The organism is Nocardiopsis deserti (assembly GCF_008638355.1).
In the GTDB taxonomy this organism is placed as follows: domain Bacteria; phylum Actinomycetota; class Actinomycetes; order Streptosporangiales; family Streptosporangiaceae; genus Nocardiopsis; species Nocardiopsis alborubida.
Genome location: NZ_VWVS01000021.1, coordinates 55,753 through 113,423, shown reverse-complemented (window position 1 = coordinate 113,423; position 57,671 = coordinate 55,753). Strand labels below are relative to the sequence as shown.

Sequence of the window (57,671 nt, the reverse complement as noted above, 5' to 3'; positions counted from 1 at the left end):
GCCCGAGCAGATCGGTGAGCCCCGCCCCGACCTGGTCGTGGGCGACCTGTCGTTCATCTCGCTGCGCCTGGTCCTGGCGGCGCTCCGGGACTGCGTGGCTCCCGACGCCGACTTCGTGCTCATGGTCAAACCCCAGTTCGAGGTCGGCAAGAACAAGGTCGGCGCCGGGGGAGTGGTCCGTGAGCCCGAACTGCGTGCCGAGGCCGTCTCCGACGTCGCCGCGCACGCCCTCACCCTGGGGCTGGGCACCGTCGGCGTCACGGCCAGCCCCCTGCCGGGTCCCTCCGGCAACGTCGAGTACTTCCTGTGGATGCGCGCGGGGGCCGCGCCCCTGGACCCGGACGCGTTGGCCCGGGCCGTGGAGGAGGGGCCGCGTTAGCGGCCGTGGCGAGCGTGTCTCAGGAGTCCGGTAACGTGACCCGGCCGGGTCGGAGAACGCCCCGGCCAGCACTTCAGACTCCCCGCCGGGGAGTGAACGTAAGGGGACGGCGATGACCAGCGGACGCAGTGTTCTCCTGCTGGCCCATACCGGTCGGCCCGCCGCGGTACGCAGCGCCCAACTGGTCCACGAGAGCCTGAGCCGGGCCGGGCTGACCGTGCGCATGCTCAAGAACGAGCTCGAGGAACTGGCCGTGGAGGACTGCGTGCTCTCCCCGGTCGAGGTCGTCGAGCCGGGTGAGGCGGCCCAGGGCGTCGAGCTGGTCATGGTGCTCGGCGGCGACGGCACCCTGCTGCGCGCCGCGGAGATCGCGCGCCCGGCCGGGGCGCCCCTGCTGGGGGTCAACCTGGGCCACGTCGGGTTCCTGGCCGAGGCCGAGCGCGAGGACCTGGGCGCGACCGTGCGCAGTGTCGTCAACCGCGACTACGACGTCGAGGAGCGCATGACCCTGGACGTGGCGGTCTTCAACGGGGGCAGGGGGGACGGGAGCCCGCCCGTGCGCAACTGGGCGCTCAACGACGCGACCCTGGAGAAGGGCGAGGCGCGCCGCATCCTGGAGACCGTCCTGGAGATCGACGACCGTCCGCTCTCGCGCTGGGCCTGCGACGGTGTGGTGTGCGCCACCCCCACGGGGTCCACCGCGCACGCCTTCTCCGCGGGCGGCCCGGTGGTGTGGCCGGACGTGGACGCCCTGCTGGTCGTGCCGCTCAGCGCGCACGCCCTGTTCGCGCGGCCCCTGGTGGTGGGGCCGAACGCGACCGTGGCCCTGGAGGTGGTTCCGGCCACGGCGCCGGGCGTGCTCTGGTGTGACGGACGGCGTATGGTCGAATTGCCCGCAGGGGCACGAATCGAGATCACCCGTGCCGACACGCCGGTTCGGCTGGCCCGGCTGCATCGGGCGCCGTTCACCGACCGGCTGGTGGCCAAGTTCGGATTGTCGGTCGCCGGATGGCGGGGCCGGGGCGAGCACGGCCGCTGACCGGGCCGCGCGGCCCGGCTGCGTCGTGCACGCGTGTGGGCAGTGGCGTCAACTACAGGAGAGGGATCGGTGCTCGAAGAAGTCCGTATCCAGGGACTCGGAGTCATTGACGACGCCGTTTTGGAGTTGTCACCGGGGCTGACCGTCGTCACCGGCGAGACCGGCGCGGGAAAGACCATGGTCGTCACCGGGCTCGGACTGCTCTTCGGCGGGCGGGCCGACCCCCAGCGCGTGCGCCCGGGCGCCGACCGGGCCGTGGTGGAGGGGCGCCTGACCGTTCCCTCGGGGGGCCGGGTGGCCTCCCGGGTGCTGGAGGCGGGGGGCGACATCGACGACGACGTCCTCATCCTCACCCGCGCGGTGTCGGCCGAGGGCCGCTCGCGCGCCACCATGGGCGGCCGGTCCGCCCCGGTGAGCCTGCTCGCCTACCTCGCCGACGACCTGGTCGCCGTGCACGGCCAGTCCGACCAGCAGCGTCTGCTGCGCTCGGACCGTCAGCGCTCCTCCCTGGACCGCTTCGCGGGTGAGCCGCTGGTCAAGGCGCTCAAGCAGTACACCGTGGCCTACCGGCGTCACCGGGAGGTGTCGGCGGAGCTGGAGGAGTTGGTGGAGCGGGCGCGCGAGCGCGCCCAGGAGGCCGACATGCTCCGCTTCGGCGCGGAGGAGATCGCCGCCGCCGAGCCCCAGCCCGGTGAGGACGCCGAGCTGCTCGCGGAGGAGACGCGGCTGGCGCACGCCGACAGCCTGCGCGTGGCGGCCACCACCGCCCACGAGGCGCTGGCCGGGGACCCGGCCTCCGACGTGGAGGTGGACGTGGCCGCGCTGCTCTCGGCGGCCCGGCAGGCCGTGACGGCGGTGCGTGAGCACGACGCCGAACTGGCCGCGATCGGCGAGCGCCTGGACGAGGCCTCCTACATCCTCACCGACGCCGCCACCGAGTTGGCCTCCTACGCCGAGTCGGTGGACGCCGACCCCGCCCGTCTGGCCCTGGTGCAGGAGCGCCGGGCGCTGCTCACCTCGCTCTCGCGCAAGTACGGCGCGACCACGGACGAGGTGCTGGCCTGGGCCGAGAACGCGGCCAAGCGGCTGGCCGACCTGGAGGGCGACGACGAGCGCATCGACGCGCTGCGCGCCGAGGCCGACGAGCTGTACGAGCGCATGGACCTCTTCGCCGCGGAGCTGACCCGCGTGCGCACCGAGGCCGCCGACCGGTTCGGTGCGGCCGTGACCGAGGAGCTGACCGCGCTGGCCATGCCGCACGCCCGCGTGAGCGTGCGCATCACCACGGGCGAGGAGTTCGGCCAGCACGGCCGCGACGAGGTCGAGGTCCTGCTGGCCCCGCATCCGAGCTCTCCGCCCCTGGCCCTGCACAAGGGCGCCTCGGGCGGTGAGCTCTCGCGCGTGATGCTGGCCATCGAGGTGGTCTTCGCCGGTGCCGACCCGGTGCCCACGTTCGTCTTCGACGAGGTGGACGCGGGCGTGGGTGGCAAGGCCGCGGTGGAGATCGGCCGTCGCCTGGCCCGGCTGGCCCGGCGCGCCCAGGTCATCGTCGTCACGCACCTGCCGCAGGTCGCGGCGTTCGCCGACGCCCATCTGGTGGTGGAGAAGTCCACCGAGGGCCTGGTCACCGAGAGCGGTGTGGTGCGGTTGGACCGCGGGGGCCGGGTCCGGGAGCTGTCGCGGATGCTCGCGGGTCTGGAGGACTCCGAGCTGGGACGTGCCCACGCCGAGGAGCTGCTCACCAACGCCGACCCGGAGCGCGCCTATCCGGCCGCCTGACTTGGGCGTTGTGTACACGTTCGGAACGGATGTGTGACCTTCTGGCGTTTCGGGGTAGTGGGCGGGCAGGTCGCCGTTGTCGTCCCGGAACCGGATGAGGTCGGCGGTCTCGACCAGAACACGCCGATCTCACAGCTGTGATTACTCTCCGTAGGTGAGTTCTGACAGTATGCCAGCGATGAAGGTATCGGATGCGCTCAGCGCCACAGTCATGCGGTTCCGCCGCACCCGGGCGGACGCTCCCACAGGGCTGATCGCGCCCGTCCGCTCGGACCGGCGCACCAAGAACCTGACCAAACGTCTGCGACCGGGCGACATCGCGGTCGTCGACCACGTCGACCTGGACCGCGTCAGCGCCGAGGCCCTGGTGGGCTGCGGTGTGTCGGCGGTCCTCAACGTCGCCACGAGCATCAGCGGCCGCTACCCCAACCAGGGGCCGGAGATGATCGTGGAGGCGGGAATCCCCCTGGTCGACGACGTCGATCCCGAGGTGTTCACCCGCGTCCGCGACGGTGAGCGGCTCCGCCTGGAGGGCGCCACCCTGTACCGCGGCGACGAGGTCGTCGCGCGCGGCACCCTCCAGGACTCGGGGACCGTCAGCGCGGCGATGGAGGAGGCCCGGGCGGGGCTGGCCACGCAGTTGGAGGCCTTCGCGGCCAACACCATGGCCTACCTCCAGCACGAGCGCGACCTGCTCCTGGACGGCATCGGCATCCCCGCCATCGAGACCGACATCGAGGGCCGCCACGTCCTCATCGTGGTCCGCGGCTACCACTACCGGGAGGACATCGCGGCGCTGCGGCCCTACATCCGCGAGTTCCGCCCGGTCATCATCGCCGTGGACGGCGGGGCGGACGCGGTCATGGAGGCCGGGTACCGGCCCGACATCATCGTCGGCGACTTCGACTCGGTCTCGGACCGGGCGCTGGCCAGCGGGGCCGAGCTGGTCGTGCACGCCTACCGGGACGGCAGGGCCCCGGGCCTGCCCCGGCTCACCGACCTGGGGCACGGCGCGGTGGTCTTCCCCGCCACGGGCACCAGCGAGGACGTGGCGATGATGCTCGCCGACGGCGCGGGCGCCGCGCTCATCGTGGCGGTGGGCACCCACGCCACCCTGGAGGAGTTCCTCGACAAGGGCCGGGCGGGGATGGCCAGCACCTTCCTGACCCGGTTGCGGGTGGGCGGCAAGCTCGTCGACGCCAAGGGCGTCAGCCGCCTGTACCGCTCGCGCATCTCCCCCTGGGCCCTGCTCGGGCTGGTCGCGGCCTGTCTGCTCACCATCGTGGTCGCCGCCTACAGCTCACCGGCGGGCCAGGTCTACCTCACCTTCCTCGCGGCGCGCTGGGACGCGTTCTCCTACTGGTTGACAGGGCTGTTGACGTGATCGATTTCCGCTACCACCTGGTGTCCATCGTCGCGGTGTTCCTCGCGCTCACGGTGGGGCTCGTCCTGGGGACCACCATGCTCCAGGACCCGCTGCTCAACACGCTCCAGTCCGAGACCGCCGACCTGCGCAGCCAGAGCGAGGACCTGCGCGCCGAGCGCGACGCCGCCGACCAGGTCAACGCCGGGGCCGACCGGATGGCCGAGGCCGTGTCCGACGACACGCTCGCCGGTCTGCTCACCGACCTGGGCGTGGTGGTCGTGACCGCCCCCGGAGCCGACACCGAGACGGCCGACGCCCTGGCCGGGCGCGTGGAGCAGGCGGGTGGTGAGGTCGTCGGCCGGGTGCAGGTCACCGACGCGTTCCTGGACGCCGGCAACGCCACGTTCGTCGACGAGCTGGCCCTGCAGATCACCCGGGACCCCCAGGACCTGTCCGGCAGCCCCCACGAGAAGGCGGGCGCCGAGATCGGCCGTGCCCTGGCCGCAGCGGAGGAGGAGCCCTCCGAAGATGGGGGCTCCGGTGACGGGGAGGAGGCGTCCCCGTCCGACGACCCGTCCGCGCAGGAGGAGGGCGGCGACGGAGGCTACGACCCGTCGGCCGTCCTGGAGGCCTTCACCGAGGGTGGGCTGATCACGGTCGAGGGGGACCCCGCCGAGTCCTCCGACGCCGTGGTCGTCCTCGCGCCCGCGGGCGGCTCCTCGCCCGAGGGCCAGGATCCGCAGACGGCCAACGCGGTGCTGAACACGATCACCACGGCCCTGCACCAGGAGGTCGGCGCCACCGTGGTGGCCGGTGACGGGCCCTCCGCCCGGGGCGAGGGGATGCTCGCGCAGGCGCGTGCCGCGGAGGCGGCCTTCGCCACCGTGGACGTGGCCAGCCGCCCGATGGGCGAGGTCATCACGGTCCTGGCCCTGGCGGAGAACCTGGAGGAGGCCGGGGGAGCGTACGGCATCGGCGAGGGGGCGGGAGGCTTCCTCCCCGACCCGCTGCCCGAGCCGCGCGAGACCTCCGAGGAGTCCGCGGACTCCTCGCCGGAGCCCACCGGGAGCGGTGGGGAGGGCGGCGGTACCGGCGAGGCCCGCCGCGCGGCGCGGGACGGGGAGTGACACCGGTGACCACCCCCGTCCCCCTCCCGGGTCCCGGATCCGCCGCCGCGCAGTTTTTGGCCCAGGGCCTGACCGGTGCCCTGCTCGGAGCCGCCGCGGCCTCCACCGCCTACTCCCTGCTCACCCGCGGCCGTTTCGCCCGGCCCGGAGCCGTCCGTGCCGCCGGCCCCGGCACGCCCGACGCACGCGGCACGCCGAGTTCGTCTGACATCTCCGCGGCACCAGTCACTGCAGGGGCGTCGCGCACCGTGGTCACCGCCGGTGCACCTGCTGCGTCGGTCGTGTCCGATGCACCGCGTACATCGGGCGCACCGGGCTCGCCCGGCACACCCGAAGCGCCGGACGTCTGGCTGCGCACCAACTTCCGCGGCCGCCGCGTCACCCTGCGCCAGGGTCCCGCCCTGGCCTGCGGCGTGTGCGCGGCCATCCTGCTCGTGCCCGGACCCGGACCGCGTGTGCGCGCCGCCTCCGCGCTGGCCGCGGCGGGCGCCGCCGCCTTCGGCGTCTACGACGACCTGGCGGGCTCGTCCCGGGCCCGCGGCCTGCGCGGGCACCTGGGCGCCCTGGCGCGCGGCCGGGTCACCACCGGCATGGTCAAGATGGCGGGCATCGGGGCCACCGGGGTCGCCGCCGCCCGCCTGCTGCGCCGCTCCCCGCTGGACACCGTGCTGGACGGGGCGCTCATCGCCGCCAGCGCCAACCTGCTCAACCTGTTCGACCTGCGCCCCGGACGCGCGGCCAAGGTCGCGCTGATCGCCGCCGCCCCCGCCCTGGCCTCCCCGGCCGCGCCGCTGCTGGGCCCCGTCGTGGGGGCCTCGGCCGTGTTGCTGCCCGACGAGCTCGCCGAGCGCTCCATGCTCGGTGACGCCGGGGCCAACGCCCTGGGCGCCGCGCTGGGCGCGGCCGCCGCGGCCCGGGCGACCCGCCCGGTGCGCGCCGCGCTGCTCGCGGGGGTCGCCGCCCTGACCCTGGCCAGCGAGCGCGTCAGCTTCTCCCGCGTCATCGACCGCGTTCCGGCCCTGCGCCGCCTCGACCGCTGGGGCAGGCACGAGTGAGACGGCCACGGTGTCCCGTACCATCCAGGGGGTGACGCGCGGAGTAGGTACGGCGGCGGCGCTCATCGCGGTGGTCACCGTGGGGGCCAGGCTGGCGGGGTTCGGGCGCACCGTGGTCTTCTCCCAGACCGTCGGCGACACCTGTCTGGGCACCGCCTACGTCACCGCCAACCAGTTGCCCGCCGTCCTGTTCGAGGTGGTCATCGGCGGGGCGCTCACCGCGGTGGTCGTCCCCGTCCTGGCCGCCGCCGCCCGGCGCGGCGACCACGAACAGGTGCGCCACACCGCCTCGGCGCTCATCACGTGGGTCCTGCTGCTGGCCGTGCCCCTGTCGGCGCTGCTCGCCCTGGTCTCGCCGCCGGTGATGTCGCTCATGCTGGGCGCGGGCGCCGGCTGCGACCGGGACGCCCTGCTCGGGCTCGCCGTCCGCATGCTCGTGGTCTTCGCCCCGCAGATCGTCCTCTACGGCCTGGCCTCGGTGCTCTACGGCGTCCTGCAGTCCCACAGCCGCTTCCTGGCCCCGGCCCTGGCCCCGCTGGTGTCCAGCCTGGTGGTCATCGCCGCCTACGTGGCCTTCGTCCCGCTGGGAGCCGACCACCGCCAGGACGTGGCGGGCCTGCCGCCGGCGGCCGAGCTCGCCCTGTCCCTGGGCACCACCGCCGGGGCGGCCGCGCTCTTCCTCACGGTCGTGGGACCCGCCCGGCGGCTGCGGGTGCGGCCCCGGCCGCGCCTGACCTTCCCTCCCGGGGTGGGCGGTCGCGTGCGCTCCCTGGCGCTGGCCTCCCTGCTGCCGCTGGCGGCCATGCAGCTGTGCCTGCTGCTGTTCGTGGCCCTGGCCAACCGGGGCGGCGGCGCGGGAGCGGCCGTGCTGCACACCTACGCCTGGGCCCTGTTCACCCTGCCCTACGGGGTGATCGCGGTGCCCATCGCCACCAGCGCGTTCACCGCCCTGGCGGTCGCGCACGCCGAACACGACCGACGGGGGTTCGCCTCCCTGGTGTCGGGCGGCGCCCGCGCCTGCGTGGTGGCCACCGCGGGGGTGGGTACCGCCCTGGCCGCCGCCGCGGCCCCGGTGGCCCTGGTCTTCGCCCAGCACGACCCGCTGACCCTGGAGCGCGCCCTGCTCGCCTACGCTCCCGGGGTGGTGGGCTTCGGGCTGGTCGCCCTGCTCAGCCGGGCCCTGTACGCCTCGCACCACGGCCGTCTGGCCGCCACGGCCCAGGTGGTGGGGTGGCTGGTGGTGATGTTGTGTGCTGTGGTGTTGGTGTGGGTGTTGCCGCAGGGCTGGTCCATCGCCGGGCTGGGCGCGGCCAGCACGGTCGGCCTGTCCCTGGCCGCGGCCCTGCTGTGCGCGGGGGTGGCGCGCACGCACGGGCGCGGGGCCCTGGGGGGTGTGGCGCGCTCGGTACTGGCCGCGGCGCTGGGCGGTGTGGTCGGGTGGAGCGCGGGGCGCGCGGTGGCCGCTTCCCTGCCCGCGGACGGCGTGTGGCAGACGGTGGCGGTGGCCGCGGTGTCGGCGACGGCGGCGTCGGCCGCCTACGCGGCCGTCGCGGCGGTGGTGGACCGTCCGGCGGTGCGTGCCGTCGCCGGCCGGGTCAGGACCGTACTCGAACGCAGGAGGGGGAGGCGTTGAACGCCAGGATCGCGCTGGTCATCGGTACCAGCAGTGGAGGGGTGGGCCGCCACGTGCGCTCGCTGGGAGCGGGTCTGGTCGCGCGCGGCCACCGGGTGGCGGTGCTGGGACCGGCCTCCGCCGAGCGCGAGTTCGGCTTCACCTCGGAGGGCATGCGCTTCTCCCCGGTCGGCATCGGTGCGGCGCCCTCCGCGGGCGATCCCGGCGCCGTGCTGCGCCTGCGCGCCCTGACCCGGGGCGCGGACGTGGTCCACGCGCACGGGCTGCGGGCCGGGGCCCTGTGCGCGCTGGCCGGCGCCTCGCCGCTGGTGGTGACCGCGCACAACGCGCCGCCGCTGGTGCGGGGGGCGCTGTCGGCGGCCTACCCGGTGCTGGAGCGGATCGTGGCGCACCGCGCGGACGTGGTGCTGGGGGTGTCGGGCGACCTGGTGCGCAGGCTGCGCTCGGTCGGTGCGCGCGACGCGCGGCTGGCGGTGGTGGCCGCTCCCGAGACCGGTGCGCCGGTGAACGGGCGCGAGGCCACCCGCGCGGACCTGGCGGTGCGGCCCGAGCGGCCGCTGCTGCTGACCGTCGCCCGCCTGGCCGAGCAGAAGGGGCTGGACATGCTCCTGGCGGCGGCGCCGGCCATCGCCGACCGCCGGCCCGAACCGGTGGTGGCGATCGCCGGGGACGGGCCCCTGTGGGGGGAGCTGCACGACACGGCCGCGGAGATGCGCGCGGACGTGCGCATGCTGGGGCACCGCGCGGACGTGGCCGACCTGCTGGCGGCGGCGGACGTGTTCTGCCTGACCAGCCAGTGGGAGGGGCCCTCGCTGGTGATCATGGAGGCGCTGCGCGCCGGGCTGCCGGTGGTCTCCACCCGGGTCGGCGGCATCCCGGACCTGTACTCGGGGACGGTGCTGATGGTGCCGCCGGGGGATCCGGCGGCGTTCGCCGCAGCCGTGGGCCGGGTGCTCGACGACCCGGCGCTGGCCGAGGACCTGCGGGCGCGCTCGCGCGAGGCGGCCAAGGCGCTGCCGAGCGAGGAGGACGCGGTGGAGGCCGCCGCGGGCGTGTACAAGGTGGTGCTGCGGCGGTGACGTGGGGCGCGGGGAAGGGATGGCCCCGGGGTTCGGTGGACCTGTCCCCGGAGTGCGCTTGATACCACCCCCGCCGGGACTTCACCTCGCGGGGGTGAAGATGTCATCCTGGACTACGGTCCGGTGTGTGCCGCCCACAGTGCGGTACCGGTATCCTGGCCTGACACGTGAGGGGAGTATCCCTGTCGCGGCGGTGTCGTCATCACGGCGGACAAAGTCGTCCTCCCGGTGCCGCCGGTTCGCAGCGCAGTGCTGCGAGCGGGAGAGACCTCCGGTGGTTCGACGTGCGTGCACACCGCTCGCGCGCACTGACCGGAGGAGAGACCGTCTGTGAACGTTCCCTTGTGGGTGTGGGCTGCCACGATCGGCGCCATGATCGCCATCCTGGTGATCGACCTCATCATCGTCGACCATCCCTGGAGCAAGACGAAGGGGCCCCAGGAGTTCGGCATGAAGCAGGCCGCCTGGTGGGCGGCCTTCTACATCGGCATCGCGATCCTGTTCGGCTTCGGTGTCTGGTACTTCGGCGGAAGCGGCGCGGGCGCTGAGTACTTCGCCGGGTTCGTCACCGAGAAGAGCCTGAGCATCGACAACCTCTTCGTGTTCTACCTTCTGATGGGCTCCTTCGCGGTGCCCAAGAAGTACCAGCACGAGGTCCTGCTCGTCGGCATCGTCATCGCGCTGGTCATGCGCGGCATCTTCATCGTCCTGGGCGCGCAGGTCATCAACGCCTGGAGCGAGGTCTTCTACCTCTTCGGCGCCTTCCTCATCTACACCGGTTACAAGATCGTCCGCGACCACATGAAGGGCGACGAGGAGGAGAAGGACTTCACCCAGACCCCGGTGGTCCGCCTCCTCAAGCGCTTCTGGCCGGTGACCGACGACTACCACGGCGCCCACCTCACCGTGAAGCTCGACGGCAGGCGCCACATCACGCCGATGCTGCTGGTCATCGTCGCGATCGGCATGATCGACCTGGTCTTCGCCGTCGACTCCATCCCGGCGATCTTCGGTCTGACCCAGGACGCCTACATCGTCTTCACCGCCAACGCCTTCGCTCTGCTGGGCCTGCGTCAGCTGTACTTCCTGCTGGCCGGTCTGATGGACCGCCTGGCCTACATCAGCTGGGGCCTGTCGGCGATCATGGTCTTCATCGGCGTGAAGATGATCCTGCACGCCCTGCACGAGAACGGCGTGCACGTGCCCGAGGTCGGCATCGGCCTGTCCCTGACCGTCATCCTCGGCATCATGACCGTCACCATCGTCGGCAGCCTGGTCAAGTCCCGCGTCGACGAGCGCAAGAACCCCGAGCTCAAGACCGAGCGCGACCCCTCGGTCGACTCCCCGGCGGACCGCTCCTGAGCGGACGGCGGGCCCGCACACCCGTCGAGGACATCCCGGAAAACGGCCGGATTCGAACAGCTGTTCGTCTATAGTGGTGGCACCCTGAGCGCTCCGGCGCCGGGGTGCCATCTCGTTTTCCGAGGTGGAAGAAACCGTCGTCGGTGGTCGTTAGGCTGGACGGGCGGGAGGCGAGCGCGTCCTCCCCCCTCTCCTCAGCGGCCCGCCTCCGGGGCCCGGGCGGTCTCCGGGAGGCTCCCGACCGCCGCACGCGAAGTTCCACACGGGTCAGCCGACGTCACGCGACGGGGTCCGCGTCCTGTGCGCCAGAGCCGAAGGATGTCTCACTCGATGGTCGAACAACTGGTAGTCCGGGGAGCCCGGGAGCACAACCTCAAGGACGTCTCGCTGGACCTGCCGCGCGACTCCATGATCGTGTTCACCGGCCTGTCCGGTTCGGGCAAGTCATCGCTGGCCTTCGACACGATCTTCGCCGAGGGCCAGCGGCGCTACGTGGAGTCCCTGTCGGCCTACGCCCGCCAGTTCCTGGGGCAGATGGACAAGCCGGACGTGGACTTCATCGAGGGCCTGTCCCCGGCGGTGTCCATCGACCAGAAGTCCACCAGCCGCAACCCCCGCTCGACCGTCGGCACCATCACCGAGGTCTACGACTACCTGCGGCTGCTGTGGGCGCGCATCGGCGTCCCGCACTGTCCCGAGTGCCGCCGCGAGATCGCGCGCCAGACCCCGCAGCAGATCGTGGACCGCGTCCTGGAGATGGAGGAGGGCACCCGCTTCCAGGTGCTCGCCCCCGTCGTGCGCGGGCGCAAGGGCGAGTACGTCGAGCTGTTCAAGGACCTCCAGTCCAAGGGCTACACCCGCGCGGTCGTGGACGGGCAGGCCGTGCGCCTGGACGAGGCGCCCAAGCTGGGCCGCTACGACAAGCACGACATCGCCGTGGTCGTGGACCGCCTCAGCGTCAAGCCCTCCTCCCGCGGGCGCCTGACCGACTCGGTGGAGACGGCGCTCAAACTCGCCGGGGGCACCATCGTCCTGGACTTCGTGGACGTGGAGGCCGGGGACCCCGACCGCGAGAAGGTCTTCTCCGAGCACCTGTACTGCCCCTACGACGACCTGTCCTTCGAGCAGCTCGAACCGCGCTCGTTCTCCTTCAACGCCCCCTACGGTGCCTGCGCCGAGTGCTCCGGCCTGGGCACGCGTATGGAGGTCGACCCCGAGCTGCTGGTCCCCGACCCCGAGAGGACGCTGGCCGAGGGCGCCATCGGCCCCTGGTCCGGCGGGCCCAACAGCGGCTACTGGGAGCGCATCCTCAAGGCGGTGGGCGAGGCGATCGGCTTCGACCTGGACACCCCCTGGGAGCGGCTGCCGCGCCGCGCGCGCAAGGCCCTGCTGGAGGGGCACGACACCCAGGTCCACGTCAGCTACCGCAACCGGTACGGACGCAACCGCTCCTACTACACCGAGTTCGAGGGCGTCATCCCCTGGGTCAAGCGCCGCCACTCCGAGACCGAGAGCGACTACGGCCGCGAACGGCTGGAGGGGTACATGCGCACGGTGCCCTGCCCGACCTGCGAGGGCACGCGCCTCAAGCCGGTCGTGCTCGCGGTGACCGTGGGCGGCAGGTCCATCGCCGAGGTCGCCCAGATGCCGCTCAGCGACAGCGCGGCCTTCCTGGCCGCGCTCACGCTCTCCGACCGCGACGCGGTCATCGCCGCCCAGGTGCTCAAGGAGATCAACGCCCGGCTCGGCTTCCTGCTCGACGTCGGCCTGGACTACCTGAGCCTGGCGCGCTCCTCGGGCTCGCTCTCGGGCGGGGAGGCCCAGCGCATCCGCCTGGCCACCCAGATCGGCTCCGGCCTGGTGGGCGTGCTGTACGTGCTGGACGAGCCCTCCATCGGCCTGCACCAGCGCGACAACGCGCGCCTGTTGGAGACCCTCCAGCGGCTGCGCGACATCGGTAACACGCTCATCGTCGTCGAACACGACGAGGACACCATCCGCGCCGCCGACTGGGTCGTGGACATCGGCCCCGGCGCGGGCGAGCACGGCGGACACGTCGTGGTCTCGGGGATCGTGGACGAGCTGCTCACCTCCGAGGACTCGCTCACCGGCGAGTACCTGTCCGGCAAGCGCGGCATCGAGGTGCCCGTCGAGCGCCGGCCCCTCACCCGGGGACACGAGCTGGTGGTCCGGGGAGCGCGCGAGAACAACCTCCACGGGATCGACGTCGCCTTCCCGCTGGGCGTGTTCACCGCCGTCACCGGCGTGTCCGGCTCGGGCAAGTCCACCCTGGTCAACGAGATCCTCTACAAGGCGCTGGCCAAGGAGCTCAACGGGGCGCGCGACGTGCCCGGCCGCCACCTGCGGGTCAACGGCACGAACAAGGTCGACAAGGTCGTGCACGTGGACCAGAGCCCCATCGGGCGGACCCCGCGCTCCAACCCGGCCACCTACTCGGGGGTCTTCGACCACATCCGCAAGCTGTTCGCGCAGACCACCGACGCCAAGACGCGCGGCTACCAGCCGGGCCGGTTCTCCTTCAACGTCAAGGGCGGCCGCTGCGAGGCATGCTCCGGCGACGGCACGCTCAAGATCGAGATGCAGTTCCTGCCCGACGTCTACGTGCCCTGCGAGGTGTGCCACGGCGCCCGGTACAACCGGGAGACCCTCCAGGTCCGCTACAAGGGCAAGAACATCTCCGAGGTCCTCAACATGCCGATCTCGGAGGCCCTGGAGTTCTTCGAGCCGATCAACGCCATCCGCCGCCACCTCCAGACCCTGGCCGACGTGGGCCTGGGCTACGTGCGGCTGGGCCAGCCCGCCACCACGCTGTCGGGCGGTGAGGCGCAGCGGGTCAAGCTCGCCGCCGAGCTCCAGCGCCGCTCCACCGGGCGGACGGTGTACGTGCTCGACGAGCCCACGACCGGCCTGCACTTCGAGGACATCCGCAAGCTGCTGGGCGTGCTCAACCGGCTGACCGACACCGGCAACACGGTGATCGTCATCGAGCACAACCTCGACGTCATCAAGACGGCCGACCACGTCGTCGACATGGGTCCCGAGGGCGGCTCCGGCGGCGGCAGCGTGGTCGCGCAGGGGACCCCGGAGGAGGTCGCCGCGGTGGCCGAGTCCTACACCGGGCGGTTCCTGGCCAAGATGCTCTGAGCCGCGCCAGGCGGTTCCGCCGCGCCCCGTCCCGGCCTCCGGGGCGGGGCGCGGGGCCGTCTGAGACCACATCGGGTTGGCGGGTTCGCGACACGTGTCCTGCCTGAGTAGAGTCGGACGTGTCCGCGTCCCGCCCGGCGGCTTCCCGCCTCCGGCGCCGCGTCCGCGCCCGACCCCCGCGCGACTCCGATGACCCGCCCTGGAGGTTGGCCAGCTCTTGACGTCTCTCCCGGCTGAAACAGGGAGTTTCTTCCCTCGCGGGTTGAGCTTTCTGCTTCATTGCCGGTTGCCGACCCGAACTGACGGCGGGGGACGGGGTGCCGCCCATCGGTCTTACATCAGCTCCACAGACATCTTCCGCCAGCCCGGCGGTAGGACGGCCCGGACGTGGTTCTCGTCCGAGTCGACGCGAGTCAGGCGAGCAGCGGTTCGAGCGTTGGTTCGCGGGTTCGGTGATTCTGGTGGGCGGTGATCCGCCCGGGGCGGACCAGCGTTTCCCGTCCTGCTCCGCGGGAGTCCGATTCCTCCCTGGCCTGAAGGCCAGAGTTTCTTCGGAAGGATTCAGATGAACGTCCCTCCCCAACCGGACCACAGCGGGCCAACGCCTCCGGGGACCCCACAGCCCCCGCCCCACCCGGAAGACCAGGAGCCCCCCAGTGCTCACACCGGCTTCCACGCGGGCGTCCCTTCCGGCGCGCGGGGCTCCGAACCCGTGGAGCGGCTCTACCCCCTGGCCGCCTGGCGGTCGCGGGTGTACGCGCGCGGTGTCGACCTGCTCCTGGTCGCCCTGCCCGCGCTGCTGCTGGCGCTCGTGCTCTCCCTGGCCTGGGTGGGCGTCCAGGCGGTCGGCTCCGGCAGCACCGCCGGTATCAACGACCGCTACCCGCTCTTCCTGTCGGTGACCTTCTTCCTGCTCTACACCGGCTACGAGACCCTCGCCCTCTCCCGCTGGCAGCAGACGCTGGGCAAGCGCCGCGTCGGGTTGAGGGTCGCTCCCCAGGCCGGGAGCGGCAGCCTGGGCGCACCGCCCCTCGCGGCCCTGACGGTGCGTGCCGCGCTGCTGGCCCTGCCCTTCCTGCTGTTCTTCCTGCTCTTCACCATCGGTTGGTTCTGGTGGGTGCTGGTGGCCGTGACGGCGCTGCTCACCGGGGGGATGGCGGCCTGGAACCGGCCCAACCGGCAGGGACTGCACGACCGGATCGCCGGGACCGTGGTGCTCGACGTGGGCCCGGCGGGCCCGCACTCCCCGACGCCGCCCCCGTATCCGCCGCAGGGCTGAGGGTTCTCGCGCACACCCCGGAACCCGGGCACCCCGCCGTACCTACTACATTGTGTAGTGATATTTCGGCGCAGGTGAGGAGCGTTTCGTCGTGGCCGGTAAGAGGACGTGCGGGTGCGGGATGAGCAGGCGCCGACTGCTCGGGACGGCGGGGACGGCCGCGGCCGTCACCGCCGTGAGCGCCTGCGGCGGACAGGAGCCCAAGCCCCAGGAGGTCCGTTACGGCCAGGTGGTCGGCCAGACCACCGACGTCCCCGAGGGGGCGGGGGCGGTCTTCAGCAACAGCAAACTGGTCGTGACCCAGCCCGAAGCGGGCCAGTACCGGGCCTTCGGCGCCTCGTGCACGCACGCGGGCTGCACCGTCCAGGAGGTGGACGAGGTCATCCGGTGCCTGTGCCACGGCAGCGAGTTCGACATCTCCACCGGGGAGGCGCTGGTGGGTCCGGCGCAGGAGCCGCTGGAGCCGTTCGAGGTCACCGTCGAGGGCACCGACATCGTCCTCCAGGGTCCCTCCTCCTGAGGACTGAGGCCCGCGACACCACGGCGCCCGGAGCGATCCGCTCCGGGCGCCGTCGCGTGTGCGGCTCAGTCGGGGTCAGGCCTCGCCGGGGTCGCCCCCGGGCGGGCCGCTGACGCCGTTGGGCTCGTGGCGCCGGAACGCCGAGGTGGGGAACTGGGCGGCGTAGGCGGCCTCGTCCTCGTCGTCGGCGGCCAGGAACTGGGTGCGGTGGCGCGGCAGGGACTCGGGGTAGTTCTTGACCAGCCAGCCGATCAGGTGCTCGCGGATCTCGCAGGCGATGTCCCACTGGTGGCCGGTGTCGGCGGCGGTGGCCACCACACGCACCAGCACCTCGCCGGTCGGGGAGATGTCCACGACCTGGCAGGACCAGCTGCGTCCGTCCCAGTGGTCGCTGCGGGTGATCAGGCGGCCGGTCTCCTCGCGCAGCTCCTCGATCGGGACCTCCCAGTCCAGCGGGAACACCACCTTGGCGGTGATCGCCGTGCCCTGCTTGGTCCAGTTCTCGAAGCTGGTCGTGGTGAAGTTGGCCACCGGCACCACCAGGCGGCGCTCGTCCCAGATCTTGATGGTGACGTTGACCAGGCTCAGCTCCTCGACCCGGCCCCACTCGCCCTCGACCACGACCACGTCGCCGATGCGCAGGGCGTCGCTGAAGGCCAGCTGGAGTCCGGCGAACAGGTTGGACAGCGTGGACTGGGCGGCCACACCGGCGACGATGCCGATGATGCCCGCGGAGGCCAGCAGCCCGGCGCCGAGCGCGCGGACCTCGTCGAAGGTGAACAGGATGGCGGCGACCGCCAGCACCACGATGATCGAGGTGATCACCCGGCGCAGCAGCCGCACCTGGGTCTGGATGCGCCGTGCCTTGCGGTCGGCGTCGCCGTTGGCGACCGACAGCCGGGCCAGCACCATGTCCGTGACGGCGTAGGCCAGGCTGACGCCCAGGCCCGTCAGCGTCGCGATCATGAGGATGCTCATCGCGTGGTCGATGGCCTGGTACGTGCCCCAGTCCACGTTGGCGGGGCTGGGCAGTGACAGGTTCGCGCCGACCACCGCGGCCGCGCCGTAACTCGTGTAGGTCGTGCGGTGGACCACGTACTGGGACACCCGCCAGGCTTTGCCCAGCTTGTGCTTGAGTACCCAGCGCAGGGCGAAGACCAGCAGCACCGCGACCGTGACGGTGACGCCGACCGTGATCCATTGGGGCAGGCTCACGACGAAGGGCCCCCTCTTGTCGTCGATGTCGGGAAGTTCCTGTGTACCCGCCCAACCTAGAGCATGCGGATACCCAATCGTGACGTTTGGCTTACCCGCACCGGAGGCGCGCGGGCACGGGCGGTGTTTCCGGAGGACGGGCCCGGCGCGCGGGGGCCCGCGGGGTGAGACGCACCACGCACGGGGCGCGCGGGGCTCGGTTGGCCGTATGTCCCCCCGACCTACCACAATGGGGCCATGGCTGCGACTCCTCACCTGCGCCCCGCGCCCGGATCGATCCCCACCGACCCGGGCGTGTACCGGTTCCGGGACTCCTCGGGACGCGTGATCTACGTGGGCAAGGCCAAGAACCTGCGGTCCCGGCTCTCCTCCTACTTCCGCGACTTCGCCGGGCTGCACCCGCGCACGCAGCAGATGGTCTCCACCGCGGCCGACGTCGACTGGACGATCGTCGGGACCGAGGTGGAGGCCCTCCAGCTGGAGTACTCCTGGATCAAGCAGTACGACCCCCGGTTCAACGTCAAGTACCGCGACGACAAGAGCTACCCCTACCTGGCGGTCACCCTCAACGAGGAGTTCCCCCGGGTGCAGGTCATGCGCGGCGCCAAACGCAGGGGGGTGCGCTACTTCGGCCCCTACTCCCACGCCTGGGCCATCCGTGAGACCGTGGACCTGCTGCTGCGGGTCTTCCCCGTGCGCACCTGCTCGCCGGGGGTGTTCCGCGGCGCCCGCAACAGCGGCCGCCCCTGCCTGCTCGGCTACATCGGCAAGTGCGTGGCCCCCTGCGTCGGCAAGGCCTCGCCCGAGGACCACCGGGCCCTGGCCGAGGACTTCTGCTCCTTCCTGGCGGGCGACACCGGCCGGTTCCTGCGCGAGCTGGAGGGGCGGATGCGCGAGGCCGCCGGGGAGATGGAGTACGAGCGGGCCGCCCGCATCCGCGACGACATCGAGGCCCTGCGCGCCGCCCTGGAGAAGCAGGCCGTCGTCCTGCCCGACTCCACCGACTGCGACGTCATCGCCATGGCCGACGACCCGCTGGAGGCGGCCGTGCAGATCTTCCACGTGCGCGGCGGGCGCATCCGCGGCCAGCGCGGCTACGTGGTGGACAAGATGACCGACGACGGCCCCGGCGAACTGATCGCGACCTTCCTCGGCCAGATCTACGGCCCCGCCCGGGGCGAGGACGAGAGCGGGGGGACCGGCACCGCCGTCCCCCGCGAGGTCCTGGTCTCCCACGAGCCCGCCGACCCCGCCGCCATGGCCGCCTGGCTGTCGGAGCACCGCGGTTCCTCGGTGGACCTGCGGGTGCCCCAGCGGGGCGACAAGAAGTCCCTGATGGAGACCGTGGCCAAGAACGCGGCCGAGTCGCTGGCCCGGCACAAGACCCACCGGGCCGGGGACCTGAGCACCCGCGGCCGCGCCCTCCAGGAGATCCAGGAGGCCCTGGAACTGCCGGAGGCGCCGCTGCGCATCGAGTGCTTCGACATCTCCAACCTCCAGGGCGAGCACGTGGTGGCCTCCATGGTCGTCTTCGAGGACGGCCTGGCCCGCAAGTCCGAGTACCGCCGCTTCTCCGTCCGCGGCAGCGGCGAGGGCGGCCGCGAGCAGCACGACGTCGCGGCCATGTACGAGGTCGTCCACCGGCGCTTCCGGCGCTACCTGGAGGAGAGCGCCAGGAGCGGCGAGGTCGCCCGCATGGGCGAGACCGGCGACCACGGTGGTCACCAAAGCGACGACGAGCCGTCACCCGGGAAGTTCGCCTATCCGCCTAACCTTGTGGTGGTGGACGGCGCCCGGCCCCAGGCCGAGGCGGCGCGCCGCGCCCTGGACGAACTCGGGATCGAGGACGTCGCCGTGTGCGGTCTGGCCAAGCGCCTGGAGGAGGTGTGGTTGCCCGGCGACGAGGACCCGGTGATCCTGCCCCGCGCGGGCGAGGGGCTCTACCTGCTCCAACGGGTGCGCGACGAGGCCCACCGCTTCGCCATCCAGTACCACCGGCACAAGCGCGCCAAGGCGCTGACCGGCAGCAGCCTGGACGAGCTGCCCGGTCTGGGCCCGTCCCGCAGGGCGGCCCTGATCAAGGCGTTCGGCTCGGTGCGCAGGCTCGCCTCGGCCACGGCCGAGGAGATCGCGGCGGTGCCCGGAATCGGTCCCAAGCTGGCCGAGGCCGTGCACGCGCACCTGTCCGGCGGCCCCGCCGGAGCGGGGGGCCAGGGCGACGGGGCACCAGCACAGCACATCACTGACGGGGGAGGAGACGCATGACGGTCGAACTGGGCGGGGAACTGCCACCCGAGGTGGTCATCGTCACCGGCATGTCCGGTGCGGGCCGCAGCACGGCGGCCAGGGCCCTGGAGGACCTGGACTGGTTCGTGGTGGACAACCTGCCGCCCGGCCTGCTGCCGACGATGATCGAGCTGGCCGGACGCACGCACGGGGCGGTGCCGCGGGTCGCCGTCGTCGTCGACGTGCGCTCGCTGGCCTTCACCGAGGACCTGCTGTCCACGGTGGAGGAACTGCGCAAGCGCGACATCACCGCGCGCGTGCTCTACCTGGAGGCCGGAGACGACGCCCTGGTCCGCCGGTTCGAGGGCGTGCGCAGGCCACACCCCCTCCAGGGCGACGGGCGCCTGACCGACGGCATCGACCGCGAGCGCGAGACCCTGCGGGCGGTGCGCGGCGAGGCCGACCTGGTCATCGACACCTCCCAGCTCAACGTGCACCAGCTCAAGGCCCGGGTGATCGGCTTCTTCGGGGAGAGTGACGAGGCGCGCCCCCGCGCCAACGTGGTCTCCTTCGGGTTCAAGCACGGTCTGCCCGTGGACGCGGACCTGGTGCTGGACTGCCGCTTCCTACCCAACCCCCACTGGGTGCCCGAGCTGCGGCCGATGAACGGCCGCGACGACGCGGTGCGCGACTACGTCCTGGCCCAGGACGGGGCCAAGGAGATGCTGGAGGCCTACTCCGACGTCCTCAAGCTGACCATCGCCGGGTACCAGCGCGAGGGCAAGCACTACATGACGCTGGCGGTGGGCTGTACCGGGGGCAAGCACCGCAGCGTGGCCATGGCCGAGCAGTTCGCCGACCGGCTGCGCGGCCAGGGTGTGGACGTGCACGTGGTCCACCGGGACGTCGGACGGGAGTGACCCGCGGGCGCCCGACACGCGCCCTGCCCGCAGTGCACCGTTCTCGGTGGTACGGTCCGATTCGTCCGGTGGACATGGGACGAGGGGCAGACCACAGCCATGGCGAAGAGCACAGCACCCGACGGTGACGGGCGGCGCCCGCCCCGGGTGGTCGCGCTGGGGGGCGGGCACGGCCTGCACGCCTCCCTGTCGGCCCTGCGCAGGGTGACCACCGACGTGACGGCGGTCGTCACCGTCGCCGACGACGGCGGCTCCAGCGGCCGCCTGCGCCGGGAACTGGGCGTCCTGCCCCCCGGCGACCTGCGCATGGCGCTGGCCGCGCTGTGCGGCGACGACGAGTGGGGGCACACCTGGAGCGAGGTGATCCAGCACCGCTTCCGCTCCGAGGGCGAACTGCACGGCCACGCGGTCGGCAACCTGCTGATCGTGGCCCTGTGGGAGCTGCTCGGCGACTCCGTGGCGGGCCTGGACTGGGTGGGCCAGCTGCTGGGCGCGCACGGCAGGGTGCTGCCGATGTCGTCGGTGCCGCTGGACATCGCCGCCGAGGTGTCGGGGATCGACCCGGAGCGGCCCGAGGAGCTGACCACGGTGCGCGGCCAGGTGGCGTGCGCCAGCACCAGCGGCAAGGTGCGCTCCATCTCGCTGATCCCCGAGGACCCGCCCGCCAGCCCCCAGGCGGTCAAGGCGGTGCGCGAGGCCGACTGGGTGGTGTTCGGCCCCGGGTCGTGGTTCACCAGCGTGCTGCCCCACCTGCTGGTCCCCGACCTGGCGCACGCCCTGGTCACCACCCGCGCCAAGCGCATGGTGGCCCTGAACCTGTCCCCGCAGCAGGGCGAGACCGACGGCTTCCGCCCCGAGACCTACCTGGAGGTGCTGCGCGAACACGCGCCCAAGCTGGGGGTGGACGTGGTGCTCGCCGACCGGGGGACCGTGGACGAGCCCGAGCCCCTGGTGCGGGTGGTCGGCGAGCTGGGCGGGCGCCTGGAGCTGGCGGAGCTGTCCCGTGACGACGGCACGCCGCGCCACGACCCCGACCGGCTCGCGGCGGCCTTCGAGAGGATCCTGGAGGGCTGAGGGTCCGGCGGGCTGGTACCCGGACCGGGAACCCCGCCCGCGGAGCGCGGGTGAGGCGACCGTCACCCCGCCGTACGGGGCCCGGGACACCGGATACGACCACGCCCCCGCCTCGCGCGGGCATCCGTTCCGGACGCCGTCCTCACAGGTGGGGAGCAATTGGCCGCACACCGGCACGAAGGCTCCCAGGGCGCGCGGCGCGGCTGGTCGGCGGATGGGCAACACGCCGTGCGGGGGTCGGCAGCCAGCGCCTGGTCACGTAGTCTGCCACGGAGTAAGCCGCTCGTGGCGGGGCCGCGGCGGCTCATCCCCGGTGCCGAGTGCGTGGTGCCGGGCCAGGTTGTGTGACGGGGAGGACCTCAGCGATGGCGATGACCGGCGTGGTGAAGGATGAGTTGAGCCGGCTGACCATTCTCAAGCCATGCTGCCGCAAGGCGGAGGTGTCCACCATCCTGCGGTTCACCGGAGGCCTGCACCTGGTGGGCGGACGCATCGTGATCGAGGCCGAGCTCGACACGGGTGCGGCCGCGCGCCGCCTGCGCAAGGACATCTCCGAGGTCTTCGGCCACGAGTCCGAGGTGGTCGTGCTGTCCCCGAGCGGCCTGCGCAAGGGCAACCGGTACGTGGTCCGGGTGATCAAGGACGGCGAGTCCCTGGCCCGGCAGACGGGGCTGGTGGACAACAACGGCCGCCCGGTGCGCGGCCTGCCCCGGCACGTGGTGGCCGGTGGCGCCTGCGACGCCGAGTCGGCCTGGCGGGGCGCGTTCATCGCGCACGGCTCCCTGACCGAGCCGGGCCGGTCGATGTCGCTGGAGGTGACCTGCCCCGGCCCGGAGGCCGCGCTGGCACTGGTGGGCTCCGCGCGCCGGCTGAAGGTGCACGCCAAGGCGCGAGAGGTGCGCGGCGTGGACCGGGTGGTGGTCCGCGACGGCGACTCCATCGGCGCGCTGCTGACCCTGCTGGGCGCGCACCAGAGCGTGCTGGCCTGGGAGGAGCGGCGGATGCGCCGGGAGGTGCGCGCGACCGCCAACCGGCTGGCCAACTTCGACGACGCGAACCTGCGGCGCAGCGCGCGGGCGGCGGTGGCCGCGGGCGCGCGCGTGGAGCGGGCCCTGGAGATCCTGGGCGAGGACGCCCCCAAGCACCTGGTGGCCGCGGGTCAGCTGCGCCTGGCGCACAAGCAGGCCTCCCTGGAGGAGTTGGGCCAGCTGTCCGTCCCGCCCTTGACCAAGGACGCCATCGCCGGACGTATCCGCAGGCTGCTGGCCATGGCCGACAAGCGCGCGAGCGACCTGGGCATCGAGGGCACCGAGGCCAACCTGACCCCGGACATGCTGGTCCCCTGACCCGGAGCCTCCCCGCGGCCGCCGGACGATGCCGCCGTAACACCGATGTTCGGCTTTGTTAACTGCGAAAACTCGGGGATAACTTCGGAAAATGGTATAGACCTCTCCGGCTCGCAGTGCCAGGATGGTCGCGAATCCACCGGGCCCGCGGGCCCGGCCGTGGCCCAGCACCGGCTCCCCGCCGGTGCTCCGCTAGGCTCGTGGTGAACACCCTGTGTGCGTTGGACCTGCTCATGGCAGTCGACCGGTTGACCCCGGAGTACGGCGTTCGGGGCGGGGGTAATGCCCGGGTGGAAATGATGTGCGATATATGAGGAGATTGGTTCCGTGACCATCCGTGTAGGCGTCAACGGCTTCGGCAGGATCGGCCGCAATTTCTGGCGCGCGGTCGCCGCTGGTGGTAGCGACATCGAAATCGTCGCGGTCAACGACCTCACCGACACCAAGACGCTCGCGCACCTGCTCAAGTACGACACCGTGCTCGGCACCCTGGAGGGCGGCGTCGAGGTCGGCGACGACTTCATCCGCGTGGGCGACAAGACCATCAAGGTGCTGGCCCAGCGCGACCCGGCCCAGCTGCCCTGGTCGGACCTGAACGTGGACGTGGTCATCGAGTCCACCGGCCACTTCACCAAGGCCGAGGACGCCAAGAAGCACATCGAGGCGGGCGCCAAGAAGGTCATCATCTCGGCCCCGGCCAAGGGCGAGGACCTCACCGTCGTCATGGGCGTCAACGACGACAAGTACGACGCGGCCAACCACCACGTCATCTCCAACGCCTCCTGCACCACCAACTGCGTCGCGCCGATGGCCAAGGTCCTCCTGGACAGCTTCGGCGTCAAGCAGGGCCTGATGACCACGGTCCACGCCTACACCAACGACCAGGTCATCCTGGACTTCCCGCACAAGGACCTGCGTCGCGCCCGCGCGGCCGCGCAGAACATCATCCCGACCACCACCGGTGCCGCCAAGGCCACCGCGCTGGTCATCCCGGAGCTCCAGGGCAAGCTGGACGGCATGGCCATGCGCGTCCCCGTGCCCGACGGCTCCGTGACCGACCTGGTCGTCACCCTGGAGCGCGAGGTCACCAAGGACGAGGTCAACGCCGCGTTCAAGGCCGCCGCCGAGGGTCCGCTCAAGGACGTGCTCGTCTACACCGAGGACGAGATCGTCTCCTCCGACATCGTCGGCACCTCGCCCTCGTGCACCTTCGACTCCAAGCTGACCATGGCCTTCGGCAACCAGGTCAAGATCGTCGGCTGGTACGACAACGAGTGGGGCTACTCCAACCGCCTGGTCGACCTGGCCAAGCTGGTCGGCTCCGGCCTGTAGCGTCCACGGCCCTCATGGCCACCGGCGCGTGAGACGGCACCCCTTCGCCCGCAGTGCGCGCGGAGGGGTGCCGTCGTACGCGCTCCTCCCGGCCCCACCGCCCGGGACCGCCACATCCCACATTCCAAGAGGAGACCCAGCATGCGGACGATCGACGACCTCGACGTCTCCGGCAGGCGCGTGTTCGTCCGGGCCGACCTGAACGTGCCCCTGGACGGCGACCGGATCACCGACGACGGGCGCATCCGCGCGGCCGTGCCCACCATCTCCGCGCTGCGCGAGCGCGGTGCCCGCGTGATCGTCGCCGCCCACCTGGGCCGCCCCAAGGGCGCCCCGGACCCCCGCTACTCGCTGCGCCCGGTGGCCGCCCGCCTGGGCGAACTGCTCGGCACCGAGGTGGCCTTCGCCTCCGACACCGCGGGGGAGTCCGCCCGCGCCACCTCCGCCGCCCTGGCGGACGGCCAGGTCGCCCTGCTGGAGAACGTGCGCTTCGAGCCGGGGGAGACCAGCAAGGACGACGCCGAGCGCGGGGAGCTCGCCGACCGCTTCGCCCAGCTCGCCGACCTGTACGTGGGCGACGCCTTCGGCGCCGTGCACCGCAGGCACGCCAGCGTCTACGACCTGCCCGGCAGGCTGCCGCACGCCGTCGGCGGCCTGGTGCTGAACGAGGTCGAGGTGCTCCGCAGGCTCACCGGCGACCCCCAGCGCCCCTACGCCGTGGTCCTGGGCGGGTCCAAGGTCTCCGACAAGCTCGGCGTCATCGACAACCTGCTGGGCACCGCCGACCGCCTGCTCATCGGCGGCGGCATGGTCTTCACCTTCCTCAAGGCCCAGGGCTACGAGGTCGGCTCCAGCCTGCTGGAGGCCGACCAGATCGACACCGTCAAGGGCTACCTGGAGCGCGCCGAGCGCGAGGGCGTGGAGATCGTCCTGCCGGTGGACGTCGTGGCCGCCGAGAAGTTCGCCCCCGACGCCGCGCACGACGTGGCCGACATCGAGGCCATCCCGGCCGACCGGATGGGCCTGGACATCGGCCCCCGCAGCCAGGAGCTCTTCGCCGAGAAGCTGGCCGACACCCGGACCGTGTTCTGGAACGGCCCGATGGGCGTGTTCGAGATGGCGCCCTACGCCGGGGGGACCCGCGCGCTGGCCCAGGCCCTGGTCGACTCCGACGCCTTCACCGTGGTCGGCGGCGGCGACTCCGCCGCGGCCGTGCGCGCGCTGGGCTTCGACGAGGCGGCCTTCGGCCACATCTCCACCGGCGGCGGCGCCAGCCTGGAGTACCTGGAGGGCAAGGACCTGCCCGGTATCGACGCCCTGAAGTAAGAGCGTCCGCCAGCAGGTGTTCGAGCCGGGTGTGTTCCCACGCGGTGGCCGCGGCCCTGTCCGCCGTGATCTTGTACCCATAGCCAGGTTCGAGCGTCGACATCGGCTGCAAGTACAAGATCGTCGCAGGTCAAGGACCACGCGTCACACCGGAAACGTTTCCGGCCAGCCCGCGTCCGGTGCCTACTGGCGGGCACTCTGAGCCCGAAGTACCCCTTCACACACGAGGAAGTGCCGACATGTCCCAGCGCCTGCCGCTCATCGCGGGTAACTGGAAGATGAACAACAACCACCTGGAGGCGATCGCGCTCGTCCAGAAGCTGGCGTTCGCGCTCAACGACAAGGACTACGACAAGGCCGAGGTCGTCGTCCTGCCGCCGTTCACGGACCTGCGCAGCGTCCAGACGCTGGTCGACGGCGACAAGCTCAAGATCGTCTACGGCGCCCAGGACGTCTCCGCGCACGAGAAGGGCGCCTACACCGGCGAGATCTCCGGCTCCATGCTGGCTAAGCTGGACTGCTCCTACGTGCTGGTGGGCCACTCCGAGCGCCGCGAGTACCACCGCGAGGACGACGCCCTGGTCAACGCCAAGGTCAAGGCGGCGTTCGCCAACGGCATCGTCCCGATCCTGTGCGTGGGGGAGGGCCTGGAGGTCCGCAAGGCGGGCCAGCAGGTCGAGCACGTCCTGGCCCAGCTGGACGGCGCCCTCAAGGAGGTCCCGGCCGAGCAGGCCGAGAGGATCGTCGTCGCCTACGAGCCCGTGTGGGCCATCGGCACCGGCGAGGTCGCCACCCCCGAGGACGCCCAGGAGGTGTGCTCGGCGGTCCGCGCGCGCCTGGCCGAGCTGTACTCGCCGGAGGTCGCGGGCGCGGTGCGCGTCCTCTACGGCGGCTCGGTCAAGGGCGACAACGCCCCCGGCATCATGGCCAAGGAGGACGTCGACGGCGCCCTGGTCGGCGGCGCCTGCCTCAAGGCCGACGAGTTCGTGAAGATCATCCGCTTCGGCGAGCGCTAACCGCCGCGCGGACCCCGCCCGTCACGCTTCGATGCCCGATGGTGACGGGCGGGGTGCCCGACAGGTCGCCGGGTCGGGCTAGACTTCGCTGTGGGGTTCTCCGTGCCTCGCGGTTTCCCCGCCCGTGCTGCCAAGGGCACGGTAAAATCCGAAATTGTCCCCGGTCCCCTGCTTTCCAGGTGTCCGCACCGGCCCGGTGTCACCGCTGGTGCGCACGGGAAACGGGGGTCGGTCCATACCCCCCGCTTCGGGGTCGAGCTACGGGTGAGCGTGTGATCCTCGGTCTGTCCATCCTCGTGATGCTTCTCAGCGTGCTGCTGGTCCTCCTGGTGCTCATGCACAAGGGCAAGGGCGGCGGTCTGTCCGACATGTTCGGCGGTGGCGTCACGTCCTCGCTCGGCGGATCGTCGGTGGTCGAGCGCAACCTCGACCGGATGACCGTCGTGATCGGGGTCGTGTGGATCCTCGCCATCGTCATCCTCGGCCTGCTGATCAACCGGGGCATGTAGCCCGCGACCCGCGGGCACACCCCGTCCACCGTCAAGCTCGCCCGAGAACCGGTGAGCGAGTTCGCCGAAGGAGTTTTTCGTGGGTAGTGGCAGTGCCATTCGTGGCAGCCGTGTCGGAGCCGGTCCCATGGGCGAGGCCGAGCGGGGCGAGGCCGCTCCGCGCGTCCGGGTTCCGTTCTACTGCGCGAACCTGCACGAGGTCGTGCCCAGCTTCGCGAGCGAGGCGCTGGTCCCCGACGAGTGGGACTGCCCGCGCTGCGGCTTCCCCGCGGGCAAGGACAAGGCGAACCCCCCGTCGCCGCCGCGCACCGAGCCGTACAAGACCCACCTGGCGTACGTGAAGGAGCGCCGCAGCGAGGAGGAGGGCAAGCTCATCCTCGATGAGGCCCTGGCCAAGCTGCGCGCCGACCGCGCCGCCGTCGAGGCTCACATGAGGGCCAGGCAGAACTAGCCGGCCTTCCCCCACAGGCTTCCGTGGGGCCCGTCGCGACCGCGACGGGCCCCACGCGTGTGTCCGGGGCCGCCGCCCCAGCTGTACGTGAATACGAGAGCGAACTTCTCATTCTCGGGACTGGTGTGGTTCTTGGGAAATAGAGTGATCGGCACGCACCCGAACAGCCCCTGTGAGGAGATGGTGTCGATGTCTACGTGCCCCACCGGCGGCGACCACGACTGGATACTCGGCGACGACCGTAAGTTCCAGTGCGCCAAGTGCGGAGCTCAGAGCGCCCGGCGGTTCTGAGCCCCGGGACCGGGCTGCACCGTCCCGCGTCCGGCCAGCCGCCCGTTCTCCGCGGCGCGCCAGGTCACAGGTTCCCCCAGGGTCTCGGCCACCCCCTTGGCCCAGCGCTCCAGGCAGGCGAACCTGTCCGGCCCCTCCGGAAGCACGGTGCGCCCCTGGTAGGGCATCCCGTCCAGGACGATCACCTCGCCGTTCAACCTCAGCTCGGTGTCGTACTCGCTCGTGTTCGGCCTCATGGACCGGACTCTAGCGCTCCCCGGCCGCTCCCACCCGTGCTTTGGCCGACCTCTCCGCGGCCGCGGAGGATCCGGCGCACGGAGCACCCGCCGGAGTGGGGAGAATGGTGGGTATGGCCTCCCCCGAACCCGCGGACGCCCCCGCCGCCCCCCGAGGCGTTCCCTCGGACCTGACCCGAACCCCCGAAAGCGTCTCCCACCTGCGCAGGTACGTCAGCCTGCGCGGCCCCAACACGCGGATGTGGATGACCGCGGTCTACTTCTCCGCCGCCCTGACGGTGGGGTTCCTGGTGGTCCTGGGGTCGATGCTCTGGCACGTGCTGCGTGAGGAGACCACGGTCGGCTCGGTGACGCTGTGGGCCTTCGCCGGCCTGGTCATGCTCTTCGTCGGCCCGGGGAGCAACGTGTTCGTGCTGCGCGGGCTGCCCCAGCGCATCACCCGGCAGGGCATCAGCGCCGACAGCGACGGCGTCACGGTCCTCCAGGAGCGCAAGTGGTGGTTCCCCGGCGAGGGGACGTTCATCGCCTGGACGGAGATCCGGCGCATCCGCGAGGTGCACACCGGCGGGCGCAGGCTCACCTACTTCATCGAGTTCGTGCTGGACACCCACCGCACCGACGCCGAGCTGCCCAGCTGGGCCGAGACGGCCGAGAGTCTGGACCTGGAGGCGGTGGACGCGCCCACGCAGTTCTACGTGCAGGTGCCCGCCGACCTCAAGGAGAAGATCCTGCGGATGGTGGAGCGCACGGCCCCGCTGCCCTCGGTCGTGGAGCGGACCCCGCCGCTACGGTGAGGCGCGACCGTCCAGGCGCCGGGTCAGGTCGGCCGCGGCGTCGCGCACCCGCCCGGCCAGCGCCTGCGGGGTGACCGGCCGCGCGCTGGGCACCGTCAGGCTGATCGCCGCGGCGGGGCGGCCGTTGTGGTCGCAGGCCGCCGCCGCCACCGACACGAAGCCCTCGGTGACCTGCCCCTCCTCGATCGACCAGCCCTGGCGCTGCTCCTCGGCCAGCACCCGGCGCAGTTCGCCCGGCGAGGCCGGGCCCCGGCCGGTGCGGGTGGTGAAGGCCGCCGCGTCCGGGTACAGGGCGCGCACCTGGGCGCGCGGCAGCCGGGCCAGCATGGCCCGCCCCGACGCGGTCAGGTGCGCGGGCAGGCGCACTCCCACCCCGGTGATCAGGGACGGGGCGTGCGGCGGCTGCTCCTTGAGCAGGTACAGGGTGGCGGCTCCGTGCAGCACCCCCAGGTGGGCGGTGGCGCCGGTGGCCTCGGTGAGCTGGTGCAGCAGCGGGCGGGCCAGGCGCTCGACGCCGTCGTGGCGCAGGTAGGCCGAGCCGATCTCGAAGGCCGCCACGCCCAGGCCCCAGCGGCGCTCCTCGGGCAGGTGGGTCACGAAGCCCTCCCGCGCCATGGCCTCCAGCAGCTGGTACACGCTGGAGCGGGGCACGCCCAGCTCGGCGGCGATCGCCGAGGCCGACACCGGCCCGGGGCGGGTCGCCAGGAAGCGCAGCAGCCGCAGCGCGCGGGTGGCCGCCGGAACGAGGCTCATGCCCTGATTGTCTCGCATGACGTGCTGGCCGGAAAACTCCAACAAGACGTCTTGCTGGCGCCAAAGGGACGGTTTTTCTTCGTTCATCGATGTGGTTTTGGCGCTGCTATGGCTCCATGGGAGCTATTCGAGTCAAGGATGTTCCGGACGAGGTCAGAGAGATTCCGGCCGTTGAGGCCAAGCGGTCGGGCAAGTCGCTCCAGGCCTATCTGCTGGCCCTGCTGGAGCGCCAGGCGCGTTTTGTCCGCAACGGGGAGATCGTCGAGCAGCCCCCTTCGCCGGGGGCCAACCTGGGCATGGACGAGATCGTCATGGCGGTACGAGCCGCGGCTGCGGTGCGAGGTGCGGGTCATCCGTGGACCAGGTGGAGGGTTCGAAAGACAGCAACCCAGGTGTCTGATATCCCAGACGGAACCCTCGTGTCAGCCCTTCACCAGGGGCCACGCGCGGGGTCAAATGGGAGACATGTCCACAGCAGTTCCTTCCGTCGTCGTCGGCGATGCGCCGCTCACCCCGGCCCAGATCCTCGACGTGGCCCGTCACGGCGCCCGTGTCACCCTGTCCGAGCAGGCCCGCAAGGCCCTCCACCACGGCCGCGAACGGGTTGAGTCGCTCGCCCGCGGCGAGGTTCCCGCCTACGGGGTCAGCACCGGCTTCGGTGCGCTCGCCACCCGCCACATCGCCCCCGACCTGCGGGCCCGCCTCCAGCGTTCGCTCATCCGCTCGCACGCCGCCGGGACCGGACCCGAGGTGGAGGACGAGGTCGTCCGCGCCCTGATGCTGCTGCGCCTGCGCACCCTGGCCTCGGGCAACACCGGTGTGGAGGTCACCACCGCCGAGACCCTCGCCGCGCTGCTCAACGCCCGGATCACCCCGGTCGTGCACGAGTACGGCAGCCTGGGCTGCTCCGGTGACCTGGCGCCGCTGTCGCACGTGGCGCTGGCCCTGATGGGCGAGGGACGGGTCCGCGACGCCGCCGGTCGGGACGTGCCCGCCTACACCGCCCTGCACGAGGCCGGGATCCTGCCGGTCGAGCTGGGCGCCAAGGAGGGCCTGGCGCTGATCAACGGCACCGACGGCATGCTCGGCATGCTCGTGCTGGCCTGCATGGACCTGCAGCGCCTGCTCAAGGTCGCCGACATCACCGCCGCCATGAGCGTCGAGGCACTGCTGGGCACCGACCGCGTCTTCGCCGAGGAACTCCAGCGACTGCGCCCCCACCCCGGCCAGGCCGCCTCCGCGGCCAACCTGCGCGCCCTGCTCGACTCCTCGCCCATCGTCGCCTCCCACCGCGGCCCCGACTGCAACCGCGTCCAGGACGCCTACTCGCTGCGCTGCGCCCCGCAGGTGGCCGGCGCCGCCCGCGACACCCTCGCCCACGCGCTGCTGGTGGCCGGGCGCGAACTCGACAGCGTCATCGACAACCCCGTGGTCCTGGACGACGGCCGGGTGGAGTCCAACGGCAACTTCCACGGCGCGCCCGTGGCCTACGTGCTCGACTTCCTGGCCATCGCCGTCGCCGACACCGCCTCCATCGCCGAGCGGCGCACCGACCGCATGCTCGACGTGTCCCGCTCCCACGGCCTGCCCGCCTTCCTGGCCGACGACCCCGGCGTGGACTCCGGGCACATGATCGCCCAGTACACGCAGGCCGCCGTCGTCTCCGAGCTCAAGCGCCTGGCCGTGCCCGCCAGTGTCGACTCCATCCCCAGCTCGGCCATGCAGGAGGACCACGTGTCCATGGGCTGGTCGGCCGCCCGCAAGCTGCGCCGCGCCGTGGACGGACTGACCAGCGTGCTGGCGGTGGAGCTGCTCACCGCCGCCCGCGCCCTGGACCTGCGCTCGCCGCTGGAGCCCGGCCCCGCCACCGGCGCCGTGCTGCGCACCGTCCGGGAGAGGGTCTCCGGCCCCGGACCCGACCGCCACCTGGCCCCCGAGATCGCCGCCGTCGCCGACCTGATCACCGACGGCTCCGTGGTCGGGGCCGCCGAGTCCGTCGTTCCCCTGGCCTGAACAGCGCCTCCTGGGGACTTCGCTCCGCCCCGGGTCCGGGCGTCCCCAGAGGCGGGAACCTTCGGATCCTCCAGAACCCCACCGACGCCCGAACACGACCCGACCAGCAACCAGTTCCGCGAGGAGACCGCGTGAGCAGTCCACGTACCGTCCGCGCCGCGCGCGGCACCACCCTGTCCGCGAAGGGGTGGCAGCAGGAGGCCGCCCTGCGCATGTTCCACAACAACCTCGACCCGGAGGTCGCCGAACGCCCCGAGGAGCTGGTGGTCTACGGCGGCACGGGCAAGGCGGCGCGCGACTGGCGCAGCTTCGACCGCATCACCGCGGCCCTGCGCGGGCTGGAGGGCGACGAGACCCTGCTGGTGCAGTCGGGCCGCCCGGTCGGCGTCATGCGCACCCACGAGTGGGCGCCCCGCGTGCTCATCGCCAACAGCAACCTGGTGGGGGACTGGGCGAACTGGCCCGAGTTCCGTCGCCTGGAGGCTCAGGGCCTGACCATGTACGGGCAGATGACCGCCGGTTCGTGGATCTACATCGGCACCCAGGGCATCCTCCAGGGCACCTACGAGACCTTCTCCGCCGTGGCGGCGAAACTGAGCGGTTCGGGCAGGCACAGCGGTGGAACCCTGGCCGGGACCATCACCCTCACCGCCGGGCTCGGCGGCATGGGCGGCGCCCAGCCGCTGGCCGTGACCATGAACGACGGCGTCGCGATCGTGGTCGAGTGCGATCCCAGCCGCATCGAACGCCGCATCGAGCACCGCTACCTGGACGTGCGCGCCGACAGCCTCGACCACGCCCTGGAACTGGCCGTGCGTGCGCGCGACGAGCGCCGCCCGCTGTCGGTCGGGGTGCTCGGCAACGCCGCCGAGGTCCTGCCCGAGCTGCTCTCGCGCGGCGCACCGATCGACGTGGTCACCGACCAGACCTCCGCCCACGACCCCCTCTCCTACCTGCCCGCCGGGGTGGCCTTCGAGGACTGGCGGGACCTGGCCGCGGCCAGGCCCGAGGAGTTCACCGACCGGGCCCGGGAGTCCATGGCCGTGCACGTGGAGGCCATGGTGGGCTTCCAGGACGCGGGCGCCGAGGTCTTCGACTACGGCAACTCCATCCGCGACGAGGCCCGCAGCGGCGGCTTCGCCCGCGCCTTCGACTTCCCCGGGTTCGTCCCCGCCTACATCCGGCCCCTGTTCTGCGAGGGGAAGGGGCCGTTCCGGTGGGCGGCGCTGTCCGGCGACCCCGCCGACATCGCCCGCACCGACCGGGCGGTCCTGGACCTGTTCCCCGACAACGAGCACCTGGCCCGGTGGATCCGCATGGCGGGGGAGCGGGTCGCCTTCCAGGGGCTGCCCGCCCGCATCTGCTGGCTCGGCCAGGGCGAGCGGGCCGCCGCCGGGGCGCGCTTCAACGAACTGGTGGCCTCCGGCGAGGTCTCCGCGCCACTGGCCATCGGCCGAGACCACCTGGACACCGGCTCGGTGGCCTCCCCCTACCGCGAGACCGAGGGGATGAGGGACGGCTCCGACGCCATCGCCGACTGGCCTCTGCTCAACGCCCTGGTCAACACCTCGTCCGGTGCCTCGTGGGTGTCCATCCACCACGGCGGGGGAGTGGGCATGGGCCGCTCGCTGCACGCCGGTCAGGTCAGCGTCGCCGACGGCACCGACCTGGCCGCCGCCAAGCTGGAGCGGGTGCTCACCAACGACCCCGCCATGGGCGTCATCCGCCACGTGGACGCCGGGTACGACGAGGCCGAGCGCGTCGCGCGAGAGCACGGCATCCGCGTCCCGATGCGTGAGGAGGACTGAACCGCGCCGGGGCGCCCGCCGAGGGTGCCCCGGCGGGCGCCGGCCGCGCGCACGACCATCCGTTCCGACGTGGGGGAGCACCCTGTGAGCGACCACCGCACCGTCCCCGACCCCGGGGCCTTCGACCGCCTGTGGGCCGACCTGGCACCCGTGGGCCGCGACCCGGGCAGCGGCGGCTACCGCCGCCACGCCTGGAACGGCGCCGACGCCGACGCCCGCGCCTGGTTCACCGAGGCCGCCGCCGCGCGGGGCCTGGACGTGCGCGCCGACCGCAACGGCAACCTGTGGGCCTGGTGGGGCGCCCCCGGACCGGGCGCGGTGGCCACCGGCTCCCACCTGGACTCGGTCCCCGACGGCGGGGCCTTCGACGGCCCCCTCGGCGTGGCCAGCGCCCTGGCCGCCGTGGACGAGCTGCGGCGGCGCGGGCTGACCCCCGCCCGGCCGCTGGCCGTCACGGTGTTCGCCGAGGAGGAGGGCGGCCGGTTCGGCGTCCCCTGCCTGGGCAGCCGCCTGAGCGCCGGGGAGATCTCCCCCGAGCGGGCGCGCGGCCTCACCGACGCCTCCGGGACCACCTGGGCCCGGGCCATGGAGGCCGCCGGGCACGACCCCGACGCGATCGGCGCCGACCCCGCGGCGCTGGCGGACCTGGACGTGTTCGTGGAACTGCACGTGGAGCAGGGCCGCGCCCTGGAGGAGACCGCCCACCCGGTGGGCGTGGCCAGCGCGATCTGGCCGCACGGGCGCTGGCGGATGGACTTCACCGGCCGCGCCGACCACGCGGGGACCACCCGCCTGGACGACCGCAGCGACCCCATGCTGCCGTTCGCGCACACGATCCTGGCGGCCCGCGCGCTGGCCGAGGAGCACGGTGCACGCGCCACCGTCGCCAGGGCCCTGGTCAGCCCCAACGGTACGAACGCGATTCCGTCCCTGGTCAGCGCCTGGCTGGACGCCCGCGCCGCTGACGAGGCCGCACTCGGCGCGGTCGTGGCCGGAGTGCGCGAGGCCGCCGAGAGGGCCTCGCGCGAGCACGGGGTGGACTGCGCGACGGCCAACGAGTCCCTGACCCCGCTCGTGTCGTTCGCGCACGGTCTGCGCGACCGCCTGGCCGCCGTGGTCGCCGACCGCGCCCCCGACCCCCGGGTGCCGGTGCTGCCGACCGGGGCCGGACACGACGCCGGGGTACTCGCCGCGCACGTGCCCACCGCGATGCTGTACGTGCGCAACCCGACCGGGGTGTCGCACTCCCCCGAGGAGCGGGCCCGCCCCGAGGACTGCCACGCCGGGGTGCTCGCCCTGGCCGACGTGCTCCAGGACCTGCTTGCCCGCCCCGTGCGGGAGGGGGACCGGTGACCGCCGTGTCCGAGGTGAACGGCGCGCGCACGGGCGGCTATGCTTCCGCCGAGCCCGCCTCCGCCGCCTCCGCCTCGGGCGGGCCCGCCTCCGCCGCGTCCGCCTCCGCCGCGTCCGCCTCCGCCGAGCCCGCCTCGGGCGGGCCCGTGTCCGGCACGTGCGCGAAGGACGCCCCGCCCCGCTCGAAGGTCCGGGCGCGTGGGCGCGCGGCGGTGCCGGGAGTGCGCCGCCTGTGGTGCGAGTGGGCGTGGACCGGCGCCGAGGACGGCGCCCCCGAGCACGGCGTGCTCGTGGAGGTGGCCGACGGCCGGATCACCTCGGTGACGGCCGGAACGCGACGCCCCGGGGACGCCGAGACCCTTTCCGGCCTCACCCTGCCCGGGCTCGCCAACGCCCACTCCCACGCCTTCCACCGGGCGCTGCGGGGACGCACCCACGCCGGTGGCGGATCCTTCTGGACCTGGCGCGAGACCATGTACCGCGTGGCGGAGCGACTGGAGCCCGACACCTACCACCGCCTCGCCCGGGCGGTCTACGCCGAGATGGCCCTGGCCGGGATCACCTGCGTGGGCGAGTTCCACTACCTGCACCACGCCCCCGGCGGAGCCCGCTACGCCGACCCCAACGCCATGGGCCACGCCCTGGCGTCCGCGGCGGCCGACGCGGGGATCCGGATCACCCTGCTGGACGTGTGCTACCTGTCCGGCGGGCTGGACGGGCGCGGCGTCCACCAACCGCTGGCCGGTCCCCAGCTGCGGTTCGGCGACGGGGACGTGGACGGGTGGGCCGAGCGCGCCGCCGCGTTCGGCCCCGAGGGCGGTCACGCGCGCACGGGAGCGGCCGCCCACTCGGTGCGCGCGGTCCCCGCCGGGTCCCTCCCCGGCCTCGCCGCGTTCGCCGCCGGGCGCGACCTCCCACTGCACGTGCACCTCTCCGAGCAGCCCGCCGAGAACGCCGCCTGCCTGGCCGCCTACGGCCGCACCCCCGCGGCCGTGCTCGCCGACGCGGGCGCGCTCACCGCGCGCACGAGCCTGGTGCACGCCACCCACCTGAGCGACGCCGACGTCGCGGCCGTCCGCGCGGCGGGGTCCACGGTGTGCCTGTGTCCCACGACCGAGCGCGACCTGGCCGACGGCCTGCCGCGCACCGGCGACCTGCTGCCCGCCCCGCTCAGCCTGGGCACCGACCAGCACGCCCTGACCGACATGTTCGAGGAGGCCAGGGCGGTCGAACTCCACGAGCGCCTGCGCACCCACCGGCGCGGCACCCTGGGCGCAGGGGAGCTGCTGCGCGCCGCCACCGCGCACGGGCACGCCAGCCTGGGCTGGACCCGCGAACTCGGGGCCCTTGTCCCGTCCATGATTCCCCGTTCAGTGTCCCCCGGCGATTCCGAAGGTCCTGTACTTCGTGGAGGAGAACCACGGGAACCCTCGCGCGAGGCGCCCGACGCCGGTGTCCTGGCCCTCGGGGCCCGGGCCGACCTGGTCAACGTTCCCCTGGACGGAACCCGTCTGGCCGGGGCCGACCCCGCCCGGGCCGCCGACGCCGTCGTCTTCGCCGCCACCGCCGCCGACGTGCGGCACGTGATGGCCGACGGGCGCTGGATCGTCCGCGACGGCGTCCACACCCTGGTTCCCGACACCGCGCGCGAACTCGACACGGCCATCAAGGAGGTCCTCACGTGAGCGACGTGCCCCGGAGCATCGTCATCGACGACATCGCCACCCTGGTCACCAACGACCCCTCCCGCGGCAGGGGGGCCGTGGGAGAGGTCCGCGACGCCGCCCTGGTGGTCGAGGAGGGTCGGGTGGCCTGGTCGGGCCCGCGCTCCCAGGCGCCCGCCGCCGACGCGCGGATCGACGCCGCGGGTCGCTGCATCATCCCCGGGTTCGTCGACAGCCACTCCCACATCGTCTTCGCTGGCGACCGCAGCCGGGAGTTCGCCGCCCGGATGAGCGGACAGCCCTACTCGGCGGGCGGGATCCGCACCACCGTGGCCGCCACGCGCGGGGCCTCCGACGCCGACCTGCTCGCGGGCGCCCGGCGCCTGACGAGCGAGGCCCGCGCCCAGGGCACCACCACCCTGGAGGTCAAATCCGGTTACGGGCTCACCGTCGCCGACGAGGAGCGCTGCCTTGCCGTGGCCGCCCGTGTCACCGACGAGGTCACCTTCCTGGGCGCGCACGTGGTCGCCCCCGAGTACGCCGACGACCCCCAGGGCTACGTCGACCTGGTCACGGGCCCCATGCTGGACGCCTGCGCGCCGCACGCCCGGTGGATCGACGTCTTCTGCGAGCGCGGAGCCTTCGACGAGGACGCCTCCCGCCGGGTCCTGGCCGCCGGGGCGGCGCGCGGCCTGCTGCCCCGCGTGCACGGCAACCAGCTGGGCCCGGGGCCGGGCGTGCGCCTGGCGGTCGAACTGGGCGCCGCCTCGGTCGACCACTGCACGCACCTGGAGCCCGGGGACGTTGACGCCCTGGCCCAGGCGGCCGCGCGCCCCGAGCCCACGGTCGCCACCCTGCTGCCCGGGGTGGACTTCTCCACCCGTCAGCCTTACCCGGACGCCCGCGCGCTCCTGGACGCCGGGGCCCTGGTCGCCCTGGCCAGCGACTGCAACCCGGGTTCCTGCTTCACCTCCAGCCTGGCCTTCTGCGTCGCGGTCGCGGTCCGCGACATGGGCATGACCCCCGACGAGGCGGTGTGGGCGGCCACCGCGGGGGGAGCGCGGGCCCTGCGACGCACCGACGTCGGCCACCTGGCCCCCGGCGCGCGCGCCGACCTGGTCCTGCTGGACGCGCCCAACCACCTCTACCTCGCCTACCGGCCCGGGGTCCCCCAGGTCGCGGCGGTCTGGAAGGACGGGGAGCTCGTCTCGGGGCGCCCCTGAGCGGGAGGGGCGCGGTGTGACGAGCGGGCCATCCAACGTCCTCGCGAACTCAACGAGCGGCTAACCTCCCCGAAACCCGCGGCACCGAACCTGGAGTCACGTCGGTGCGTGTCCGCCGCCGCGGTACAGCGTCGTTCCGCGGCGGCGGGGGCACCACTCCCACTCCCCCCGAGGAGGTCCGCGGTGAGCCTGCGGCGTGTCAGGACGGCGGTCGAGGACCGGACCGTGCGCACCGCCGGGGGAGCGGACCTCTCCCTGCGCCAGGTGCACGAGGCCGACGCGCCCGCGCTGGGCGAGCTGCACCGGCGCTGCTCCGCCGAGACCGTGCGCAGCCGCTACCTCACCGGCATGAGCCAACCGAGCCCGCGCGTGCTCCGGGTGTTCTGCGACCCCGGGCGCGGCCTGACCCTGGCGGTGCGCCCGCTGGGCGAACAGGACCCCGTCGCCCTCGGACACCTGATGTACACCCCCGACCCGGGCGTGGGCGAGATCGCCTTCCTGGTGGAGGACGCCTGGCAGCGGCGCGGGGTGGGCACCGCCCTGGCCCGCGTGCTGACGGACGTGGCCGCCGACTGGGGTCTGGCCGAGGTACGGGCGGAGACCACACTGGCCAACAGGGGAATGATGCGCGTCATGGGGCGCATGGGGGCGTCCGTGCGCCTGCAGGGGCAGGGCGGGCCGTACGTGCACGCCCGGCTGCCGGTGGCCGGGGCGCTCCGGTGCGTCCGCGCCCGGAGCGGCGGGCGACCCGCGCGGCTCGCAGGCCAGGACTGAGCACGCGGCTCCAGCCCGGAGCCGCACACAGACGCGGGGGCCGACGATCACTGGGGGGTGTCGTCGGCCCCCGCTCGCGGTTGACGCGATGAGGCCGTTCCCGGGAGCGGCGGTCCGCGCCCGGGGACGCGGGCTAGTTCGACTCGCCGTCCGCGGAGTCGTCGGAGTCGTCGGAGCCCTCAGCGGACGCGGAGGACGAGGAGGACGAGGAGGACGCGGCCTTCTTGGTGACGCGGCGCTTCTTCACCGGACGCGAGTAGTCGACGAGGGGCTCCAGACGGGCCTCGTGCTCCTTGAAGCAGTCGGCGCACGCGTCGACCTCGCGGACGACACCCTCCCAGGCGAACTGGATGACCTCAGTCGCCTCGACCTTCTCCTCGCTGACGGCGTGGGGATCGCAGTACTTGAGCGTGAAGACCTCGGTGACCACGGCGGGGATTTCCCTTCGGTATCGCGTGAACAGAGCGGACCCCATTAATCATACACCTGTACGAAAGCGCAAACCGGCTGCATGCCGGATGTGCCGTCACGGGTTCGGGGTCGCCCCGAAGCCTAGCGAAGTTTCGGGGGCGCGTGCGCCCGCCTCCGGCGGGCGTGCCCGGGGTGACCAGGGGGTCCGCGCGGGTGCGGCGTCCGCGTCCGCGGACGCCGGTGCGCGCGCGTCCCGCGGTGCGCACGGCGAAGCGGGGTCCGCGATCGAGTGGCCGTTATGGCACTGGGTGTTTGTCTTCCGGTTCTTTGTCTGTTTCCCGAACCGCTTCCGCGCCATTGTCGAGAACCGATTTGTGCGTTTGGCGAACACGGCGCCGGGCGCATCGCTAGGGTATTGCCCCATCCGGGGGAAAGCGCCGAGTTCGGCCGTTCCATCCGGACGGACCCGTGGCGGCGCCCGCGCCGCGCCCACGGGGAACGGCGGACGCCGTGGGGGAGCGGCGTCCGGAGAGAGGGATCAGGGGGAGTGCCGTGGTCGAGTACATGGAGGGTGTCCACAGAGGGCGTGTCGGCGTCCGGGGGGAGGGGCCGCGACCGGGGGGAACCCGGTCCGCGGCGGAGCGCCGGCGCGCGCGGGCCGAACGCACGCGCGCCTGCGAGCGCGTGTCGGTCGACCCGCGTTTCGTGAAACTCCGAAGGCGGTTCGCGTTCCAGTCGGGGCTGCTGGTATCGGCATTCCTGGTCAGTTACCTGACCTATCTTCTGCTCTCCGCCTACGCCCGCGATTTCATGAGCAGGCCGCTCACGGATTCGGTGAACGTGGCGCTGGCCATGGGAATCGGGCAGTTCCTGTGGGTGTTCGCCCTCGCCTGGGCGTTCGGCCGTTTCTCCGAGCGCTTCCTGGATCCCCTCGCGCGGGAGATCCGTGAGGAGGCCCGCGGTGAGGAGGCCGCCGACGGGACGGCGGCGGGCCGGTGAGCGCCGCCGCAGCGGCAGCCGCGGGAGGTGCCGTCACGGGGGACGGCACCTCCCCGGTGCTCGCCGGGGTGGCGGCGGTCACGGAACCGCCCGGGGCCGCCGGACCGGCCGCGTCCACCGCCCCGGCCGTGACCGCCGGCCCCCTGGACGTCCTGGGCAGCGCGCTGGGGGGCCAGTTCGGCGTCGCGCACGCCTGGACGGTGGGTCTGTGCGCCCTGTTCGTCCTGGTCACCCTCGCCATCACGGTCCGCGCCAGGCGCACCACCCGGGGAGCGGTCGACTTCTACGCGGGCGGGCGCGGCTTCTCCAGCGCCCAGAACGGGCTCGCCCTGACCGGCGACTACCTGTCCGCGGCCTCCTTCCTGGGCATCGCCGGAATGATCTCCCTCCAGGGCTACGACGGCTTCCTCTACTCCATCGGCTTCCTGGTGGCCTGGCTGCTGGTGCTGCCGATGGCCCAGCTGGTGCGCAACACCGGCCGCTTCACCATGGCCGACCTGCCCGCCTTCCGCATGCGCCGGATGCGGGTGCGCCTGGCCTGCACCGTCTCCACCGTCACCGTGTGCGTGTTCTACCTGGTCGCGCAGATGGTCGGTGCCGGAGCCCTGGTCGCGGTCCTGCTCGGCCTGCACGACGGAGGGACCTTCCTGGGGATGAGCGCCGAGCAGGCCCGCACCGGCGCGATCGTGCTCGTGGGCGTGCTCATGATCGTCTACGTCATGTACGGCGGAATGAAGGCGGCCACCTGGCTCCAGATCATCAAGGCGGTCGCGCTGCTGGCCGCCACCGGGCTGCTCACCGCCCTGGTGCTGGCCCTGTTCTCCTTCGACCCGCGCGCCCTGCTCGGCGGGGCCGCCGAGGCCAGCGGGCACGGACAGGCCTTCCTGGAACCGGGGCTGCGCTTCGGGGTGGAGGTGCCGGGCGACCCCGCCCGGACCCTGTTCAACAAGCTCGACCTCATCAGCCTCGGGCTGGCCCTGGTGCTGGGCACGGTGGCGCTGCCGCACATCCTCATCCGCTTCTACACCGTGCCCGACGGCCGGGCGGCGCGCTCGTCGGTCAACCGCACGATCGTCATGGTCGGAGCCTTCTACCTCATGACGCTGGCCCTGGGCTTCGGCGCCGCGGCGCTGGTCGGCTCCGAACGCATCGCGGCCATGGACCCCTCGGGCAACACCGCGGTGCCGATGCTCGCCGAGGAGGTGGGACGGCTGACCGCCGGTCCGGCGGGCGCGGCCGTGCTGCTCGCGCTGATCTCGGCGGTCGCGCTGGCCACCATCCTCGCCGTCATCGCCAGCCTCACCCTGGCCTCGTCCTCCTCGATCGCGCACGACCTGTTCGGCCACGTCCTCATGTGGGGCAGGCCCCGGGAGTCGCAGGAGGTGGGTGTGGCGCGTCTCTCCGCCTGCCTGGTCGGCGCCGTGGCCATCGTGCTGGCCGTGCGGGCCCAGGACATGAACGTGGCCTTCCTCGTGGGGCTGGCCTTCGCCATCGCGGCCGCGGCCAACCTGCCGGTCATCGTGCTCACCATGTTCTGGCGCCGCTTCAACACCAGGGGCGTGGAGTGGGGCGTCTACGGCGGTCTGTCCGCCACCCTGCTGCTCATGCTGCTGTCCCCTGTGATGTCGGGCAGGACCGACCCCGTCACGGGGGAGAACCTGTCGGTACTGCCCGCCTGGATCGACATCCAGCTCTTCCCGATGGAGAACCCGGCGATGCTGGCGGTGCCGTTCGGCTTCGCGTGCGCGGTCGTGGGCAGCCTGCTCTCGCCGGAGCGCGACACCGCGCGCTTCACCGAGCTGCGGGTGCGCTCCCTGACCGGGTGGGGCGCCGAGCGGGACTGAACGGCGGCTCCGGGGCGAGGGGGTCCGGGTGGACGGGCCCGGTGGCCGGGCCGGAGAGGCGGGGCCGGAGTGAGGGACCCGGGTGAGGGAGCCGGGGGGAGTCAGTCCCTGTCGGGCGCCTCGGCCAGGGCCCGGGCCGCCTCGTGCAGCAGCTCCGGGATCCGGGGCGCGTTGCGGGCGACGCGGTCCCAGTCACGGGCGGTCCGGTCCAGGAGCTCCCGCGTGGTCGGCTCCCCGCCCCCCTGCCGGGTTTTGCGCCTGTCCTCCCTGCGGAAGGAGGCGGTGAACGCCCAGAAGGCCGCCGCCACCACCGGGCGGAACACGCCGCGGCCGCGCACGTCGAGCACGGCCTCCACCGCCCAGCGGCCGTCGGCGGAGACGGAGGGGGACAGCCAGGCGGTGACCTCGGCCAGGGAGTGCGTGGCCCGCACCCGGGCGGGGGGAGTGTCCCGGCCCCGCGCGGCGGCCTCGTACCAGGCGCCCGTGTCCACCTCCAGGGTGCCCTCGGCCGACCGCAGCCAGGCGCCGCGTCCGGGCAGCCGCACCCGTGCTTTCCAGGTGAGCAGTCCGGCGGGGGCGTCGTGGGTGAAGGTCCCCCACGTCACGGGGTCCTCCTGCGTGCCGACGGTGTCGGGCATGGCGAACTCGGCGGAGGTGGTGCCCGCCTCGTCCCAGGAGACGAGGGTCAGACCCGTGCCGCTCCAGCCCTTCTCCTCGTCGTCGGCGGGGTCGAGCGGGACGCCCTCGGGGGACAGTTCGGCGATGAGGTAGTGGCTGCGGGGCGCGAGGTGGCGCCCCCTTTGCAGTTGGAGGGCGGGCTGGCTGGCCGCCACGGCCAGCTCGTCGGCCTCGGCGGGTGTGTCGGCGCCGCCCCCGCGCAGATCCTCGGCGGCGCGGCGTTGCTCCTCGCGCAGCCGCCGGGCCTCCTCGCCGTCGAGCAGCCCGAGTTCGTCGGCCCGCTGTTCGAGGCGGGCCTGTGCCTGCGCGTCAGGGGTCAGCAGCCAGCCGCGGCCGTCGAAACGGCAGCTCCGGGCGACCTCGTGCAGGGCGGCGACGATCCGCTCGACCACCTCCCTGTCCACTGCGGTGATGTCGAAGGTGTGGCTCAGGCGCGGCACGGCGTCTCCGGGGTCGTGGTGCGGTTCACGTCTGCGCGGCGGCCAGGGAGCCGCGCCTACGCGTGCCAGCGTACGCACCCGCGGCGCCCGCCGGAGTCCGCGGGGACGTGCCGGAGACCGCGGGGCCGACGCGTCCGCGGGGCCGTGGCGCGGGGCCGGTGCGTCCGCTGCGGTCGGGTACGGGCGGGCCCGCCGTCGGCAGCGTCGCGGCGGGTTGTCCACAACCGTGATCGAACACTTGTGCGCCCCTTCTCCGTCTCGGCACAATGGCTGACATGACCAGGTATGTCGCGCTGCTGCGCGGAATCAATCTCGGCGCGCACCGCCGCGTCGCCATGGCCGACCTGCGCTCCCTACTCACCAGGCTCGGCTACGGCGACGTGGCCACCCACCTCCAGAGCGGCAACGCGGTGTTCACCGCCGAGGGGACCAGTCCCGACGCCGTGGCCCGGCGGGTGCGAGGCGCCGTCGACGCTGAACTCGGGCTCGACGTGCCGACCGTGGTGCGCACCGCCGGACAGTTGCGCGCCGCGGTGGAGGCCAACCCCCTCCCCGTCCCCGACCCGGCCAAGTTCCTCGTCCTGTTCTGCTCCGGCGACGTGGACGCCGCGGGACTGGCCGCGCTCGACCTGTCCGCCCACCCGCGCGAGCGCATGGCGGTGGTGGGCGGCCAGGTCTACACCCACCACGAACTGGGGCTCAGACACGCCAGGCTCCCCGACCTCGTGGCCCGACACGTCGACGGGTCGGTGACCGGCCGCAACTGGCGCACCGTGTTGCGCCTGCTGGAGATGGCCGAGGCCTGAGCCACGGGGCCGGGGCCGCGCGTGTCCCGAGGGCTCGGCACTGTCCGAGAGGAGTCCTCGGCGGCGCGCACCTGATCGCCGCCGCGACCGAGTGAAGGGGTGGTGCCCGTGCCGATGCGGTGGACCGTGATCCTGCGGGATCTGGTGGACACGGCGCGGCCGATCCGGCCCGAGGACTGCCACGGACTGCTCAACCGCTGGTGGCCCCAGTCCCAGGAGGAGCACACGGCCGCCAAGCGGTGGGCCATGAACGGGTGGCCCTCGCCCCTGGGCGACCGGCTGCACCACTGGACGCTCACCTGGCTGGACGATGACGCCCCGCCCCCGCTGGTGCCGGAGGAACTGGTCGGCGACCCCCAGCGGATCGGTGACCACCTATTGGTGCCCCTCTCGGTCACCCGGACCTTCGAGCGCACCTACACCGAGATGCTCACCGAGCCGCGCGGCCCGTCCGCGGTGCGCTCGGCCGCGGTGCGCAGCCGGACCCCCATCGTCATGACCACCCGCGACGCCGCGGGTGAGCGCATTCCGCACATCTGGCCCACTCCGCGGCGCCTCTTCGGCGCCGTGCACCGTTCGGGCGGCGGGATCGTCGGCGGCAGCGGGGCCGTGGGCGCGGTGGCCCGGTTCGCGCGGTCCGCCCTGGCCGAGCCCTGGCTGGAGCTGGTGTTCGGCGGACTGGCCCTGGTACGCCGCGAACCCCTGCCCGGCGAGGAGGTGCGGCTGGCCGAGCACCAGCACGCCGACAACCGCACCGTGCTCGGCTGGCACGGCGGGCTGAGGCTGGACCTGGCCGGGGGCGAGCGCCGCCACGCCGACGCCTTCGCCACCCTCCTGGAACTGCTGGAGCTGACCGGTGTGGGCAAGTACACCGCCCAGGGCTTCGGCTCCGTGCGGGTGGACACGGTGACCAGCGGCCAGCTGTCCGCCCAGGTGCCCGCCCAGCGCCCCCGGCGGACCCCGCACCGGGCGCCCCGGCGCGCCCCGCAGCGCGTGGGTGAGACCCGGGCGCACGCCGTCGCCGAGACCGAGGAGTTCGGGGGCGCCCTGTTCGACTGATTCCCCTGACCGGGGCCGGTGCCGCACCGGTGTCCGGCCCGGCCGTCGGCTCCCGTCCCGTGGACGGGGACGGGAGCCGACGGCGTGCGCTCACGGTGAGGGGGCGCGCTCCCGCCCGGCCCGGTCCGCACCCCGGTCGCGCAGGGCGCGGGCCAGGCCGCGCAGGTGCGGCACGAGGTCCTGGGGGGTGAGCGGTGCGCCGCTCGCGGCGGCGGGGGCGGACGCGTCGCGTCCTGGCGGCGCGATCGTCTCGGGCGTGTGCGGGGCCATCGGGGAACCTTCCGTACCGGGGCGGGCGTGCACTCAGCTCTCTCGGACAGCGCCGCGCTCCCGGGGTGAGGGGCCCACGGGGAGGAGGCCGCCGCGCCCGGCCGGAGGGCGCCGCGTCCCGGAGGCGGGCGCGTCGTGCAGGGGCGGGGGAGGACCCCGCTGACCCGGACTGGTATCGCTTGGTACCGGTGTGTGCCGTGCGGCACCGTCCGAGAGAGGTCAGCAGGCGCCGCACGGTAGCGCCGCGTCCCCGCACGTCCCGCCGATGGAGGAGCCCGACACGGTGACCTTCGCCCCCGAGCAGCACCGGCCCCCCGGTGCCCCGACGGAGCCGGGGGGAACACCGTCCAGCGGTGTGGTGGTCGGCGTCGACCTGCGCGGCATCCAGGCCTACGTGTACAGCGGGCGGCGCATCCTGGACGCGGTGGGGCGCGCGGCCCTCGTCGCGGAGCTCACCGACACCTCCGACGCCGAGCACGGGATCGCCGACCTGGTGCCGCCGGGCTGCGTGGTGCTGCGCGACGCCGGAGGGGCGCTCACCGCGGTCTTCCCCGACGCGGCCGCGGCGCGCGGTTTCACCGCCCGCTACACCCGCAGGCTGCGCGACCGCGCCGCTGACCTGACCCCCGTGGTCGCGCACGTGGCCTACGGCCCCGAGGCCGAACACGCGCCCCAGGGTTCGGGGACCGCCACCGCGGAGCACACCGACACGACGGCAGCCGCCGGGGCGGACCGCGCGCAGAGCACCGACACGACGGCGGTCCCCGGGGCGGACCGTACGGGGGCCGTGGATCCGCGTGAGGCCGCGGGCGCCGCGCCGGGGGGCGCACGATCGTCCGGAGGCGGTCCGACACGGCGCCCCGCGGGGGTGGACGAGGCGCTGGCCCTGCTCCCGGCGCGGCTGCGCGAGGCGCGGCGGCACATGTCGGCCCTGCACACCCCCGCCCACGGGTACGGGATCACCGCCGTGTGCTCGGTCAGCGGCGGCCCAGCCGAGTCGGTGGACAGCAGCCGTGCCCAGGACGACCACGCCGACGTGCACGAGCGGGTGGCCGCCGACGTCGCCCGGGCCCGGGGGATCGGCCGCCGCTGGCACCGCGCCCACAGCTCCGCCTGGCTGGCCGGTGCCGTCACCGCCGCCGGAGCCCCCGACCTGACCCTGCCGATGGAGGTGGACCGCCTGGGCCGTGACCACGGCGGCCTCAGCCGTGTCGCCGTCGTCCACATCGACGTCAACGGCTTGGGCGCACTCCTGGGCGAGTACCGCGAACGCGCGGGGGATCCGGCCGTGCCGGGTTCGGGCGCCTTCGCCCAGCGCCGCCTGTCCACCCGCGTCGCCGGACTCACCGAGGGGCTGGCCCGCGTCCTGGTGCGCGCGGTGGCGGCCACCGTCCACGCCGGGCCCGGCCGGCGCCCCGTCATTCCGGGGACCGGCGCCGCCGCGCCGATCACCCTGCACCACGAGCCGCCCGGACCCGTGGCCCTGCCGGTCCGCCCCGTCGTGGTCGCCGGAGACGACCTGACCGTGCTGTGCGACGCCCGGCTCGCCCTCAGCATGGTGCGCTACGCCCTCGACTGGCTGGACGCCGACCCCGTGCGCGTCGGTGACGACCGCGATCCCCGGGTGGGGCTGCACCGCGCGCTCGCCGAGGCCCACGGCGACCGCCCCGGCGGCGGCCGCACCGTCGTCGCGCCGGACGGTACGGCGCACACCACGTTCGTGCCCACGGTCGGGGTGGGCGTGGCGGTGCAGCCGGTCGGCGCCCCGCTGTCGCTGGGCTACGACCTGTGCGAGGCGATGTGCCGCCGCGCCAAGCAGCACCGCCTTCACGTCGCCGAGGCCGAACCCGGGGCCGGTGACGAGCACGCCGTGGCCTGGACGACGCGCCTCGACGGTGTCGGGCGGGTGCTGCGCCGCCTGGAGCGGGCCCGCCAGGCGCCCGTGCCGCGGACCTGCCTGCCCCTGAGCGGAACCGGGTTCGCCCGCTTCCTGGACCGGTACCTCTCCGCGACCGCTCCGGGCAGCCTGCTCGCCGACGGGGACACCCGGCAGCGGGGCTGGCTGGTCTCCGCGCTGGTCCCCCTGCTGGAGTCGGGGGCCGACCCGGGGCCCGAACTCGCCCGCCGCGCCCGCGTGACGGGCGGACCCGTCGACCTGCCCCGCGGTTGGACGCCCGGCGGTCTGCTCGACGCGGTCGAGGTGATGGACCTGCACCTGGACCCCGGGCTTGCGGCGGCCCTCGAACCCCACCGCCCCCAGTGGTGGGCGGGGAGCGACGGCCCGCGTGCCCGGGCGGTCCGCCCGCAGGGCGCGTCCCGGTGAGCCGCCCGGACCGCGTCACCGTGCACCTGGCCTCTCCGGCGCTGTTCGTCGGCGCCAGCGCGGACGGCACGGGCGCCGACACCGACGTGGTCACCGACGAGCACGGTCTGCCCTACCTGCCCCGACACCGCCTCGCCGCGCGGCTGCGCGCCGGAGCGGTCAGCGCCCTGGCGGTGGCGCCCGGCCTGGCCGAGGCCTGCGACGAGGTCTTCGGCCAGGGGAGTTCACACGGAGCGGACCGGATGCTGCGGGTGGGCCACGCCGTCCTGGGCGACGGGGTGCGCGCCGCGGTCGCCCGCGCGCTCGCCGGTCGGGCCGAACCGGTGCGCTCCACCCTGCGCCGCGCGGTCACCGGCGCCTACACGACCCTGGAGTCGGGCATCGCGGTGGGCCCGGACGGCGCGCCCGAGCCGGGCCGCCTGCGCACGCACCGGACGCTCCTGCCGGGGCTGACCCTCACCGCCGCGCTGACCTGGTCCTCGCCTCCGGGGGAGGAGCACTGGCGGCTGCTGGCCCGCGCCTGCCTGGCCACCACCCGCATCGGGTCGAGGGGCACACGCGGCCGGGGCCGGGTGGACGTGCGCCTGGCCGGGGCCGGGGGGAGTGACCCGCACGCGGTGACCCTGCGCCTGGCCGGGCCCGTGAACGGAGGCCGGGAACGGGAAGGTACACCCCCATGAGACTCCGTTCCCCCGGCACGGCGATGCCCGGTCCCACCGCCGCTCCGGCAGGGAACACCGTCGCGGGCGCGGATCCGGTGGCGCCACGGACGTCACGGCGTGGCACCGGACCGCACCGGGACGCGGGGGGAGGCATATGAGCGAGTTCGCGGTGAGCGGCTACCTTCCGCTGCGCTACGTCCTGACCGACACCCTGGCCGTACGCACCTCCTTCGACCCGCTGCGCGTGGACTCCGAGCACTCCGTCAGCGGCCGCGCCCAGCGCGGCATGCTCGCCGCCGCGCTGCGGCGCGCGGGCCGCGACCGCGAACTCCACGACTGGGTGGCCCGCGGCGAACAGGTCCGCTTCGCCCCCGCCCTCCCCCGCCTGGAACCCGGGGCCGACCCCGACCTCCACCACCACGTCCCCGCACGGGCCGCCGTCGCCCATCCCGCCCCCGCCCACCTGTACACACCGGGCAAGGACGGTGACACCACCGTCGACGCCTTCGGGCCCACCGACCCGGACACGCCCTACCGCGCGGTCCGCGACCCCCTCACCCCCGACCGCTCCCTGCGCGCCGCCGTGCGCACCACCGCCGAGCAGTACCTCGGCCGCCCCCGTACCGGCGACGCGCCCCGGGGCGTCCCCTTCCTCACCACCAGCATCGACCCCGGCCAGGTCTTCGAGGCCAGATGGCAGCTGCGCGCCCCCGACCACACGGCACTGCGGGCGCTGGCCGAACGCGTCACCGCCTTCCTCGCCGAGGCTGACGGCACCCTCACCCTCGGCTCCGGCGGCACCCGCGCCCACGGCGGCGTCCGTGTGGCCCCCGTCGACCCCGAACGCCTCCTGTCACCCGACCGCGTCGAACCCGCGGGCCCCCGCTCCTGGGCGGCCGGATCCCCCTTCGACCTGCTCCTGCTCTCCCCGGCGCTGCTGGTGGGGGACGACGGCCAGCACCGCCCGGCGCACCTGGTGCCCGCAGTAATCGACCTCCTGGCCCGGCGCCTGCCCGGCGCCCGCGCGCGCGTCCTCGCCAGCCACGCCGAGGCCGGGCTCGTCGGCGCCTACCACCGCGGCTACCACGGCCCCATGGCCCAGCGCTGGGCCGCCCGCCCCGGCGCGGTGGTCCGCCTGGTCCTGGACCGCGACCTGGACACCGAGCGCGTCCGCGACCTGGAGGCGCACCCCCTGGGCGAACGGGTCGTGGACGGCCACGGCCAGTTCACCCTGCTCTCCCCGCCACCTCCCGGCCCCGAACCCCTCGCCCCGCTGGCCGCCCCCCTCGCGGGCCGCGCGCCGGGCACCGTCGCCCTCCCCGACGGACGCGCCGTCCCCGCCATGGCGCCCTTCCCGCAGGAGGATGACGGCCAGCTGCACACCCTGTACGACGCGCTCCTGTGGAACGCCGCCACCCAGCCCGTCCGCGACCACGCCCGCGCCCTGGCCCGGGGCTCCGCCCGCTGGCTCGCTCCGCTCACTCCCAGCCTGTTGGGCCGCCTGCGCGAGGTCGTCACCCATCCCCACTCCACTCCCGAGGACGCCCTGGCCGCCCTCGAACGCACCGTCTGCGGCCGCGTCCCCGGCCACACGGGCAGCGCGGACACCACAGGCGCCCACAAGGTCCTGCACGACCGGGCCGTGCGCGCCCTGGACCGGGCACGCCTGGCCCGCCCGGGCCGCGACCGCCCCGTCACCGTCCGGTCCTGGCTGGGAGGCCTGTCCGGCGGAGCCGAGGCCTGGTGGCGGGACAACCGGCCCGACCCTGTACACAGCCCCGCCTACGCCCGGGCCGTCGCCGCCGTGGACCTCTCCCTGCCCGACGGCCTGCCCCCCGGCGGCCAGGGCCTGTCCCTCCGCGCCCGCGACTGGGAGCGCCGTGCCGCCGCCCGCCTCGCCCTGGTCCTGGTCTCCTCCTGGCTGGCCGAGGCCGCCCGCCTGCCGCGCGCCGAGCAGGACGGGGGACGCCCTGGTGGGGGAGGCCCCGGGTGAGCGGCGGGCCAGGCCCGCCCGGGCTGCTGTGGGAGATCACCCTGCGGCTGTGCCTGCTCTCCGACACCCATGTCGGGGCGGCCCGGGCCACGCCCCGCCACGCCGCCGGAAGCGACGTGGACCTGCACGTGGACCGCGACCCGGCCACCGGCGCGCCCCGCCTGCGCGCCACCACCCTGGCCGGGCTGCTGCGCCATGAACTCGCCGCACGCACGGGCGACCCCGAGAGCGTCCGCGCCCTCATGGGCTCGGCGGAGTCCGACGCCGCTCCGGACGGGGAGGAAGCCGCCACGAGCGCGCTGGACGTCGACGACGCCCGCGCCGAACTCCCCGACGACACCGCGGTCGCGGTCCGCACCGGCACCCGGGTCGACCCGGCCGCGGGCACCGTCCAGCCGGGCCGCACGTGGCGGTGGGAGATCCTGCCCGCGGGCACCGTGCTCACCGCGCACCTGCGCCTGCACGTGCCCGCGCCGGCCGACGAGGCCCGCCTGCTCACCCTGCTGCTCCTGGCCTGCGACGGACTCTCCGGACCCGGCGTTTCCGGCCCCGGCATCCGCGTGGGCGGGCGCACCGGCCGCGGCTACGGCGCCGTCCGCGCCACCCACTGGGCGGCGCGCCGCCACGACCTCACCGACGAGCGCGGCTGGTTCGCCTACCACGCGCGCTCCTGGGCCCGGCGCTGGGAGGAGGGCGCCGACGCGCTCGCCGACGCCCCCGCAGACCTGGCCACCGCCCTGACCGAGGCCCTGCGCACCTGCGGGCGCGGGGCCACCGCCGCCCACGCGACCGCCCGCGCGCACCGGCCGGACCGCCGCCACCGCGCCGAACTCCACCTGACCCTGGCCGTCGCCGAGCAGCCCGACCCCACCGCCCCGCCGCCGCGCGAACCCAGGCCCGGCCTGCTCATGGTCGGCGACGTCCCCGTCCCCGAACGCCTGGGCGAGGTGGACCGGGCGCACCGCCACCGCCCCGCCGTCACCGACCCGGACAAGGCCGCCGTCCACCCCGCCCCGGTCCTCGGCGACACCGCGCTGTTCGCCCTGTTCAAGAGGGTCGGCGGCCGACTGGTCCGGGACGCGGCCGAACACCTGGGCGCAGGACCGGGCCGATGGCGCAACTGGCACGACCGCTGGTGGGGTGCCGACACCGACCGCCGCGGCCTCCCGCGCCCCTCCCGGATCCGGCTGCGCACCGTCCCCGTGCTCACCGGCGGAGCGCCCCTGACCACCACCCGGCTGACCGTGGACTCCCTCTTCGGCGACGCCGTGGACGGCCGCCTGTTCACCACCGACCTGCACTGCGGCGGCAGCGCCGAGGTGGTCCTGGACGTGCGCGAGCCCGACGACGCGGTCCGCGGCCTGCTCGCCCTCCTCGTGCGGGAGCTGGCCACGGTACCCTTCGACACCCTCGGAGCGGGCGCCGGAAGCGGGAACGGGCGCCTGACCGCGACCCGCGCCCTCCTGGCCACCCACCCCGCGGGCGGAGGGCCGCCGGACGCGGTGGACCTGGTCACCGCACTGTTCGTACCCGCCAGCGCCGACGCGGCCACCGCGCGCGGCTGGCTGGCCGCCCTGCACGCCGCGCTCGCCCCCGAAGCCACGACGGAGGAGCCCAGGTGAACCACGAACCCCCTCGCCCGCACGGCCTGGCCGTGCGCCGTTTGACCGCCGCCCAGGTCGACGGAGTCCTCGACGACGTCTTCGTCCGCGGCGTCCGCTGCCGCCTGCTCGACACCGGGACGCCGGACCTCCCCGGCGCACCGGGCCAGCCGCAGTGGCTGCTCGCCGAACTCGGCGACGGCCGCGTCACCGGAGCCTGCCCGGGACCGCGGTGGCGTCGTTCGGACCAGCCGCCCACCGCCCACCTGTCGGCTCCACCCCCCGGCCCCGACGCCGACCGCTGGCGGGTCCTGGAGGTCCTGGTGTTCGGCCCGCACGCGCAGATCCGGCTCGGGGAGGGCGCCGAGGCCGGGTGGATCAGCGCGGACGCCCCCGGCGACCTCCCGGAGGAGTTGCGCCCGCGCGACCGCTCCCTCCTCCTCCAGGGCTGGAACGGCCCCTCCCACAGTCGCACCCTGGACGGGGAGGTGCCCCTGTCGGTGACGCGGGAGCCCTCCGGCACACAGGCGGTGCTCCCGGTGGCGTGGACCGACTTCTCCGGCCGCCTCCGCCCCGCGTCCGGCGGCGGGACCGCTCTGGAGAGCACGGGCACCTGGCTGACGGTGCGCGAGTACTGGGCGCAGGACCCCGCCACCGGTGCGGTGGGCGTGGCCTTCCACCGGCTCACCGGGATGCGCCCGGGGGTCAAACCGACCGGACCGGAGTTCGACGTGGGCACCGGCGACGAGATCCGGGGGAGGGGAAGCCGTGGTGAACCCCGGTGAGATCGCCGCCCGGTTCGGCGACGCCCCGCGCCCGCGGGCGCGGCGGTTCCACGCCACCGCGCCCTACGGCCTGGTCCGGATCGCCGACACCCCCATGCCCGCCGCCGACCTGCACGGCGACCATCCCACCGACGCACTGCTGCGCAGCCACGACCGCACCATGGCGGGCACCCACTCGGGGTGGATCGACCTGACCCTGACCACGCTCACCCCCACCTTCGTCGGCCAGACTCTCGAACGCGGGCGCGTGAACGCCTCCACCCGCTTCCCGCACGGCGACCGCCACCTGCCCGCCGTCCCCGGCCCGACCCTGCGCGGCCTGGTCCGTAACACCGTGCGCATGCTCACCAGCGGCGAGACCGGCCCGGTCAACACCCCGATGCTGTTCTTCCGCGCACCCGTGCGCATCGACCCCGACAGCGCCGACAGCGCCCTGTCCACGCGCGCCCGCAGGGTCATGGCCCACCAGCACTCCCACTACCGCAGGCGCCGGTCCGGGCTGCGCACCAAGCAGGGGTTCCTGTTCCACTCGCCGCCCGACGGGCGCTGGTACGTGGTCGAGGTCCCCGCCACCGCCCTGTCCGGCGAGCCCGGCCAGGCCCTCAAGGTGCCCTTCACGGTCCTGCGCGAGAGCCTGCGCACCTGGGACTTCGGCGTCGACGACTTCCCCGACCCGCCCAGGAGCAACGCCTATGTCCCCACCACCCACGAACAGCACGGGCACCTCCAGTACCGGTGGGTGTACGCCGTCCACCTGCCCGGGGAGCGGCGCGTGGCCGCCGTCGCACCCACCGAGGAGGAGGCCCGCGCCTACCTCGGCGCCCGCGCCAACGGCGCCCGCGACCTGGGCCGGGGAGGGGTGCTGCGGGCCCTGGTGGTCCTGACCGGGGTCGCCGCGGGCGAGCGCCGCAACGCCTACCTCTTCCCCCGGCCCGCCGACCTGGGCGGACGCCTGCGCGTCCCGGACGCCATGGTGGAGCTGTTCGAGTCGGCCGAACAGGTCACCGGCTACCAGCGCGCCGCCTTCCCCGACACCCTGGGCACGGGCGCGGCCGACCCCGTGCGTGAACCGGTCGCCGGGGCCAGCGGCGGCGGCCTGCCCCGCCGCGGACTCGAACCGGTCTGGTTCGACCTCGACGCGTCAGGGTCGGTGGTCTCCTTCGGCCGCTCCGGCGGCTACCGCATCGCCGTCAGCGACGACAACCCGGTCCGCCGGGCCCTGCCCGCGTCCGTCCTGGGACCCCAGCACGGCGACCCGGGCCGGGCCGCCCTGGCGGGCCGCACGGTGGACGTGTGCCGCGCCCTGTTCGGCGACACCGACACCTTCGCGGGCGAGGCGGGGGCGTCCAAGGGCCGGGTGTCCTTCGGCAGCGCGCTGAGCACCGACCCCGATCCGGACTACCCCGACGGCGCGGCCCTGCGCGTGCAACTGCTCTCCCCCCAGCGCGGCTGCTTCGCCAACTACCTGGTCCAAGGGCCCGACGCCGCCTCCGGGGACCGGCCCGACATCATCACGTGGTCGCACGAGGGCCTGGTGCGCCTGGGCGGGTACAAGGTCTACCTGCACCGGCACCGCGCCGCCCCGGGCGGACCGGTGCGCTACGACGCCCGCACCCAGGAGGAGCTGGGACTGACGGTGCTGGCGCCGGGATCCCAGCCCGAACCGCCCCGCGACACCCAGCGCGACATCGTTCCCCTCCGTGACGGCCTCACCTTTCGCTCACGCATCACCTTCACCAACCTCACCGACGGCGAACTCGGTGCGCTGCTGCGCGCCCTGCTGCTGGACAACCCCGTGGACGGGGGCGACCCCGCCGACCCCGAACACGCGCACAAGATCGGTATGGGCAAGTCGCTGGGTATGGGCAGCGTCCACCTGCGCCCCGAGCTGTACCTGGTGGACCGGCGCGCCCGCGCGCTGTCCCTGGACCCGGGCGCCGGGGTCGTGCGCGCCGGGGAGGAACGGGTCCGGGGGTTCCTGGACGCGTTCGGCGCCGCCCTGGCGGCCAGACGCCTGCGGGGTGAGCCCGCCCCGGAGCGCTGGCGGGAGGTGGACCAGGCGGTGGACGTGTGCCTGGCCAGCCGGTGGCGCGGCCGCCTGCCCTGGGAGGCGACCGCGGTGATGTCGCTGCGCGAGTTCGCCGAGTACCCGGTGCTGCCCCCGCTCACCCAGCGGTTCCGCGACGCCGGATGAGCGCTTCCCCTCACGGGCGTCCGTCGACGGTCTCGGCCAGCGCCTCCAGCAGGTCCGCGCGCAGGTCGGGTTCCTCCTGGGCGCCCGACCACAGCGCCGGGGCGGGCTCCTCCTCCAGCAGCGCGCACAGCAGGGTGTCGAGTGCGTCCTGGGGGTCGGCCTCGAAGTCCTCCCGCGCGGCCTGGGCCCGCTCTGTCAGCTCCCGGGCGGTGCGCTCCAGCCAGGCGCGCTCCCGCGCGCCCAGCACCTCACGTCGCTCCGAGGCCTCCTCCTCGGGTTCGGGCGCGTCGGGGACGGGGGAGTAGGGCGCGCTGCGCGCCCGTCCCCGCGCCTGCTGCACCAGCCGGAAGTGGACGGGCATGTCCACCGCCATCCGGCCCAGCACGCCGGTGAGCCTGCGGGCGACGTCCTCGCCGCTCATGCCGGGCAGCAGGCCGCGCAGCAGCAGGCGGCGCCGCTGGTCGGGAGTGCGGCCCGCGTCGGCGTCGCGTCCGGAGGCCAGTTCGGCCAGCTTGCGCAGCAGGTAGTCGCCGGTGGCGGTGGAGACCATGGGCGGTTCCCCGACCGCGGTCAGGGCGCGTCCGCGCAGGTCGGCGACGGGTACGGCGCTGCCGTCCTCGGTGAAGGAGACCGCCTCGCCGGGGTGCACGTCCTCGGGCAGGTCGGCGGCGGGGTTGCCCCAGCCCGCGGTGAGCACCAGCATGGCCAGCGCCTCCTGGTCGACCACGTCCGAGGCGACCCGGGCCACGTCGCGGCGCTGCGCCCAGCGGCGCGGGCGCTCGGAGAACGCGCAGCGCACCTGGCCGTCGGCGGAGGCCTGCGGGTAGACGCGGCGCAGGTTCTTGTAGGAGCGGTCCCGGCGCACGTCGTCCAGGGCGTCGCGCAGCCGGTGCGCGGCGGTACGGTCGACGGCGGCGCCCTCGGGCACGGCGCGGCGCATGCGCACGGCGACGACGCCCTCGGGGTCGCCTCCGTGCACCGGGCACGGGCAGTGCTCGGCGCACAGGTCGACATAGTCGCAGAACTGTTCGGAGTGACCCGAGCAGCCCTGTGCGGTTCCGTCCGCGGAGCACGGCCCGCACCCCAGGACGCGCGTGAAGGTGCGCAGGAAGGCGGTGGAGCCGAACAACTCCCAGGCGGAGCAGTGGTGCGTGCTCACGAACTCTTCTCCCCGGTGGTCCGGGGCCGGGTCGCTTCCCCAGCCCTCCGGGAAAGCGCGTAAGAGAACGCGAGACCTCAGGTGACACCCCCGCGTCAACGGGAGGTCACCTATCAAATTAGGCCCACTGCGGGGGAAATGTCAATTGTTGGACTCCCGTACCAAGCCGCATGAATCCCTATAGACAAGTACAAAATGGATATCAGTAACAATGGCCTCAGTGTTTACGGCTTCTCCGGTCCGGCATGTTCCCCGGGGGGTGCGTGCTGTGTCCGAGAGACTGCGGTGAGGGCGCGGCGCCGCCGGACCCGGCGGTCGGCCCGGCCGGCGGAGGAAGCGAGAGGAACGGAGGTCGCCGGATGCGGGTGGTCAACCTGACGCCGCATGTGGTGACAGTCGTGGACGAGAGGTCGCGCGTCATCCGGCGCTGGCCCAGGTCGGCCCGACCGGCCCGGGTGGAGGCCGTCCGCGTCCCCGTGGGCCTGGAGGTCGCCGGGGTTCCGCTGATGGCCGAGGAGCGCACCCGGGCCAACCTTCCCGAACCGCAGGAGGGCGTGTGGTTCATCGTCTCCTCCGTGGTCGTCTCCGCCCACCCCGAACGCCGTGACCTGCTGGTACCCTCCGACCTCGTGCGCGACGGCAGCGGTGTGGTCACCGCCTGCCGCTCCTTCGTCGTCAGCGGCGCCCCGGTGCGGCTCGGCCCCTGTCCGCGGGACGCGGAGGCGGTGCCGGAGGAGGCGGTGGGCGCCTAGATCGTTGATGGGAGTTTCCTGAAACTCCTGCGCCCATGACGAAGGGCGTCGAGGATCGGTGTGTGACGACCAACCTTGACGCCCTTCTGACCGCACTCTACGTCCATCTGGACGACCACGTCCTGCCTTCGCGCGAACAACCCGTCAAACGCGGCCCGAACCGGCTGCTCACCAACGCCGAACTCGTCTGCGTCGCGGTGGCCCAGGTCCTGCTGCGCCATGACTCCGAACGCCACTGGATGCGCGCCGCCCCCGCCCGGATCGGCCACCTCTTCCCCCGCCTGCCGGGCCAGTCCGAGTACAACCGTCACCTGCGCGCTCTGGGACCGGCCCTACGCGCAGCGGCGATGTGGCTCGCCCGGGCCGTGCCCACCTGGTGGGAGCGGCTGCGGTTGATGGACGGCACCCCGGTGCGCTGCGGCGCCTCCCGGGTCACGGTCAACCGCTCCGGTCTGGGTGAGATCGCCGGGTATGGCATGGACAAGTCCCACCACGCCTTCTACTGGGGTGCCAAGCTCATGCTCATCACCTCCACCGAGGGGACGGTGTGCGCGTTCAGCCTGGCCCACCCCAAAGAACTGGACGAGCGCAAGCAGGCCCTGCACCTGCTCCACGTCCAGGACTGCGCCCCGGGCCCGGCCCCGATCGTGTGTGACAAGGGCTTCGCGGGGGTCGGGATCGAGAACGCGGCGGCCGACCTGGGGCATCTGCTCATTCGTCCGGTCCGCGAGGACGAACCCGAACCCGAGGTGGAGGTGTTACCGGTGTGACGCGAGCGCCCCTGACCTGTGACCGGCGGAAAGCGGCGCCGCCGCCCCGGGCGCTGGAGAAACCCGGGCGCTGGAGAAACGGAGTCCCACCGCATAGCGTGGTCGTCCGACGCCCCCTCCCGGAACAGGACGCCGTGGACAGCCCCCGTGCCGCCGTCGTGCTCGTCGGACAGAACCCCACCCCCGCGCTGCTGTCCTCGCTCACCCTGCGCGCCGACCACCTGGCCCTGGTGGCCAGCGACGGGACCCGGCCGCTGGCCCGGCGCGTGGCCGCAGCCGTGGAGCGCCTGGCCTCCCCCGAGTCGGTGAGCGTGGTGAGCGTGGGGCCCGACCCGCACGACTTCGGCCCGGTCACCGACACCCTGGCCGCCCTGCACCGCGCCAACGGCGGCGAACCCTGGTACCTGGACTACACCGGCGGCACCAAGGTGATGAGCGTGGCCGCGGCCCTGCTGCACGAGCGGGCCCTGCCGCCGGACCGGCACCCCCGTGCCCGCCGCTGGCGCCACTACCTGGACGCGGTCCACGACCGCCTGCGCACCGCCGACGGCTCCCATCCGGGGCGTCCGCTGGTCATCGACGGCGTCGACCTGCGGACCCTCGCCGGAATCCACGGCGCCCACTGGCTGGAGGACCGCGACCCCGAACCCGTCCGCCTCTTCGTCCAGGGCGGGCGCCAGGCCCTCCAAGCGCGCTTTCCCGACCTGTCCCCGGCCGTGCGGCGCGGCGTCGTCGCCGAGGGCCGCGTCCTGTCCCACCTGCTGCGCCACACGCGCCGCAGGCCCGACACCGAGGTCGTCGGGGCACGCCAGGTCGCC

47 protein-coding genes and 1 pseudogene (2 of these 48 only partly in view) are annotated in these 57,671 nt (G+C 73.8%); 41 read left to right on the top strand and 7 right to left on the bottom strand.

Annotated features, from left to right (window positions below):
• The 12 genes from FYW99_RS26295 to FYW99_RS26240 form a co-directional block, all read left to right on the top strand.
• Window positions 1-379, top strand: the end of a protein-coding gene (locus tag FYW99_RS26295) for a TlyA family RNA methyltransferase (RefSeq protein WP_150254711.1). The gene continues 422 nt to the left of window position 1, outside the view; only the last 379 of its 801 coding nucleotides appear in the window; the start codon falls outside the window, past its left edge; it ends in the stop codon at window positions 377-379.
• Between the two features lie 112 nt (window positions 380-491).
• On the top strand, window positions 492-1,418 hold the full coding sequence (locus FYW99_RS26290; protein WP_061080328.1) for an NAD kinase: 927 nt from the start codon (window positions 492-494) through the stop codon (window positions 1,416-1,418).
• 69 nt (window positions 1,419-1,487) lie between these two features.
• Window positions 1,488-3,197, top strand: coding sequence for a DNA repair protein RecN (gene recN / locus FYW99_RS26285; RefSeq protein ID WP_150254710.1), 1,710 nt, complete (start codon window positions 1,488-1,490; stop codon window positions 3,195-3,197).
• A gap of 211 nt (window positions 3,198-3,408) precedes the next feature.
• Window positions 3,409-4,581 (top strand): putative cytokinetic ring protein SteA, encoded by a 1,173-nt coding sequence (gene steA / locus FYW99_RS26280; RefSeq protein WP_150254728.1) that lies wholly within the window; start codon window positions 3,409-3,411, stop codon window positions 4,579-4,581.
• Window positions 4,578-5,690 carry a copper transporter gene (locus tag FYW99_RS26275; RefSeq protein ID WP_150254709.1) on the top strand — a complete coding sequence of 371 codons (1,113 nt, stop codon included), beginning with the start codon at window positions 4,578-4,580 and terminating at the stop codon, window positions 5,688-5,690. Before steA ends, FYW99_RS26275 begins: the two co-directional genes overlap by 4 nt.
• A gap of 281 nt (window positions 5,691-5,971) precedes the next feature.
• Window positions 5,972-6,745, top strand: a complete 774-nt coding sequence (locus FYW99_RS26270; protein ID WP_394350379.1) for a hypothetical protein — start codon at window positions 5,972-5,974, stop codon at window positions 6,743-6,745.
• A 10-nt stretch (window positions 6,746-6,755) separates the two neighbouring features.
• Window positions 6,756-8,378, top strand: coding sequence for a murein biosynthesis integral membrane protein MurJ (gene murJ, locus FYW99_RS26265; protein ID WP_150254708.1), 1,623 nt, complete (start codon window positions 6,756-6,758; stop codon window positions 8,376-8,378).
• Complete coding sequence (locus tag FYW99_RS26260) at window positions 8,375-9,457, top strand: glycosyltransferase family 4 protein (protein ID WP_150254707.1); 1,083 nt, start codon at window positions 8,375-8,377, stop codon at window positions 9,455-9,457. Before murJ ends, FYW99_RS26260 begins: the two co-directional genes overlap by 4 nt.
• Before the next feature lie 330 nt (window positions 9,458-9,787).
• Entirely contained in the window at window positions 9,788-10,819 is a 1,032-nt protein-coding gene (locus FYW99_RS26255) for a TerC family protein (RefSeq protein WP_150254706.1), read from the top strand.
• Window positions 10,820-11,149: 330 nt separating this feature from the next.
• On the top strand, window positions 11,150-13,984 hold the full coding sequence (uvrA, locus tag FYW99_RS26250; protein ID WP_150254705.1) for an excinuclease ABC subunit UvrA: 2,835 nt from the start codon (window positions 11,150-11,152) through the stop codon (window positions 13,982-13,984).
• Between the two features lie 712 nt (window positions 13,985-14,696).
• Window positions 14,697-15,263, top strand: a complete 567-nt coding sequence (locus FYW99_RS26245) for an RDD family protein (protein WP_223839584.1) — start codon at window positions 14,697-14,699, stop codon at window positions 15,261-15,263.
• Between the two features lie 121 nt (window positions 15,264-15,384).
• On the top strand, window positions 15,385-15,783 hold the full coding sequence (locus FYW99_RS26240) for a Rieske (2Fe-2S) protein (protein WP_150254703.1): 399 nt from the start codon (window positions 15,385-15,387) through the stop codon (window positions 15,781-15,783).
• A gap of 75 nt (window positions 15,784-15,858) precedes the next feature.
• Here the strand turns inward: FYW99_RS26240 and FYW99_RS26235 are convergent, their stop codons facing one another.
• Window positions 15,859-16,998 (bottom strand): mechanosensitive ion channel family protein, encoded by a 1,140-nt coding sequence (locus tag FYW99_RS26235; RefSeq protein ID WP_150254702.1) that lies wholly within the window; start codon window positions 16,996-16,998, stop codon window positions 15,859-15,861.
• A gap of 237 nt (window positions 16,999-17,235) precedes the next feature.
• On the opposite strand from FYW99_RS26235, the gene uvrC reads away from it, so the two are divergent.
• From uvrC to FYW99_RS26190, 9 genes are all read left to right on the top strand, one after another.
• Window positions 17,236-19,263, top strand: a complete 2,028-nt coding sequence (gene uvrC / locus FYW99_RS26230; RefSeq protein WP_150254701.1) for an excinuclease ABC subunit UvrC — start codon at window positions 17,236-17,238, stop codon at window positions 19,261-19,263.
• Window positions 19,260-20,144, top strand: coding sequence for an RNase adapter RapZ (gene rapZ / locus FYW99_RS26225; protein ID WP_013154030.1), 885 nt, complete (start codon window positions 19,260-19,262; stop codon window positions 20,142-20,144). Before uvrC ends, rapZ begins: the two co-directional genes overlap by 4 nt.
• A 99-nt stretch (window positions 20,145-20,243) precedes the next feature.
• Entirely contained in the window at window positions 20,244-21,218 is a 975-nt protein-coding gene (locus FYW99_RS26220) for a gluconeogenesis factor YvcK family protein (protein ID WP_190394815.1), read from the top strand.
• Window positions 21,219-21,583: 365 nt separating this feature from the next.
• A complete protein-coding gene (gene whiA, locus FYW99_RS26215) occupies window positions 21,584-22,564 on the top strand; it encodes a DNA-binding protein WhiA (RefSeq protein WP_017567643.1) in 981 nt (326 codons plus the stop codon).
• 327 nt (window positions 22,565-22,891) lie between these two features.
• Complete coding sequence (gap, locus tag FYW99_RS26210) at window positions 22,892-23,896, top strand: type I glyceraldehyde-3-phosphate dehydrogenase (protein ID WP_150254700.1); 1,005 nt, start codon at window positions 22,892-22,894, stop codon at window positions 23,894-23,896.
• A 141-nt stretch (window positions 23,897-24,037) separates the two neighbouring features.
• Window positions 24,038-25,222 (top strand): phosphoglycerate kinase, encoded by a 1,185-nt coding sequence (locus tag FYW99_RS26205; protein WP_150254699.1) that lies wholly within the window; start codon window positions 24,038-24,040, stop codon window positions 25,220-25,222.
• 239 nt (window positions 25,223-25,461) lie between these two features.
• Window positions 25,462-26,238, top strand: a complete 777-nt coding sequence (tpiA, locus tag FYW99_RS26200) for a triose-phosphate isomerase (protein ID WP_150254698.1) — start codon at window positions 25,462-25,464, stop codon at window positions 26,236-26,238.
• Between the two features lie 272 nt (window positions 26,239-26,510).
• Entirely contained in the window at window positions 26,511-26,747 is a 237-nt protein-coding gene (gene secG, locus FYW99_RS26195) for a preprotein translocase subunit SecG (protein WP_017567639.1), read from the top strand.
• A 79-nt stretch (window positions 26,748-26,826) separates the two neighbouring features.
• Entirely contained in the window at window positions 26,827-27,198 is a 372-nt protein-coding gene (locus FYW99_RS26190) for an RNA polymerase-binding protein RbpA (protein ID WP_013154023.1), read from the top strand.
• A gap of 269 nt (window positions 27,199-27,467) precedes the next feature.
• On the opposite strand, the gene FYW99_RS26185 is transcribed toward FYW99_RS26190, so the two are convergent.
• On the bottom strand, window positions 27,468-27,725 hold the full coding sequence (locus FYW99_RS26185) for a hypothetical protein (RefSeq protein ID WP_017567636.1): 258 nt from the start codon (window positions 27,723-27,725) through the stop codon (window positions 27,468-27,470).
• Between the two features lie 113 nt (window positions 27,726-27,838).
• On the opposite strand from FYW99_RS26185, the gene FYW99_RS26180 reads away from it, so the two are divergent.
• Window positions 27,839-28,519, top strand: coding sequence for a hypothetical protein (locus FYW99_RS26180; protein ID WP_190394814.1), 681 nt, complete (start codon window positions 27,839-27,841; stop codon window positions 28,517-28,519).
• Here the strand turns inward: FYW99_RS26180 and FYW99_RS26175 are convergent.
• On the bottom strand, window positions 28,511-29,272 hold the full coding sequence (locus FYW99_RS26175) for an IclR family transcriptional regulator (protein WP_150254696.1): 762 nt from the start codon (window positions 29,270-29,272) through the stop codon (window positions 28,511-28,513). The two genes, FYW99_RS26180 and FYW99_RS26175, sit on opposite strands and share 9 nt — an antisense overlap.
• Before the next feature lie 465 nt (window positions 29,273-29,737).
• Here FYW99_RS26175 and hutH point away from each other — a divergent pair, with 465 nt between their 5' ends.
• The 6 genes from hutH to FYW99_RS26135 all read left to right on the top strand — a co-directional run bounded on the left by hutH (window position 29,738) and on the right by FYW99_RS26135 (window position 38,107).
• Window positions 29,738-31,285, top strand: coding sequence for a histidine ammonia-lyase (hutH, locus tag FYW99_RS26165; RefSeq protein ID WP_150254695.1), 1,548 nt, complete (start codon window positions 29,738-29,740; stop codon window positions 31,283-31,285).
• 131 nt (window positions 31,286-31,416) lie between these two features.
• Complete coding sequence (hutU, locus tag FYW99_RS26160; RefSeq protein WP_150254694.1) at window positions 31,417-33,093, top strand: urocanate hydratase; 1,677 nt, start codon at window positions 31,417-31,419, stop codon at window positions 33,091-33,093.
• Between the two features lie 84 nt (window positions 33,094-33,177).
• Window positions 33,178-34,446 (top strand): allantoate amidohydrolase, encoded by a 1,269-nt coding sequence (locus FYW99_RS26155; protein WP_150254693.1) that lies wholly within the window; start codon window positions 33,178-33,180, stop codon window positions 34,444-34,446.
• A gap of 212 nt (window positions 34,447-34,658) precedes the next feature.
• Window positions 34,659-36,131, top strand: coding sequence for a formimidoylglutamate deiminase (locus FYW99_RS26145; protein WP_150254692.1), 1,473 nt, complete (start codon window positions 34,659-34,661; stop codon window positions 36,129-36,131).
• The gene (gene hutI / locus FYW99_RS26140) at window positions 36,128-37,333 is read left to right on the top strand and encodes an imidazolonepropionase (RefSeq protein WP_150254691.1); all 1,206 of its coding nucleotides are present in this window, start codon (window positions 36,128-36,130) and stop codon (window positions 37,331-37,333) included. Before FYW99_RS26145 ends, hutI begins: the two co-directional genes overlap by 4 nt.
• A 183-nt stretch (window positions 37,334-37,516) precedes the next feature.
• The gene (locus FYW99_RS26135; RefSeq protein ID WP_223839582.1) at window positions 37,517-38,107 is read left to right on the top strand and encodes a GNAT family N-acetyltransferase; all 591 of its coding nucleotides are present in this window, start codon (window positions 37,517-37,519) and stop codon (window positions 38,105-38,107) included.
• Between the two features lie 133 nt (window positions 38,108-38,240).
• Here FYW99_RS26135 and FYW99_RS26130 read toward each other — a convergent pair whose 3' ends face one another.
• Complete coding sequence (locus FYW99_RS26130) at window positions 38,241-38,537, bottom strand: Lsr2 family protein (protein ID WP_150254689.1); 297 nt, start codon at window positions 38,535-38,537, stop codon at window positions 38,241-38,243.
• Between the two features lie 533 nt (window positions 38,538-39,070).
• On the opposite strand from FYW99_RS26130, the gene FYW99_RS26125 reads away from it, so the two are divergent.
• On the top strand, window positions 39,071-39,517 hold the full coding sequence (locus FYW99_RS26125) for a DUF485 domain-containing protein (protein ID WP_150254725.1): 447 nt from the start codon (window positions 39,071-39,073) through the stop codon (window positions 39,515-39,517).
• A 128-nt stretch (window positions 39,518-39,645) separates the two neighbouring features.
• Window positions 39,646-41,361: a solute symporter family protein gene (locus tag FYW99_RS26120; RefSeq protein ID WP_150254724.1), complete on the top strand. Its 1,716-nt coding sequence runs from the start codon at window positions 39,646-39,648 to the stop codon at window positions 41,359-41,361.
• Between the two features lie 101 nt (window positions 41,362-41,462).
• Here FYW99_RS26120 and FYW99_RS26115 read toward each other — a convergent pair whose 3' ends face one another.
• The gene (locus FYW99_RS26115; protein WP_150254688.1) at window positions 41,463-42,479 is read right to left on the bottom strand and encodes a hypothetical protein; all 1,017 of its coding nucleotides are present in this window, start codon (window positions 42,477-42,479) and stop codon (window positions 41,463-41,465) included.
• Between the two features lie 266 nt (window positions 42,480-42,745).
• Between FYW99_RS26115 and FYW99_RS26110 the strand changes: the two genes are divergently transcribed.
• Both FYW99_RS26110 and cas6 read left to right on the top strand, forming a co-directional pair.
• Window positions 42,746-43,285, top strand: coding sequence for a DUF1697 domain-containing protein (locus tag FYW99_RS26110; RefSeq protein WP_150254687.1), 540 nt, complete (start codon window positions 42,746-42,748; stop codon window positions 43,283-43,285).
• 99 nt (window positions 43,286-43,384) lie between these two features.
• Window positions 43,385-44,344, top strand: a complete 960-nt coding sequence (gene cas6, locus FYW99_RS26105; RefSeq protein WP_150254686.1) for a CRISPR system precrRNA processing endoribonuclease RAMP protein Cas6 — start codon at window positions 43,385-43,387, stop codon at window positions 44,342-44,344.
• A gap of 90 nt (window positions 44,345-44,434) precedes the next feature.
• Here the strand turns inward: cas6 and FYW99_RS26100 are convergent, their stop codons facing one another.
• Window positions 44,435-44,614: a hypothetical protein gene (locus tag FYW99_RS26100; protein WP_150254685.1), complete on the bottom strand. Its 180-nt coding sequence runs from the start codon at window positions 44,612-44,614 to the stop codon at window positions 44,435-44,437.
• Between the two features lie 265 nt (window positions 44,615-44,879).
• Here FYW99_RS26100 and FYW99_RS26095 point away from each other — a divergent pair, with 265 nt between their 5' ends.
• From FYW99_RS26095 to FYW99_RS26070, 6 genes are all read left to right on the top strand, one after another.
• Window positions 44,880-46,937: a thioesterase domain-containing protein gene (locus FYW99_RS26095; RefSeq protein WP_223839580.1), complete on the top strand. Its 2,058-nt coding sequence runs from the start codon at window positions 44,880-44,882 to the stop codon at window positions 46,935-46,937.
• Window positions 46,934-47,617, top strand: a complete 684-nt coding sequence (locus tag FYW99_RS26090; protein WP_150254684.1) for a hypothetical protein — start codon at window positions 46,934-46,936, stop codon at window positions 47,615-47,617. Before FYW99_RS26095 ends, FYW99_RS26090 begins: the two co-directional genes overlap by 4 nt.
• A 136-nt stretch (window positions 47,618-47,753) precedes the next feature.
• Window positions 47,754-49,592 (top strand): hypothetical protein, encoded by a 1,839-nt coding sequence (locus tag FYW99_RS26085; protein ID WP_150254683.1) that lies wholly within the window; start codon window positions 47,754-47,756, stop codon window positions 49,590-49,592.
• The gene (locus FYW99_RS26080) at window positions 49,589-51,214 is read left to right on the top strand and encodes an RAMP superfamily CRISPR-associated protein (RefSeq protein WP_150254682.1); all 1,626 of its coding nucleotides are present in this window, start codon (window positions 49,589-49,591) and stop codon (window positions 51,212-51,214) included. The genes FYW99_RS26085 and FYW99_RS26080 overlap by 4 nt, the downstream gene beginning before the upstream one ends.
• Window positions 51,211-51,978 carry a hypothetical protein gene (locus FYW99_RS26075; RefSeq protein WP_150254681.1) on the top strand — a complete coding sequence of 256 codons (768 nt, stop codon included), beginning with the start codon at window positions 51,211-51,213 and terminating at the stop codon, window positions 51,976-51,978. The genes FYW99_RS26080 and FYW99_RS26075 overlap by 4 nt, the downstream gene beginning before the upstream one ends.
• Complete coding sequence (locus FYW99_RS26070) at window positions 51,962-54,172, top strand: TIGR03986 family type III CRISPR-associated RAMP protein (RefSeq protein ID WP_150254680.1); 2,211 nt, start codon at window positions 51,962-51,964, stop codon at window positions 54,170-54,172. Before FYW99_RS26075 ends, FYW99_RS26070 begins: the two co-directional genes overlap by 17 nt.
• 10 nt (window positions 54,173-54,182) lie before the next feature.
• On the opposite strand, the gene FYW99_RS26065 is transcribed toward FYW99_RS26070, so the two are convergent.
• Window positions 54,183-55,331, bottom strand: a complete 1,149-nt coding sequence (locus FYW99_RS26065; RefSeq protein WP_150254679.1) for a hypothetical protein — start codon at window positions 55,329-55,331, stop codon at window positions 54,183-54,185.
• Window positions 55,332-55,690: 359 nt separating this feature from the next.
• Between FYW99_RS26065 and FYW99_RS26060 the strand changes: the two genes are divergently transcribed.
• The 3 genes and pseudogenes from FYW99_RS26060 to FYW99_RS26050 form a co-directional block, all read left to right on the top strand.
• The gene (locus FYW99_RS26060; protein ID WP_150254678.1) at window positions 55,691-56,083 is read left to right on the top strand and encodes a hypothetical protein; all 393 of its coding nucleotides are present in this window, start codon (window positions 55,691-55,693) and stop codon (window positions 56,081-56,083) included.
• 62 nt (window positions 56,084-56,145) lie between these two features.
• Window positions 56,146-56,835 (top strand): annotated as a pseudogene (locus FYW99_RS26055) (IS982 family transposase); the annotation flags it as partial.
• Between the two features lie 152 nt (window positions 56,836-56,987).
• A protein-coding gene (locus tag FYW99_RS26050) for a CRISPR-associated protein (protein ID WP_150254677.1) crosses the window boundary here: on the top strand, window positions 56,988-57,671 show its beginning. 1,626 nt of this gene lie beyond the right edge of the window; the window shows 684 of its 2,310 coding nt (coding positions 1-684); its start codon is at window positions 56,988-56,990; its stop codon lies off the right edge, out of view.

What these genes read in the sequence shown, in the direction of transcription:
- FYW99_RS26290 (WP_061080328.1), top strand. Translation starts at nt 492, where the DNA reads ATGACCAGCGGACGCAGTGTTCTCCTGCTGGCCCATACCGGTCGGCCC.
- steA (WP_150254728.1), top strand. Translation starts at nt 3,409, where the DNA reads ATGCGGTTCCGCCGCACCCGGGCGGACGCTCCCACAGGGCTGATCGCG.
- uvrA (WP_150254705.1), top strand. Translation starts at nt 11,150, where the DNA reads ATGGTCGAACAACTGGTAGTCCGGGGAGCCCGGGAGCACAACCTCAAG.
- FYW99_RS26240 (WP_150254703.1), top strand. Translation starts at nt 15,385, where the DNA reads ATGAGCAGGCGCCGACTGCTCGGGACGGCGGGGACGGCCGCGGCCGTC.
- uvrC (WP_150254701.1), top strand. Translation starts at nt 17,236, where the DNA reads ATGGCTGCGACTCCTCACCTGCGCCCCGCGCCCGGATCGATCCCCACC.
- rapZ (WP_013154030.1), top strand. Translation starts at nt 19,260, where the DNA reads ATGACGGTCGAACTGGGCGGGGAACTGCCACCCGAGGTGGTCATCGTC.
- FYW99_RS26220 (WP_190394815.1), top strand. Translation starts at nt 20,244, where the DNA reads ATGGCGAAGAGCACAGCACCCGACGGTGACGGGCGGCGCCCGCCCCGG.
- whiA (WP_017567643.1), top strand. Translation starts at nt 21,584, where the DNA reads ATGGCGATGACCGGCGTGGTGAAGGATGAGTTGAGCCGGCTGACCATT.
- FYW99_RS26205 (WP_150254699.1), top strand. Translation starts at nt 24,038, where the DNA reads ATGCGGACGATCGACGACCTCGACGTCTCCGGCAGGCGCGTGTTCGTC.
- tpiA (WP_150254698.1), top strand. Translation starts at nt 25,462, where the DNA reads ATGTCCCAGCGCCTGCCGCTCATCGCGGGTAACTGGAAGATGAACAAC.
- FYW99_RS26185 (WP_017567636.1), bottom strand. Translation starts at nt 27,725, where the DNA reads ATGAGGCCGAACACGAGCGAGTACGACACCGAGCTGAGGTTGAACGGC.
- FYW99_RS26180 (WP_190394814.1), top strand. Translation starts at nt 27,839, where the DNA reads ATGGCCTCCCCCGAACCCGCGGACGCCCCCGCCGCCCCCCGAGGCGTT.
- FYW99_RS26175 (WP_150254696.1), bottom strand. Translation starts at nt 29,272, where the DNA reads ATGAGCCTCGTTCCGGCGGCCACCCGCGCGCTGCGGCTGCTGCGCTTC.
- hutH (WP_150254695.1), top strand. Translation starts at nt 29,738, where the DNA reads ATGTCCACAGCAGTTCCTTCCGTCGTCGTCGGCGATGCGCCGCTCACC.
- FYW99_RS26110 (WP_150254687.1), top strand. Translation starts at nt 42,746, where the DNA reads ATGGCTGACATGACCAGGTATGTCGCGCTGCTGCGCGGAATCAATCTC.
- FYW99_RS26100 (WP_150254685.1), bottom strand. Translation starts at nt 44,614, where the DNA reads ATGGCCCCGCACACGCCCGAGACGATCGCGCCGCCAGGACGCGACGCG.
- FYW99_RS26095 (WP_223839580.1), top strand. Translation starts at nt 44,880, where the DNA reads ATGGAGGAGCCCGACACGGTGACCTTCGCCCCCGAGCAGCACCGGCCC.
- FYW99_RS26085 (WP_150254683.1), top strand. Translation starts at nt 47,754, where the DNA reads ATGAGCGAGTTCGCGGTGAGCGGCTACCTTCCGCTGCGCTACGTCCTG.
- FYW99_RS26060 (WP_150254678.1), top strand. Translation starts at nt 55,691, where the DNA reads ATGCGGGTGGTCAACCTGACGCCGCATGTGGTGACAGTCGTGGACGAG.